Annotated in this window: 54 protein-coding genes and 3 tRNA genes (2 of these 57 only partly in view); 26 read left to right on the top strand and 31 right to left on the bottom strand. The window is 71.4% G+C overall.

The genetic code is table 11. The annotated features are described in order from the left end of the window. Positions 1–825, bottom strand: partial view of an acyl-CoA dehydrogenase family protein gene (locus FB453_RS32005; protein ID WP_112586166.1) — the 5' portion only. Its footprint begins 390 nt before the window's first position; the window shows 825 of its 1215 coding nt (coding positions 1–825); the start codon lies at positions 823–825; its stop codon lies off the left edge, out of view. Position 826: 1 nt separating this feature from the next. Beyond that, entirely contained in the window at positions 827–1279 is a 453-nt protein-coding gene (locus FB453_RS32000; protein WP_030332160.1) for an SCP2 sterol-binding domain-containing protein, read from the bottom strand. A gap of 67 nt (positions 1280–1346) precedes the next feature. Here FB453_RS32000 and FB453_RS31995 point away from each other — a divergent pair, with 67 nt between their 5' ends. Continuing rightward, entirely contained in the window at positions 1347–1985 is a 639-nt protein-coding gene (locus FB453_RS31995; RefSeq protein ID WP_112586169.1) for a TetR/AcrR family transcriptional regulator, read from the top strand. Here the strand turns inward: FB453_RS31995 and FB453_RS31990 are convergent. Further along, positions 1960–2625 carry a DedA family protein gene (locus FB453_RS31990; protein ID WP_486480559.1) on the bottom strand — a complete coding sequence of 222 codons (666 nt, stop codon included), beginning with the start codon at positions 2623–2625 and terminating at the stop codon, positions 1960–1962. The genes FB453_RS31995 and FB453_RS31990 overlap by 26 nt on opposite strands. Positions 2626–2795: 170 nt before the next feature. On the opposite strand from FB453_RS31990, the gene FB453_RS31985 reads away from it, so the two are divergent. Both FB453_RS31985 and FB453_RS31980 read left to right on the top strand, forming a co-directional pair. Further along, positions 2796–3947 carry a histidine kinase gene (locus FB453_RS31985; protein WP_145796241.1) on the top strand — a complete coding sequence of 384 codons (1152 nt, stop codon included), beginning with the start codon at positions 2796–2798 and terminating at the stop codon, positions 3945–3947. Beyond that, positions 3944–4585 (top strand): response regulator, encoded by a 642-nt coding sequence (locus FB453_RS31980; protein ID WP_112732983.1) that lies wholly within the window; start codon positions 3944–3946, stop codon positions 4583–4585. The genes FB453_RS31985 and FB453_RS31980 overlap by 4 nt, the downstream gene beginning before the upstream one ends. A gap of 6 nt (positions 4586–4591) precedes the next feature. Here FB453_RS31980 and FB453_RS31975 read toward each other — a convergent pair whose 3' ends face one another. The 7 genes from FB453_RS31975 to FB453_RS31945 form a co-directional block, all read right to left on the bottom strand. Beyond that, positions 4592–5227 (bottom strand): DedA family protein, encoded by a 636-nt coding sequence (locus FB453_RS31975; RefSeq protein ID WP_091396100.1) that lies wholly within the window; start codon positions 5225–5227, stop codon positions 4592–4594. 161 nt (positions 5228–5388) lie between these two features. Further along, positions 5389–6651, bottom strand: coding sequence for an adenylosuccinate synthetase (locus FB453_RS31970; protein ID WP_145796239.1), 1263 nt, complete (start codon positions 6649–6651; stop codon positions 5389–5391). After that, positions 6648–7607 carry a hypothetical protein gene (locus FB453_RS31965; protein WP_112605704.1) on the bottom strand — a complete coding sequence of 320 codons (960 nt, stop codon included), beginning with the start codon at positions 7605–7607 and terminating at the stop codon, positions 6648–6650. Before FB453_RS31965 ends, FB453_RS31970 begins: the two co-directional genes overlap by 4 nt. A 9-nt stretch (positions 7608–7616) precedes the next feature. Then, positions 7617–8585 carry a protein kinase family protein gene (locus FB453_RS31960; RefSeq protein ID WP_145796237.1) on the bottom strand — a complete coding sequence of 323 codons (969 nt, stop codon included), beginning with the start codon at positions 8583–8585 and terminating at the stop codon, positions 7617–7619. Further along, on the bottom strand, positions 8582–9334 hold the full coding sequence (locus tag FB453_RS31955) for an NUDIX hydrolase (RefSeq protein WP_112586180.1): 753 nt from the start codon (positions 9332–9334) through the stop codon (positions 8582–8584). The genes FB453_RS31960 and FB453_RS31955 overlap by 4 nt, the downstream gene beginning before the upstream one ends. 128 nt (positions 9335–9462) lie before the next feature. After that, complete coding sequence (locus FB453_RS31950) at positions 9463–10329, bottom strand: MaoC/PaaZ C-terminal domain-containing protein (RefSeq protein WP_145796236.1); 867 nt, start codon at positions 10327–10329, stop codon at positions 9463–9465. After that, on the bottom strand, positions 10329–11729 hold the full coding sequence (locus FB453_RS31945) for a 3-oxoacyl-ACP reductase (RefSeq protein WP_145796233.1): 1401 nt from the start codon (positions 11727–11729) through the stop codon (positions 10329–10331). Before FB453_RS31945 ends, FB453_RS31950 begins: the two co-directional genes overlap by 1 nt. Before the next feature lie 55 nt (positions 11730–11784). Here FB453_RS31945 and FB453_RS31940 point away from each other — a divergent pair, with 55 nt between their 5' ends. After that, positions 11785–13077, top strand: a complete 1293-nt coding sequence (locus FB453_RS31940) for an acetyl-CoA C-acetyltransferase (protein WP_145796231.1) — start codon at positions 11785–11787, stop codon at positions 13075–13077. Positions 13078–13145: 68 nt separating this feature from the next. Here FB453_RS31940 and FB453_RS31935 read toward each other — a convergent pair whose 3' ends face one another. After that, positions 13146–15473 carry a PKD domain-containing protein gene (locus FB453_RS31935; protein WP_145796230.1) on the bottom strand — a complete coding sequence of 776 codons (2328 nt, stop codon included), beginning with the start codon at positions 15471–15473 and terminating at the stop codon, positions 13146–13148. A gap of 349 nt (positions 15474–15822) precedes the next feature. Beyond that, positions 15823–18141 (bottom strand): PKD domain-containing protein, encoded by a 2319-nt coding sequence (locus tag FB453_RS31930; protein ID WP_145796228.1) that lies wholly within the window; start codon positions 18139–18141, stop codon positions 15823–15825. 175 nt (positions 18142–18316) lie between these two features. On the opposite strand from FB453_RS31930, the gene purB reads away from it, so the two are divergent. Then, positions 18317–19741 (top strand): adenylosuccinate lyase, encoded by a 1425-nt coding sequence (gene purB, locus FB453_RS31925; RefSeq protein ID WP_112586195.1) that lies wholly within the window; start codon positions 18317–18319, stop codon positions 19739–19741. 110 nt (positions 19742–19851) lie between these two features. Here purB and FB453_RS31920 read toward each other — a convergent pair whose 3' ends face one another. Further along, positions 19852–20415 (bottom strand): YbjQ family protein, encoded by a 564-nt coding sequence (locus tag FB453_RS31920; protein WP_145796226.1) that lies wholly within the window; start codon positions 20413–20415, stop codon positions 19852–19854. A 24-nt stretch (positions 20416–20439) separates the two neighbouring features. Next, on the bottom strand, positions 20440–21132 hold the full coding sequence (locus FB453_RS31915; RefSeq protein WP_145796223.1) for a trypsin-like serine protease: 693 nt from the start codon (positions 21130–21132) through the stop codon (positions 20440–20442). A gap of 358 nt (positions 21133–21490) precedes the next feature. On the opposite strand from FB453_RS31915, the gene purS reads away from it, so the two are divergent. The 4 genes from purS to FB453_RS31895 all read left to right on the top strand — a co-directional run bounded on the left by purS (position 21491) and on the right by FB453_RS31895 (position 25931). Continuing rightward, complete coding sequence (purS, locus tag FB453_RS31910; RefSeq protein WP_145796221.1) at positions 21491–21754, top strand: phosphoribosylformylglycinamidine synthase subunit PurS; 264 nt, start codon at positions 21491–21493, stop codon at positions 21752–21754. Continuing rightward, positions 21751–22434, top strand: a complete 684-nt coding sequence (purQ, locus tag FB453_RS31905) for a phosphoribosylformylglycinamidine synthase subunit PurQ (RefSeq protein ID WP_091396055.1) — start codon at positions 21751–21753, stop codon at positions 22432–22434. Before purS ends, purQ begins: the two co-directional genes overlap by 4 nt. A 67-nt stretch (positions 22435–22501) precedes the next feature. After that, complete coding sequence (gene purL / locus FB453_RS31900; protein WP_145796218.1) at positions 22502–25171, top strand: phosphoribosylformylglycinamidine synthase subunit PurL; 2670 nt, start codon at positions 22502–22504, stop codon at positions 25169–25171. Between the two features lie 4 nt (positions 25172–25175). Next, entirely contained in the window at positions 25176–25931 is a 756-nt protein-coding gene (locus tag FB453_RS31895; RefSeq protein WP_112586203.1) for a 2-phosphosulfolactate phosphatase, read from the top strand. A 169-nt stretch (positions 25932–26100) separates the two neighbouring features. Here FB453_RS31895 and FB453_RS31890 read toward each other — a convergent pair whose 3' ends face one another. Then, entirely contained in the window at positions 26101–28095 is a 1995-nt protein-coding gene (locus tag FB453_RS31890) for a hypothetical protein (protein ID WP_186718688.1), read from the bottom strand. Positions 28096–28256: 161 nt separating this feature from the next. Here FB453_RS31890 and FB453_RS31885 point away from each other — a divergent pair, with 161 nt between their 5' ends. The 5 genes from FB453_RS31885 (at position 28257) to amcA (ending at position 32959) form a co-directional block, all read left to right on the top strand. Beyond that, on the top strand, positions 28257–28610 hold the full coding sequence (locus FB453_RS31885; RefSeq protein WP_486480558.1) for a sterol carrier family protein: 354 nt from the start codon (positions 28257–28259) through the stop codon (positions 28608–28610). Between the two features lie 168 nt (positions 28611–28778). Next, the gene (purF, locus tag FB453_RS31880; protein WP_091396045.1) at positions 28779–30317 is read left to right on the top strand and encodes an amidophosphoribosyltransferase; all 1539 of its coding nucleotides are present in this window, start codon (positions 28779–28781) and stop codon (positions 30315–30317) included. A 57-nt stretch (positions 30318–30374) separates the two neighbouring features. After that, the gene (purM, locus tag FB453_RS31875) at positions 30375–31529 is read left to right on the top strand and encodes a phosphoribosylformylglycinamidine cyclo-ligase (RefSeq protein ID WP_091396042.1); all 1155 of its coding nucleotides are present in this window, start codon (positions 30375–30377) and stop codon (positions 31527–31529) included. Between the two features lie 130 nt (positions 31530–31659). Continuing rightward, positions 31660–32763, top strand: coding sequence for a cyclophane-forming radical SAM peptide maturase AmcB (gene amcB, locus FB453_RS31870; RefSeq protein ID WP_283016230.1), 1104 nt, complete (start codon positions 31660–31662; stop codon positions 32761–32763). Next, a complete protein-coding gene (gene amcA, locus FB453_RS31865; protein WP_145796216.1) occupies positions 32732–32959 on the top strand; it encodes a multiple cyclophane-containing RiPP AmcA in 228 nt (75 codons plus the stop codon). Before amcB ends, amcA begins: the two co-directional genes overlap by 32 nt. Positions 32960–33094: 135 nt before the next feature. Here amcA and FB453_RS31860 read toward each other — a convergent pair whose 3' ends face one another. Together FB453_RS31860 and FB453_RS31855 are read right to left on the bottom strand one after the other, a co-directional pair. Then, positions 33095–33310 carry a DUF3073 domain-containing protein gene (locus FB453_RS31860; protein WP_030332207.1) on the bottom strand — a complete coding sequence of 72 codons (216 nt, stop codon included), beginning with the start codon at positions 33308–33310 and terminating at the stop codon, positions 33095–33097. Positions 33311–33611: 301 nt separating this feature from the next. Next, positions 33612–34694 (bottom strand): Glu/Leu/Phe/Val family dehydrogenase, encoded by a 1083-nt coding sequence (locus FB453_RS31855; RefSeq protein ID WP_145796214.1) that lies wholly within the window; start codon positions 34692–34694, stop codon positions 33612–33614. Between the two features lie 193 nt (positions 34695–34887). Between FB453_RS31855 and FB453_RS31850 the strand changes: the two genes are divergently transcribed. Beyond that, positions 34888–35727 carry a DUF8083 family protein gene (locus FB453_RS31850; RefSeq protein WP_112586440.1) on the top strand — a complete coding sequence of 280 codons (840 nt, stop codon included), beginning with the start codon at positions 34888–34890 and terminating at the stop codon, positions 35725–35727. A 250-nt stretch (positions 35728–35977) separates the two neighbouring features. After that, positions 35978–36187, top strand: coding sequence for a BldC family transcriptional regulator (locus tag FB453_RS31845; RefSeq protein WP_007073996.1), 210 nt, complete (start codon positions 35978–35980; stop codon positions 36185–36187). A 70-nt stretch (positions 36188–36257) separates the two neighbouring features. Here FB453_RS31845 and FB453_RS31840 read toward each other — a convergent pair whose 3' ends face one another. Continuing rightward, complete coding sequence (locus FB453_RS31840) at positions 36258–36647, bottom strand: PPOX class F420-dependent oxidoreductase (protein WP_112586213.1); 390 nt, start codon at positions 36645–36647, stop codon at positions 36258–36260. Between the two features lie 54 nt (positions 36648–36701). On the opposite strand from FB453_RS31840, the gene FB453_RS31835 reads away from it, so the two are divergent. Next, on the top strand, positions 36702–37481 hold the full coding sequence (locus tag FB453_RS31835) for a class I SAM-dependent methyltransferase (protein WP_112586442.1): 780 nt from the start codon (positions 36702–36704) through the stop codon (positions 37479–37481). A gap of 52 nt (positions 37482–37533) precedes the next feature. Here FB453_RS31835 and FB453_RS31830 read toward each other — a convergent pair whose 3' ends face one another. Continuing rightward, positions 37534–37821 (bottom strand): hypothetical protein, encoded by a 288-nt coding sequence (locus tag FB453_RS31830; protein WP_145796212.1) that lies wholly within the window; start codon positions 37819–37821, stop codon positions 37534–37536. A 177-nt stretch (positions 37822–37998) separates the two neighbouring features. Between FB453_RS31830 and FB453_RS31825 the strand changes: the two genes are divergently transcribed. Beyond that, positions 37999–38856, top strand: coding sequence for a 3-hydroxyacyl-CoA dehydrogenase family protein (locus FB453_RS31825; RefSeq protein ID WP_145796210.1), 858 nt, complete (start codon positions 37999–38001; stop codon positions 38854–38856). Further along, on the top strand, positions 38853–39596 hold the full coding sequence (locus tag FB453_RS31820) for an enoyl-CoA hydratase/isomerase family protein (RefSeq protein WP_091396017.1): 744 nt from the start codon (positions 38853–38855) through the stop codon (positions 39594–39596). The genes FB453_RS31825 and FB453_RS31820 overlap by 4 nt, the downstream gene beginning before the upstream one ends. Before the next feature lie 67 nt (positions 39597–39663). Here FB453_RS31820 and FB453_RS31815 read toward each other — a convergent pair whose 3' ends face one another. Continuing rightward, entirely contained in the window at positions 39664–41010 is a 1347-nt protein-coding gene (locus FB453_RS31815) for an ABC transporter substrate-binding protein (protein WP_145796208.1), read from the bottom strand. Between the two features lie 156 nt (positions 41011–41166). Between FB453_RS31815 and FB453_RS31810 the strand changes: the two genes are divergently transcribed. Next, a complete protein-coding gene (locus tag FB453_RS31810; protein WP_091396011.1) occupies positions 41167–41556 on the top strand; it encodes a hypothetical protein in 390 nt (129 codons plus the stop codon). 57 nt (positions 41557–41613) lie between these two features. On the opposite strand, the gene FB453_RS31805 is transcribed toward FB453_RS31810, so the two are convergent. Beyond that, positions 41614–42054 (bottom strand): hypothetical protein, encoded by a 441-nt coding sequence (locus tag FB453_RS31805; RefSeq protein ID WP_112586221.1) that lies wholly within the window; start codon positions 42052–42054, stop codon positions 41614–41616. 129 nt (positions 42055–42183) lie between these two features. On the opposite strand from FB453_RS31805, the gene FB453_RS31800 reads away from it, so the two are divergent. Continuing rightward, positions 42184–42888 carry a DUF2786 domain-containing protein gene (locus FB453_RS31800; protein ID WP_091396006.1) on the top strand — a complete coding sequence of 235 codons (705 nt, stop codon included), beginning with the start codon at positions 42184–42186 and terminating at the stop codon, positions 42886–42888. Positions 42889–42923: 35 nt separating this feature from the next. Here FB453_RS31800 and FB453_RS31795 read toward each other — a convergent pair whose 3' ends face one another. After that, positions 42924–43451: an SRPBCC family protein gene (locus FB453_RS31795; RefSeq protein WP_145796206.1), complete on the bottom strand. Its 528-nt coding sequence runs from the start codon at positions 43449–43451 to the stop codon at positions 42924–42926. Positions 43452–43497: 46 nt separating this feature from the next. Between FB453_RS31795 and FB453_RS31790 the strand changes: the two genes are divergently transcribed. Continuing rightward, positions 43498–44772, top strand: a complete 1275-nt coding sequence (locus tag FB453_RS31790; RefSeq protein WP_145796205.1) for a hypothetical protein — start codon at positions 43498–43500, stop codon at positions 44770–44772. 477 nt (positions 44773–45249) lie between these two features. Here the strand turns inward: FB453_RS31790 and FB453_RS31785 are convergent. The 8 genes from FB453_RS31785 to FB453_RS31750 form a co-directional block, all read right to left on the bottom strand. Then, positions 45250–45323: transfer RNA gene (locus tag FB453_RS31785), tRNA-Phe, on the bottom strand. 99 nt (positions 45324–45422) lie between these two features. Next, positions 45423–45496: transfer RNA gene (locus FB453_RS31780), tRNA-Asp, on the bottom strand. Between the two features lie 57 nt (positions 45497–45553). Next, positions 45554–45626: transfer RNA gene (locus tag FB453_RS31775), tRNA-Glu, on the bottom strand. 154 nt (positions 45627–45780) lie between these two features. Next, positions 45781–46563, bottom strand: a complete 783-nt coding sequence (locus FB453_RS31770; protein WP_145796203.1) for a polysaccharide deacetylase family protein — start codon at positions 46561–46563, stop codon at positions 45781–45783. Between the two features lie 75 nt (positions 46564–46638). Continuing rightward, positions 46639–47589, bottom strand: a complete 951-nt coding sequence (locus FB453_RS31765; RefSeq protein ID WP_145796260.1) for a MerR family transcriptional regulator — start codon at positions 47587–47589, stop codon at positions 46639–46641. Further along, the gene (gene idi / locus FB453_RS31760) at positions 47579–48199 is read right to left on the bottom strand and encodes an isopentenyl-diphosphate Delta-isomerase (RefSeq protein ID WP_112698774.1); all 621 of its coding nucleotides are present in this window, start codon (positions 48197–48199) and stop codon (positions 47579–47581) included. The genes FB453_RS31765 and idi overlap by 11 nt, the downstream gene beginning before the upstream one ends. Next, positions 48196–49677, bottom strand: coding sequence for a phytoene desaturase family protein (gene crtI, locus FB453_RS31755; protein ID WP_091395988.1), 1482 nt, complete (start codon positions 49675–49677; stop codon positions 48196–48198). The genes idi and crtI overlap by 4 nt, the downstream gene beginning before the upstream one ends. 28 nt (positions 49678–49705) lie before the next feature. Further along, positions 49706–50848, bottom strand: a complete 1143-nt coding sequence (locus FB453_RS31750) for a polyprenyl synthetase family protein (RefSeq protein WP_112586231.1) — start codon at positions 50846–50848, stop codon at positions 49706–49708. Between the two features lie 65 nt (positions 50849–50913). On the opposite strand from FB453_RS31750, the gene FB453_RS31745 reads away from it, so the two are divergent. Then, positions 50914–51837, top strand: coding sequence for a phytoene/squalene synthase family protein (locus FB453_RS31745; RefSeq protein WP_145796201.1), 924 nt, complete (start codon positions 50914–50916; stop codon positions 51835–51837). Beyond that, the gene (locus tag FB453_RS31740; RefSeq protein WP_145796199.1) at positions 51834–53159 is read left to right on the top strand and encodes a cryptochrome/photolyase family protein; all 1326 of its coding nucleotides are present in this window, start codon (positions 51834–51836) and stop codon (positions 53157–53159) included. The genes FB453_RS31745 and FB453_RS31740 overlap by 4 nt, the downstream gene beginning before the upstream one ends. On the opposite strand, the gene FB453_RS31735 is transcribed toward FB453_RS31740, so the two are convergent. Further along, entirely contained in the window at positions 53160–54236 is a 1077-nt protein-coding gene (locus tag FB453_RS31735; protein WP_145796196.1) for a serine hydrolase domain-containing protein, read from the bottom strand. Positions 54237–54317: 81 nt separating this feature from the next. Between FB453_RS31735 and FB453_RS31730 the strand changes: the two genes are divergently transcribed. After that, on the top strand, positions 54318–55805 hold the full coding sequence (locus FB453_RS31730) for a dihydrolipoyl dehydrogenase family protein (protein WP_181541763.1): 1488 nt from the start codon (positions 54318–54320) through the stop codon (positions 55803–55805). A 230-nt stretch (positions 55806–56035) separates the two neighbouring features. Then, positions 56036–56478: the 5' end (the start) of a LacI family DNA-binding transcriptional regulator gene (locus FB453_RS31725; RefSeq protein WP_145796194.1), read on the top strand. Its footprint extends 562 nt past the window's final position; the window shows 443 of its 1005 coding nt (coding positions 1–443); it begins with the start codon at positions 56036–56038; its stop codon lies beyond the right edge, outside the window.

Genomic DNA, 56478 nt, shown 5'->3' with positions numbered 1-56478 from the left:
CCGGGCCACGCCGAGCGCCTGGGCGCCGACTGTGGGCCGGGACAGCTCGAAGGTGCGCATCGCGGCCTGTCCGGTGGCCCGCTGACCGGAGCGGGCCCGGTCCAGGCGTTCCAGCAGGGCGTCCCGTCCGCCGAGCAGGCAGCGGCCGGGTACGCGTACCCCGTCGAGGAAGACGTCGGCGGTGTGTGACGCGCGGAGGCCGAGTTTGCGCAGCTTGCGGGTGGCGGCCAGGCCGGGGGTGCCCGGTGGCACGACGAACGCCGCCTGACCCCGGGAGCCGAGCGCGGGGTCGACGGAGGCGGTGACCACGTGCACTCCGGCGATTCCGCCGTTTGTGGCGTACGCCTTCTGGCCGGTGAGCACCCACTCGTCGGTGGCCTCGTCGTAGACGGCCCGGGTGCGCATCGCGCCGACGTCGGAGCCGGCTTCCGGCTCGCTGGTGCAGAAGGCGGCGACGGCCGGCGAGTCGACGTCGCCGAAGCACTGTGGCACCCATTCGACCATCTGGTCGGGGGTGCCGGCGCCGTAGATGGCGGCGACGGCGAGCGAGGTGCCGAAGATGCTCAGGCCGATGCCGGCGTCACCCCAGAAGAGTTCCTCGCTGGCGATCGGCAGGGAGAGCCCGGTCGGATCGGCCCAGCAGGTGGCGAGGAACTCGAAGCCGTAGAGGCCGACCTTGGCGGCTTCCTGGATCACCGGCCACGGGGTGTCCTCGCGCTCGTCCCACTCGGCGGCGGCTGGGCGCACGACCTCGGCGGCGAAGCCGTGCACCCAGTCGCGTAGATCCCGCTGTTCCTCGTTCAGGTCGAGCGAGAACTCAGCCATGTCAGGCCTTGGGGATGTCGAACAGGTTGGCGATGTTGGCGGCGAGGCCGAGGTCGCCCTTAGCCTTCAGCTTGCCGGTCATGAACATCATCACCGGGTTGGCGCCACCGGAGACGATCTTCAGGAACTCGACCGGGCCCATGGTGAGGCTCAGCTTCGGGTCGTGCTGCGGGGTCTCGTTCACGACGCAGGTGCCGTCGGCGATGACCACCTCGTAGGTGTCGCTGCCGCCGTCGGGGCGACCGGTGATGATCCAGTGAATGACCGCGTTGGTGGAACCGGCCCGGTCCGCGCGGAACAGCGACGGCATCCGGCCGAACACCTCGCCCAGAACCTTGTCGCGCATGTCGCCGGACATCACCTGGGCGATCTTGTCGTCCGGGGTGGACTTGACCAGCTGGGCGAACTCCTTGGGGCCCACGTTGGCGAAGGTGGCCGGGTCGAAGTCAGTCATCAGGTGCGCCTTCCGGAAGATTGGCTACTCGCGCGTAACCCTACGCACGAGTAGGTATGCTCGCAAGGTGTCCAGCGTCCCCGCATTCAAGCGCCTGCCTCGCGCCGTCCGCGAGCAGCAGATGCTCGACGCGGCCGTCAAGGTCTTCTCCCGACGAGGCTTCCACGCCGCCAGCATGGACGAGATCGCCGAGGACGCCGGCATCTCCAAACCCATGGTGTACGCGTACCTCGGCACCAAGGAGGAGCTCTTCGTCGCCTGCCTGCACCGGGAGGGCACCCGGATGATGCAGGCCATCGCCGGGGCGGCGGCCCCCGACCTGCCGGCCGACGAGCGGCTCTGGCGCGGGCTGAGGGCGTTCTTCGGCTTCGTGGGCGCCCACCGGGACGGCTGGGCGGTGCTCTACCGACAGGCCCGGGGCGAGCAGCCGTTCGCCGGCGAGTTGGCCACCATGCGGGCCCGGCTGGTCGAGGTGGTGGCCGGCATGCTCGACCACGCGCTGCGCGCCGAGGGCCGCGAGATCGCCGCCATCGACCTGGAGGTCGTCGCGTACGCCCTGGTCGGCGCCACCGAGTCGTTGGCCGACTGGCTCGCGGACCACCCGGACGCCGACCCGGAGAAGACGGCCACCCGGATGATGAACGTGGCCTGGCTCGGTGCCGCCCAACTGCTGCACGGCGTCACCTGGCGTCCGCCGGCCGACTGACGGCCCCGGCGGGAAGCGCGTCGGTGCCCGGCTCACCGGCCCGCGCCGTACGGCGGCGGTTGCGGAGCCAGCGCACCATCTCGACGACCACCGTCACCGTCAGGGCGAGGCCCAGACCGAGCAGGAGACCACGCAGCGGGTCCTGCTCGAAGGCCAGCCCGCCGACGTAGCCGACCAGCGCCGAGTAGAGCCCCCACGAGCCGGCGGCCAGCGCGTCGAAGGCCAGGAACCGTCGCCGTGGATAGCGCACCGCCCCCATGGTGAGGGTGACAGCGGTCCGGCCGCCCGGAATGTAGCGGGCCACGGTGAGGATCAGACCGCCCCGGGTGGCGATCCCCCGACGGGCCCGGTCGATGGCGGCTCGGCGTCGACCGTCGGGCGGCAGCCGGTCGAGCAGCCGGGTGCCGCCGCCCCGCCCGATGGCGTACGAAACGTGGTCGCCGACCAGCGCCCCGGCGGCGGCCACCAGGATCACCGCCGGCAGGTACGGCGCTCCGGAGGCCGCGAACACCCCCGCGGTGATCACCGCCGTCTCGCTCGGCACCACCGGGAAGAAGCCGTCGAGCACCGCGATCGCGAAGATCGCCAGGTACACCCAGGGCGAGGACATCGTGTCGTGCAGCAGGTCGAGCAGATCCATGATCCCGATGCTGGTCGGGGCGGCGGCTCCCGACATCGCCCAGTGGTCAGGTGGGCGGCACTACTTAGGTAGCGGCCGGCCCGGACTGTGCATCGGGGTCATCCCCCACCTCACCCGGGTACGGCGCTGCGGGGCGACCTGATGCGTCGGCTGAGCCCTAGGCTCGCTGCGTGGCCTCCAGCGCCGTCGCCCTCCGGCGGGTCGTCCATCGGTACGCCCCGCCGCTGCTCGCCGTCCTGGTCGCCGCGGCCGTGTGGGCCAGCGCGACCGGTGACATCGGGGTCCGCTCGCCGCTGCCGAGCGTGGTCGTGCTGCTGATCGCACTGGGCTCGGCGTGGGCCGCCGCCACGGTCCGGACCCGCCGCTGGCCGTTGTTCCTGGCCGCGGCGGTCGGCTGGTTGGTGCTCGCTGCGGCGGCCGCCGGGGTGCTGGCCTCGTACCAGGCGGGTCTGCGGTTGCGCGGTCGCCAACTCGCCGGCTACCTCTCTGGGGCGGCCCTGGTGCTGACCGGTGGGGTGCTGGTCGGGCTGGCGGTGGGTGGCGTACGCCGGATCACCACCGCCAGCACCGGCAACGTGCTGCTGCTCGCCGCCTGTCTGGTGGGGCTTCCGTTGGTCTTCGGCCTCTGGGTGCGGGCCCGTCAGGACACGCTCGCCGCCCTGCGGGACCGGGCCGAGCGGCTGGAACGCGAGCAGGAGGCCCGCGCCGACCGGGTCCGCGCCGAGGAGCGGACCCGGATCGCCCGGGAGATGCACGACGTGGTGGCGCATCGGGTCTCGTTGATGGTGGTGCATGCCGGGGCGCTGGAGGTTACCGCCGTGGACCCGGCGACCGTCGAGGCCGCCGCGCTGATCCGGACGACCGGCCGGCAGGCGCTCACCGACCTGCGCGAGGTGCTGGGTGTGCTGCGCCAGGCCGGCCCGGCCCTGACGCCGGAGCGGGGGCTCGACACGTTGGACGAGTTGATCGGGGAGTCCCGTGCCGCCGGGCTGCGCGTGTCCCGACAGGACGAGGGTCTGCCGGCGGCCCTTCCGGCGACGCTGGGGCGTACCGCGTACCGGGTGGTCCGTGAGGCGTTGACCAACGTGCGCAAGCACGCGGCCGACGCCGAGACGACGGTCTGCCTGCGCTACCTGCCCGACGGGCTGGAGGTGCTGGTCCGCAACGGCCCGTCCGAGGGCGGGTCGACGCTGCCGGGTGCCGGGCAGGGGCTGCTCGGGCTGCGTGAGCGGGTGGAGCTGCTCGGCGGCCGGTTGGAGGCAGCTCCCGTGGACGGCGGCTTCCTGGTCCGGGCCCTGATCCCGCTGGCGGGTGCGGCGTGATCCGGGTGGTGGTGGTCGACGACGAGCAGCTGGTTCGGGCCGGGCTGCGGCTGATCCTTGAGGCGGCGGAGGACATCACTGTCGTCGGTGAGGCAGCGGACGGCGCCGGCGCGCTGGAGCAGGCCCAGCGGTTACGCCCCGACGTGGTGCTGCTCGACGTGCGGATGCCGGGCGTCGACGGGCTGACCGTAGCGCCCGACGTGGTCGCCGTCGGCCCAAAGGTGATCATGTTGACGACCTTCGACCTCGACGAGTACGTGCACCGCGCGCTGCGGGCCGGCGCGGTCGGCTTCCTGCTCAAGGACACCCCGCCCCGCGAGTTGGCCGCCGCCGTTCGTACGGTGGCCGCCGGTAACGCCATGCTCGCCCCGACGGTGACCCGGCGCCTGATCAGCTCGTTCGCCGAGCGTGGTCCGGCCCGCCGGGACGCGGCCCGTGAGCGGCTCGCACCGCTGACCGAGCGGGAGTTGGCGATCGTCCGGGAGGTGGCGCGCGGGCACGGCAACGCGGAGATCGCCCGGCGGATGACGATGAGCGAGGCCACCGTCAAGGCACACGTCAGCCGGGCACTGGCGAAACTCCACGCGGGCAATCGGGTGCAGCTGGCCATCCTGGTGTACGACGCCGACCTGCTGTGACGGGTGTCAGGTCGACCCGGCCCGATCGGTGGTGGCGGCGGCGCGGCGGCGCGCCCGGTGCCGCAGCCAACGGATGCCCTCGATGCCCAGCGTGACGATCACCGACAGGCCGATCCCGGCGAGGACGCCCTTGACGGGGTGCCGTTCGAAGGCCAGCCCACCGAAGTAGCCGAGCAGCCCGCAGTACAGGGCCCAGGTGACCGTCGCGATCGCGTCGTACAGCAGGAACGACCGGCGGGGATAACGTACCGCGCCCATGGTGAGGGTGACGGCGGTCCGCCCGCCCGGCAGATACCGGGAGGTGGTCAGGATCAGCCCGCCGCGCCGGTTCAGCGCGCGTCGGGCCCACTCCGAGCTGGCTCGTCGGCGGCTGCCATCGGGAAACCCGGCGAGGCGTCTCGCGCCGCCACCGCGCCCGATGGCGTACGAGACGTGGTCACCGGCGCAGGCGCCCAGCGCGGCGGCGACGATCACTGCCGCCAGCTTGGGATTTCCGCTTGTGGAGAGCACGGCGGCGGTGATGACGGCCGCCTCGCCGGGTACGGCCGGAAAGAACGCGTCGACCGCCGTGAGCCCGAAGATCAGCAGGTACACCCACGGTGAGGTGACCAGCTGTCGGAGCAGGTCGAGCGCGGAGTCCATGCCCCCCATGCTCGCCGGGTGCGACCCGCCCGGTGGCCGAAGCCGCTGGATAACCCCCACCTCGCCCCGCGCCGATCTTGCACTTTGTGCCCGAACCAAACTCTGCAAAAGCCGCAGAACAGCGACCGAAAGTGCAAGATCGACGGGTTGGGGCGGGGTGGTCAGGCCGTGCGGACCAGGGCCGGTGGGGCGAGCAGCGAGCCGTGTGGGGTCTTGTCGTCGGCGGTGGGGCCTTGCGAGGTGAGCACCACCGGGGTGTCCAGCTCCGCGCGTACCGCTGCCGGCCAGTCCTCCGGCGGTTCGTCGTACACCGGGCGGGAGCGCAGCAGGCGGGCGGTGAGCGCGGCCTGCCGGCCCAGGTCGCCGGGCTGGCCCGGGGTGAGCCGGTCGGTGGTGTCGTAGCGGCGGCAGATCCGCAGGTCGGGACCGGCCAGGTCGAGGTGGGTCAGGGCCAGGCCGTCGACGCCGCCGGCCGCCGCGAGGGCGTACCGGTGGGCGACCGCGTCGAAGTGGCCGAACCGGAACCGGCCCTGCCACGGGTTCGTGGCGTTGTGGGCGTCGGCGAACGGCAGGCTGGGGTCCTCGGTCACCAACGGGCCGTGCCCGTGCCGGGTGGTGACCACGCGGAGCACCCCGATCCGGGTCACGTCGCCGGGCCGGCCCGCTTCTGCGAGCAGGCTGTCGACGTTGGCGAACGTGGTGGTGCTCCAGGTGGTGTACGGGTGGAAGCCGTGCCACTCGTCGAGCAGCACCCCCTGCGCGCCCTCGAAGACGCAGGTCCCGGTGCGCAGCGCCCCGGCGAGCCAACTGCCGTCGACGATGGCGACCCGGTCGGCGAACCCGGTGTACGCGGGCAGGCAGTCCTCGATCGGTGGCACGTCCAGCGGGCCCAGCTCGGCGGTCAGCCGGTCCCGCACTGTGGTCAGCCGGCGGCGCAGCAGTGCTGGGTGGTGGCAGTCGGCGACCCGGGGCGCGTCGTCGGGGTGGGCGAGACCGTACGCGACGACCTCGCCCACCCCCAGCCCGCAGGAGCCGTGCCGGTCGGCTCCCCGGGCGATCTCGCGGGCCCGGTTGGCGGCCCGGTGGTACGGGGTGGCGAGCAGTGCGTCCCCGTCGACGGTCAGCCGGTCGAGCGCGTCGGGCACCCCGACCGTGGCGAGGTGGTCGGCCTCGGCGGCCAACGCCAGCGGGTCCACCACCACGTGCCGGGACAGGTGCGTACGCACATCGGGATGGAACATGCCGGCGCCGAACTGGGCGAACGTGTGGTGCCGCCCGTCGCGCAGCACGACGTTGTGTGCCGCCTGCGCGCCCCCGTTGAAGCGGACCACAGTGTGTACGGGACGGGTGGCGCAGAGCCAGTCCACCACCGTGCCCTTGCCGGCGTCGCCGTAGCCGAGGTCGACCACCGCCACGTGGTTCACAGCCGGGTCACCCCGCTGGCCGTGTCGGTGAACGCCGGCAGCGTCGACACCTCGGCGCGCCGGTCCCGGCCGAGGCGGGCCAGCGCCTTCGACACGGTGCCGGTGGCGCCGGAGCCGGCGCGGTCCAGGTCGCGCAGGCCCTCGTCCAGGTCGATGGCCTGTTCGCCGAGGCCGATGGTGAGCGCGATGGTCTCGCAGACCGCGTCGAGGTCGTCGAGCACTACGGCGTTCTGCCCGAACAGGTCCCGCCAGAAGTCGAGCACCTTGGCGTTGCCGGCGTAGTGGCTGCCGGCGGGGAGCAGGTAGTAGGTGTCCCAGCGGCGGGTCACCTCGTCGACGACCTGCCGCAGCGGCACGTCCTCGGAGAGGCCGTCCCCGATCAGGCTGGCCACCTCCCGGGCCTTCACCCGCTGGTACGCCAGCTCGTCGCCGATGATGAACAGGTAGCCGCGCCGGCCGCGCTTCTCCCAGTTGTCGGTGACTGTGTGCCGCGCCATGAAGTACATGGCCAGCTCGTACGACTCGCTCATCTGTCCGCCGCCACCGCCCTCCAGCACGATCCGGCCGAGGTCGTCGTCCATCCGGTTGTCCGACTCGAACTGGCCCACCTGCAACGGCACCCGGTCGCAGGTGGCGTCGCCGATGGCACCGAACATGATCTGCGGGTCGCTCGCGTAGCCCTGCCGTTGCAGCAGCCCGAGCAGTTGCGGCAGCTTGGTCTGCAGGACCCGCGGCACCGTGCGCATCGAGCCGGTCACGTCGAAGAGCACCGCGACGGGCGTCGACCGGGGGTGCTCGTCGGAGTCGCGGCTCTCGCGGGTCGCGTCCCTGGGGTCGAGCGCGGGGTGCACGGTGCGCGCCCCGCTGTCGCTGTAGGAGAAGGCGCTCCTGCCGGTGGACCGGCGGTAGCGGTCGGCGGCGTCGTACACGTCGGTGGACCAGATTCCACTGCCCATGACAGCTCCTTAGGGGGTGAGGGTGAAGGGTCGGAAGGTGCGTGGCCCGTAGAGCCGGTCCAGCACCTGGTCGAGTTCGCGCAGCAGGCGCCAGGCGTCGTCGGGGCGGGCGCCCAGGGATCGTTGCCGGCAGCCCTGCGCGAAGGTGTGCAGCTCGCGGGGTACGCGCGGCCCCATCAGCCAGCTCATGCAGTGGCTGGCCATCGCGATGTCGGTGCCCGGCCCCGAGGGCTGCTTCTTGAGGACTTCCTCCGGGTCCCAGCCGTGGCCGGGTACGACCGCCGGGATCGTGCTCCCGACGGCCGCGGAGAAGCACCAGTCGATCAGCACCACGCCGTGGGCGTTCGGCTCGATCAGCACGTGCCGGGGCAGGACCGCGCCGTGCACCACGCCCGCCCGGTGGGCCAGGCCGAGCACCACCAGCAGCCGCCGCCACATCCAGGCCACATCCCGGGCGTCCAGCCCGTCGGGGTACGCGCGCCGCGCCTCCTCAAGGTCGTGCAGGCCGGGTGCGGCGGCGAGGACGTTGATCCGCCGTTCCGCGCCGGTGGCGGCGTCCCGGTGCCGGAACTCGTCGACGAGCCGGGGCACGTACGGCAGGTAGCGCGGGTCGCCGCGCTCGGCGATGGTGCGCAGGGCCTGCGCCTCGCGGGCCATCAGGTCGTTGTCGGTGGGCCGTCGGGGGAGCTTGAGCAGCCGGTCGTCGCCGACGTCGTAGAGGTCGGCCAGGTCACCCGAGTGGGCCGGCGCGCCGAGCCGGTAGTCGCCGATGACGGTGGTCTGCCGTGCCTGCCACCGTGTGGTGACGTGGACGAACGCGTCGATGGCTTCGGCGCGTACCGCCGGGTCGGTCGGCAGGCGGTCGGGGTGCAGGGCCGCGACCAGCTCGCGGTAGCGGCGGGCGGGCTGGTCGGCGCCGAACAGGTCCGCGTCGGTGCGGGCGGCCGCGACCAGGCGAATGGCCTCCGCGGCCCTCACCGCGCCGTCTCCTCGCGGGCGGGGCGCAGCAGCGCCGGGTGCAGCAGGCGGGCGTCACCGGCCCGGTAGAGCCGGGCGCGCGGGCCGCCTCGGGCACCACCGCGCTCGGTGCTGGCGCCGGTGCTCTCCACGAAGCCCGGCACGGAGAGCACCTTGCGGTGGAAGTTGCCGGCGTGCAGCGGGTGCCCCCAGACCGTCTCGTAGACGGCGCGCAGCTCGCTGATCGTGAACTCGGCGGCGAGGAAGCGGGTGGCGAGCGGGGTGTACTCCAGCTTGGAGCGGGCCCGTTCCAATGCGTCGTCGATGATCCGGCCGTGGTCGAAGGCGAGCTGTCGGCTGGTCAACGCGGTCACCGGCAGCCAGACCGCCTCGTCGGCGTCGCTGCCGGCGGCCGGGTCCGGCAGGTCGGGGGCGAACGCGAGGTGGGCGATCGAGACGACCCGCATGCGCGGGTCACGGTCGGGAGCGCCGTAGCTGCCCAACTGCTCCAGGTGTACGCGGCGCAGCGCCTCGCCGCCGAGCCCGGTCTCCTCGGCCAGCTCCCGTCGGGCGCCAGCGGTCAGGTCCTCGTCGGGGCGGACGAAGCCCCCAGGCAGCGCCCAGTGCCCCGCGAAGGGTGCCTCGCCGCGCCGGATCAGCAGCAGGTGCAGTGCGCCGTCGCGGATGGTCAGCGCCACCACGTCGACGGTCACGGCGACCGACGGATAGGCCCGGGGGTCGTACGCGGCCAGGAACTCCTGCTCGTTCATCACGTCTCTCTCATCCTGAGAACATCTCCCTGTGAGAACAACCTAGCGCAGAAGTGCGCGCCTGCCAAGGGCAACTCAGCGCACGAACCTGCCTGGTGCGTTCAGCGCACGAGACCAGCGCGATGCGTTCAGCGCACGGAACCGGTCAGGTGGGGTCGGCCACGGGAGTCATGCAGGGCGAACCCGCCGTCTGGCAGGAGCGCGAAGCTCACGGTGCTCGGCAGCGGCACGGGCAGCTTGAAGGCGACCTCGACGGTGTACGCGTCCGGCAGCCGGGCCTCCAGCGCGGCCAGGCAGCGCGCCTTGCTCCACATGCCGTGCGCGATCGGCCGGTGGAAGCCGAACAGCCGCGCCCCGAGTCGGGAGGTGTGGATCGGGTTGTGGTCGCCGGAGACCCGCGCGTACTCCGTACCGATGCGCGGCTCCACCCGCCAGCGGGCGGTGGCAGCCGGTGCCGCGGGACGTTCGCCGGGCTCGCGTCCGCCCGGCTTGCGCTCCCGACCGAGGTACGTCGAGACGCCGCGCCACACCTCCGTCCCGTCGACCGAGCCGACCAGCACCACGTCCACCTGCCGTCCCCGGTCGTGGGGACGCAGGTTCTCCGCGTACGTGGTGAAGTCGACTGTCTCGTCGGCGGTGATCGGGCGGTGCGCGGTGATCCGGTTGCCCACGTGCACCAGACCGATCAGCGGGAGGGGGAAGTCCGGCGCGGTCATCAGGCGCACTGCCAGCGGAAAGCCCATGACGTGTGGGAACGTCGCGGGCAGCCGGTCACTGAGCCGGAACCCGCAGACCCGGTCGTAGTCGGCCAACGTAGCCCGGTCGACGCTCACCCCGGCCACTGCCAACTCGACCGCCGGCAGGTCGGGCCCGCGCCGCCCACCGCCGAGGCCCGGTAGCGCACCGAGCAACGCCCGTCGGTGCAGCGCCCCGACCGCCGGCATCCGGGGCAACTCGACCCGGCTGCGGCTGCCCGACTCCGGCCCCGCGCCCATCACGCCCCCAGCAGGCTCTGGCCGCAGACCCGGACCACGTTTCCGCTGACCGCGCCGCTGGCCGGCCAGGCCAGCCAGCCGATCGTCTCGGCCACGTCCACCGGCAACCCGCCCTGGGCCAGGCTGTTCATCCGCCGGCCCGCCTCGCGAACCACCAGCGGGATGCGCGCGGTCAGTCGGGTCTCGATGAAGCCGGGGGCCACCGCGTTGACGCTGATCCCGCGCTCCCGCAGGGCCGGCGCGAGTGAGTCGACCAGCCCGATCACGCCGGCCTTGCTGGTGGCGTAGTTGGTCTGCCCCCGGTTGCCGGCGATCCCGGCGATCGACGAGACCGAGATGATCCGCCCGCCGGCCGGAATCAGCTCCCGCTGCAGCAGCACGTCGTTGATCCGCTCCTGGCTGGAGAGGTTGACGTCGATCACCTGGTCCCACCGGTCGGCGTCCATCCGGCCGAGCGTCTTGTCCCGGGTGATGCCGGCGTTGTGCACCACCACGTCGACCCGGCCGTGCCGGCTGGCCAGGTGCTCGGCGAGTCGGGTCGGCGCGTCCGGCGCGGTCAGGTCGAGTTGGACGGCGGTGCCGCCGATGTCGTTCGCCACCGCGGCGAGCGCATCACCGGCGGCCGGGATGTCCAGGGCCACCACCTTCGCGCCGTCGCGGGCGAGCACCTTCGCCAGCGCCGCACCGATGCCCCGTGCGGCGCCGGTGACCAGCACGACCTGCCCGTCCAGTGGGCGGTCCCAGTCGGCCGGGACGCTCGCCGCACCGCCGCCGACCCGGATGACCTGCCCCGACACGTACGCGGACCGGCCGGACAGCAGGAACCGGAGTGTCGATTCGAGGCTCGTGCGGGTGCCGGCGTCGCTGGCGTCGCGGGTCACGTAGACGAGTTGCGCCGTGGTGCCCCGGCCGAACTCCTTGCCGATGCTGCGGACCAGCCCTTCGAGGGCCCGCTGGGCGGTCGCCTCGCGGGGTGTCGGGCACTCCTGCGGCGGGGTGCCCAGCACGAACACCCGGCCGCTGGGCAGCACCGCCCGGGCCTGCGGGTGGAAGAAGTCATAGAGCTGGCGCAGCTCGGTCGAGTCGGTGATCCCGGTGGCGTCGAAGAGCAGTGCCCCGTACCGCTGCGGGGTGTCGCCGTGCGAACGGGCCGTCGGCGCATCCTGCGCCCATTCGGCGGTGGCGGCCGGGTCGGCCAGCTCGACCCCGGCGGCGGTCAGGATCTTGGCAACCGGCTCGGCGAGCCGGCCGCCGGTGGCCGCGCCGAGCAGGGCCGGGCCGGCCAGCAGCGGGTCGCCGGGATGGTGCCGGCGCAGTCGGGGCGGGTCGGGCAGCCCGAGGCGCTTGACCAGCGCGCGGCCGGCGGCCGATTGGACGAAGCTCGCGTACCTGTCGGTCATGGGCGTAGCCTACTGGCGAGTAGGGTTCGAGCAACACATGTCGAGGAGGCGGATCGTGCAGAGCATCCGGCGGGTCGCGGTCATCGGGGGCAACCGCATCCCCTTCGCCCGCTCCAATTCCCGCTACGCGGACGCGTCGAACGCGGACCTGCTCGGCGCGGCGCTCGACGGCCTGATCGCCCGCTACGGGCTGGCCGGGCAGCGCATCGGCGAGGTGGTCACCGGGGCGGTGCTCAAACACTCCCGCGACTTCAACCTCACCCGTGAGGTGGTCCTCGGCTCCCGACTCGACCCACACACCCCGGCGTACGACATCCAGCAGGCCTGCGGCACCGGCCTGGAGGCGACCATCCTGGTCGCCAACAAGATCGCCCTCGGGCAGCTCGACGTGGGCATCGCCGGCGGTGTCGACACCACCTCCGACGCCCCGCTCGCCGTCAACGAGGAAATGCGCCGCACGCTGCTCAAGCTCAACTCGGCCCGCACGCTGGGCGAACGGCTCAAGATCGCGGCGAAGCTGCGCCCACTTCAGCCGTTCAAGCCGGAGATCCCGCGCAACGCAGAACCGCGTACCGGCCTGTCCATGGGCGACCACGCCGCCCGCACCGCAGTGCGCTGGCAGATCGACCGGCGCGCCCAGGACGAGCTCGCGTTGCGCTCACACCAGCGCCTCGCCGCCGCGTACGACAGGGGTTTCTTCGACGACCTGATGACGCCGTACCTGGGGCTCACCCGAGATGCGAACCTGCGCCCGGACAGCAGCCTGGAGAAGCTCGCCTCGCTGAAGCCGGTCTTCGGCACCCGTGGCCCGGACGCCGAGCACGCCACCATGACGGCCGGCAACTCGTCGCCGCTCACCGACGGCGCGTCAACTGTGCTGCTGGCCAGTGAGGAGTGGGCGGCGGCGCACCACCTCCCCGTGCTGGCCTGGTTCAGCTGGTCGGAGACGGCGGCGGTGGACTTCGTGCACGGCGACGAGGGGTTGCTGATGGCACCCGCGTACGCGGTGCCCCGGATGCTGGCCCGTGCCGGGCTGACGTTGCAGGACTTCGACTACTACGAAATTCACGAGGCGTTCGCGTCGCAGGTGCTGGCCACCCTCGCCGCCTGGGAGTCGCCGGAGTTCGCCAAGGACCGGCTAGGCCTGGACGCCCCGCTGGGCGCGATCGACACCGACCGGCTCAACGTCAACGGTTCGTCGCTGGCCGCCGGGCACCCGTTCGCCGCCACCGGCGGCCGGATCGTGGCGACCCTGGCCAAGCTGCTGGCCGAGCGGGGCAGCGGGCGTGGGCTGATCTCCATCTGCGCCGCCGGTGGGCAGGGCGTGACCGCCATCCTGGAGCGCTGAGCGGAGCGTGCAAGGCGACGCCCGCCGGACCCGAAGGTCCTGGCGGGCGTCGACAGTGCGGTAGGGGCTCAGCCGAGGGTGAACCTCTCCCAGGAGCTGATGACCGGGCCGCTGGCGATCAGTGGCTTGCTGCCCGCGCCGTCCGCGCTCACGTACTTGTTGTTGACGGCGGCCTTGAAGCTGACAGTGCCGTCGCTGCTGCGGACCATTGTGAACCGCTCCCAGGTGCTGGCTGTCGCCGCGCCCGCGATCAGCGGCTTGGCGCCAGCGCCGTCGGCGGACACGTAACGGTTGTTGACACGGGCGAGGAGGCCGACCTGCCCGTTGCCGAGATCCACCACGTCGAACCGCTCCCAGGTGCTGGCGGTCGGCGCGCTCGCGATCAGCGGCTTGGCGCCAGCGCCGTCGGCGCTGACGAAGCGACCGTTGACCTGCGCCTTCAGGGACCGGTTCGCGTCCGGTACGACGACCTGGAGGAACTTCTCCCAGGTGCCGATGGTGGACTGGCTGGCGCTCATCGGAACGGCGCTGTTGACGTCGGCGGTCACGTATTTACTGGTGATGGGGGCCTGGAGGCTGATGGTGCCGTCGCCGTTGCGCACCAGCTTGAACATCTCGCGTACGTCCACGACGACGCTGTCCGCGGTCAACGTGGCGAGGTCGAACTGGGAGATGGCGACGTAGCGCCCGGCCGCCCGAGAGAAGAGGGCGACCTTGCCGTTGCCGGCGTCCGCCAGGTCGAACTGCGCGATGGTGCTCGGTTCGGCCTGGTTCGGTCGAAGCCCGTAGCTTTTCTCGTAACTCACGTAGCGGCGGTTTGACAGGGCCCGCAGACCCACGGTCCCGGTCGGCCGGAGCATGCTGATCTGCCTGCTGTAAGTCCCCGACCGACCGTCGGTGCCAGTGACCGTGACGCCGATCTGGTAGCCGCCCGGGTTCGCGTAGGTGTGCGAGGCGATCGGGCTCGTCTGGGTGACGGTGCTGCCGTCGCCGAATGTGAACCGGTAGGACTCGATCGGGTTGAGGCCGGGGAGGGAGGCGGACGCGTCCACAGTCACCGAGCGCGCCTGGATGTTCATGGCGACGTCGAACCGCACCTCCGGGCTGCGGACGGCTTCGGTGGTGCCACGGTCGGCGTACGTGACCGGGCCGGCGCCGGTGTTCGGCACGCCCGGATCGTCGATGCGCGGCGCGCCGCCGCGGGCGAGGGTCGGGTAACCGGGGGCGGCCGAGTTCGCCGAGTCGATGTTGTCCCGGGCCTGCCCCGTCTCGCGGTCGTGGGCGGCCTGGCCGGAGGCGGCCCGGAACGCGGCCAGCGACATCCGGGTGTTCCAGGCGTAGATCTCCGGTGAGTCGTTGTTGTAGTGGTGCGCGTTGTTGTAGTCGACCACCGTCTTTCCGACGGCACCGCCGTAGACGCCGATCTCGACCCCGTCCAGCGCCTTGTTGTCGCAGTAAGCCAGATCGAAGTAACCGTTCAGAGCGAGCACGTTGTTCTGTACGGAGACGCCGGACGAGGCTCCGTCGACGCGGATGCCGTCCTGGCAGCGGTTATTGATGGTGTTGTTGGCGATGGCCGTGCCGGTGGCCCCGTTGTTGTGCACGCCGTGGCCGGCGCCCCCGGAAATCACGTTGTTGGCCACCACGGTGCCGGCCGCGGTGGGCCCGAGCGCGATCGCCGCGTTGGTGAAGCCGGCGATGCTGCCACCGATGTACGAGTTGCGCGGCCCGTCGATCCGGACGCCGATCGTGTTGTCGGAGAGGATGTAGTTGGCATAGCCCTGCACGCTCGTGCCCTGGATGGCCACGTCACTGCTGGCGGCGTCCATGGTGATGCCGGCGCTGGCGGTCAACCCACTGACGGTGATCTTCGACAGGCTCGAGCTGGTCACGCCGGCGAACCGGATCACCGGTGACGTCGCGGGCAGGTTCAGGCCGTAGGTGCCGCCCCGGATGGTGAGGCCCGAGGAGTTGCGCGCGTCCAGGGCCGGCACGTCGCCCGACCCGACGACGCGGAGGTTCTGGAGCACCACGTCGTGCTGGCCGTCGATCACGAAGCCCGCCGTCGCGCCGATCAGGGTCGCCGCGGAACTGGAGGTGGTGAGGAAGGTTACCGGCTGCTCAGGCGTGCCGGACGTGCCGATCGTGACGCGCTCCGGGTAGTTGCCGCCGCCGATGTCGACGGTCTGCCCGCCGGTGACGATCGCCGCTGCGGCTCCGATGGTGCAGAACGGCTGCTCCAAGGTGCCCGGGTACTGGTCGGAGCAGTTGGCCGGGGGATTCTGCCGGACGTAGAGCGTCGTCGGAGCGGCCGCCTGGGCGGGCAGCGCGGTGCCCACCAGGGTGCCACTGGTCAGTACTGCGGTCGCGAGACCGGCGAAGAAGGATTTGCGCATGCTGGCCTCGGAAAGGAGGAGGATCCGGCGACGCCGGAGGTCAGATAAGGCGATTCTGCATGATCGACAAGTGAGGTGCTGACCTGGGTGACAAAACGGCCACCCGTCTCGTGACCGTCCTGGTTCCGGCGAATCGAAGCGGCCGGCAGGTAGACGTTCACGTCCTGTTCAACGGCCGGCTGACCGCATGGTGGAGAGCTGGGGTTCCACCGATGCTGCCCTGGACGCCACCGGACGGCGGGGTCTCGGATACGAACGGCGGGATCCGCCGGACCCGGCCCGGTTCGCGCTGAACGACGACGCCCGCCGGACCCTGAGGTTCCGGCGGGCGTCGTTCGGTCGGTCCGGCTCAGCCGAGGGTGAACTTCTCCCAGGTGCTGATGGCCGGGCCGTTGGCGATCAGTGGCTTGCTGCCCGCGCCGTCGGCGCTGACGTACTTGTTGTTGATGCCGGCCTTGAAGCTGACAGTGCCGTCGCTGTTGCGGACCATTGTGAACCGTTCCCAGGTGCTGACGGCCGGGCCGTTCGCGATCAGCGGCTTGGCGCCTGCGCCGTCGGCGGACACGAAACGGCTGTTGGCGCGGGCGAAGAGGGCGATCTGACCGCTACCGAGGTCGGCGAAGTCGAACCGCTCCCAGCTACCGGCGGTCGCCGCGCTTGCGATCAGCGGCTTCACACCGGCACCGTCGGCCATCACGAAACGGCCGTTCACGCTGGCCTTCAGTGACCTGTTCGCGTCGGCGACTGGAACCTGGGCGAACTTCTCCGAGACGCCGATGGTGGACCGACTGGCGCTCATCGAGACGGTGCCGCTGGCGTCGGCGGTGACGTACAGGTTGTTGCTCGCCTTGAGGCTGACGGTGCCCTCACTGTTGCGGACGACTGTGAACTTCTCGGTGGTGCCAACCACCTGGCCCGCGGCGTTCAGGGACTCGTTGGCCGACTGCGTGACGTAGCGGCCGTTGGCCCGCGCGACGAGGGCCACCTGGCCGTTGCCGGCGTCCGCCAGGTCGTACTGCGCGGCGGCGGTCAACCCGACCTGGTTCGGCAGGAGAACCGACGCGGATGTACCTACGTAGCGACGGTTGGACAACGCGAGCAGGCCCACGGAAGCGGTCCGCCGCAGCACGGTGACCTGCTCGGTGCTGCTGCCGACCAGGCCGTCGGTACCCCGGGGGCTGACGGTGACGTCATAGGTGCCCGGTGTGGCGTATTTGTGCGTGGCGATCGGACCGGACTGGCTGGTGGAGGAGGTGCCGTCGCCCCAACGGAACTCGTAACTATCGATCGGGACGAAGCCCGGCGTGGAGGCGGAGGCGTCCACCCTGACAGTGCTCGTGGCGAGGTCCACCGTGGCGTCGAAGGACGACACCGGGGGTTTGATGGACTCAGCAGTGCCACGGTCGGCGTACGCGATCGGGCCCGCGCCGGTGTTCGCCACGGCCGGATCGTCCCGGCGTGGCTTTCCGCTGATGTCAAGGTCCTGGTAGCCGGGTGCCGTCGAGTTCGCCGAGTCGACGTTGTCCCGGACATCCGACGTGTACCGGTCGTGTGCGGCCTGCCCGGAGACGGTGCGGAACTGGGCGAGACCCATCCTGGTTCCGTTCCAGGAGTAGCCGGTCGCGGACGTGGACTGATGCCAGGTGTTGTTGTAATCGATCACCGTGCCGCTCAGCGCCGCGCCGTAGACCCCGATCTCGGCACCCGCGGGAGCCTGCGGATCGCAGTAGCCCTGGTTGAAGGCGCCGTTGTTGCGGAGCACATTGTTCTGTACCGAGACCTGGGACGACGCCCCGTCGACCCGGACGCCGCCCAGGCAACGGTCCTGGATGTCGTTGTTGGCGATGCCCGTGCCCACGGCTCCGCGGTTGTGGATGCCGTATCCGATCCCGCTCCTGATCCGGTTGTTGGCGATCACCGTCGCGGAGGCGGCCGGGCCCACCGAGATGGCAGCTCCGGAGAAGCCGGCAACATCGCCGCCGACGATCGTGTTGTGCGGCCCGTCGATTCGAATGCCCACGCCGTCATCGGCGGCAATGTGTTTCGGGTCGGTCGCCACCAGCGTGTCGTCGACGATCACCTCGCTGGTGGAGGCATCCATGGTCAAGCCGCCGGCGAGCGCTGTCCCGGTGGCGATGATCTCTTCCAGCATCGCCATCTTCACATTGGCGAGTCGGATGGCGGGCGCGGTCGCGACGTTCGCCATCGTGAATTCGCCGCCCGAGATCAAGATGTTCGAGGCGTTACGCAGATCGATGGCGGGTACATCGGCAGACCCCCTGACATTGAATTCCTGAACGTATATGTCGTGCTGGCCGTCGACGACCAGGCCCGCGTTCGGACCGACAAGCGTCACCCGTGTGCGAGGGGTATTGGCGATGAAGGAGATCGGCAATTCCGGTGTGCCGGAGCTGGTGAGGGTGACGCGCTCGGCGTAGGTGCCGCCGTCGACACGAACCGTCCCGCCGGCGGTCACCACGGCGGTTGCTGCACCGATCGTGCAGAACGGCGTGCTTTCGGAGCCTGGCCCCTGGTCGGAGCAGTTCGCGTCGGCCTGCTTGACGTACAGGACCTCAGGTTCGGCTGCCTGGGCGGGTGCGCCGGTGGTCAGCAGGGTGCTGCCGGTCACCGCGATCGCGGTGAGGCCGGCGAGGGATCTTCTGCGCATGCATGCCCTCTGTCGTGAAGGGTGGATTCGGCTTCGCCGGGAATCAGACGGAGACCATGATCCGATACCGGCTGGTAGCACACCGCCCCGGGCGACAAAACGGCCAACCGGCCCCACCGGCACCCGCCCTGGCCTGCTGGCCGGACGGGCCGCCGGGTAGGAGAGAATGAGGCACGTGACGACGATCCCCAACGTGCTGGCCAACCGGTACGCCTCGCCTGAACTGGTCGCCCTCTGGTCCCCGGAGGAGAAGGTCCGGATGGAGCGGCGGCTCTGGCTCGCCGTTCTCCGCGCTCAGCGCGACCTGGGCGTGCCGGTGCCGGACGGCGTGGTCGAGGCGTACGAGCGGGTGCTCGACCAGGTCGACCTCGCCTCGATCGCCGAGCGGGAGCGGGTCACCCGGCACGACGTGAAGGCCCGGATCGAGGAGTTCAGCGCGCTCGCCGGGCACGAGCACGTGCACAAGGGGATGACCTCCCGGGACCTCACCGAGAACGTCGAGCAGCTCCAGGTGCGCGCCTCACTGGAGCTGATCCGTGACCGGGTGGTGGCAACCCTCGCCCGGTTGGCCTGGCTGGCCCACGAGCACTCCGAGCTGGTCATGACCGGCCGTTCGCACAACGTGGCGGCGCAGGCCACCACGCTGGGCAAGCGCTTCGCGTCGGCGGCCGAGGAGTTGCTGATCGCGTACGAGCGGCTGGAGGAGCTGATCGCCCGCTACCCGCTGCGGGGGATCAAGGGACCGGTCGGCACGGCCGCCGACCAGCTCGACCTCTTCGACGGCGACGCCGACAAGGTGGCCGAGCTGGAACGACGGGTGGCCGAGCACCTGGGCTTCTCCCGGGTGCTGGACAGCGTCGGGCAGGTCTACCCGCGCTCGCTCGACTTCGACGTGCTGGCCGCGCTGGCCCAGACGGCCGCCGCGCCGTCGTCGCTGGCCACCACGATCCGGTTGATGGTCGGTCAGGAGCTGGCGACCGAGGGCTTCAAACCGGGTCAGGTCGGTTCCAGCGCGATGCCACACAAGATGAACACCCGTTCCTCCGAGCGCGTGAACGGCTTCGCCGTGATCATCAGGGGTTACCTGTCGATGGTCGGCGAGCTGGCCGGTGACCAGTGGAACGAGGGGGACGTGTCCTGCTCGGTGGTCCGCCGGGTGGCACTGCCGGACGCGTTCTTCGCCGCCGACGGGCTGTTCCAGACGTTCCTCACCGTGCTCGACGAGTTCGGCGCGTACCCGGCGGTGATCAACCGGGAGCTGGAGCGCTTCCTGCCGTTCTTGGCCACCACGAAGATCCTGGTCGCGGCGGTCCGGCGCGGCGTCGGCCGGGAGGTCGCCCACGAGGTGATCAAGGAGCACGCGGTGGCTGTGGCCCTGGCGATGCGCGAGAAGGGCTCACCGGAGAACGACCTCTTCGACCGCCTGGCGGCGGACGGTCGGCTCGGCCTGTCCCGCGCCGACATCGACACCCTGGTCGCCGACCGCAACGCCTTCGTAGGTGCCGCCCAAGCCCAGGTGGCAGCGGTGACAAGCCGCATCACCACTGTGGTGACCGCCCACCCAAACGCGGCAACCTACAGCCCACCCCCCATCCTCTAACCCCACCCTTACCCGGCGTTGCTGCGTTGATCATGAAGTTATTGCTGCGACACGCCGGTGCGCAGGGCAATAACTTCATGATCAACGGGCTGGGCCGGTGAGGTTGGGCGTTACTCGCCGGTTGGGGTTTCGGCGGCGGTTCTCAGGTTGGGGGCACTGGCGGGTTCGGCGATGCCGCCGAGCGACTCGGCGAAGCCTGCGGGTTCCGCGGTTCCCGCTGCGACAGCCGGCTGGTCGGCCGGCATGACCTCGGGCATCTTGGGTACGGCGACCACGGCCGTCCCGTACGCGCAGATCTCCATCCACATCTCGCCACAGTCCCGGCTGTCGAATCGCATGCCGATCACCGCGTTCGCGCCGAGCCGCAGGGCCTCCTCGCCGAGGCGGGCCACCGAGTCGGTGCGCCACCGGGTCAGGTTGTCCGGGGCCATCGGGTCGTAAGCGCCACCGCGCAGGTTCTTCACACCCTCGCGGTACGGGTTGCGCGTCCTGGCCATCGATGACACCACCTCACCGAGAATCTGGCGGATCTCGTAGCCGGGCAGTTGCTCTGTCGTCACGACCAGCACGGTTCCGATGCTGTCAGGAGTGGCGCGACCCGATCGTGTGCATTGTTCACCTGATCGGATGCTGCAAAACGACGCGGCGCGGACGGCCGGCACGTGGCCGACCATCCGCGCCGAGCGGGGCGCTAACCGTCAGACACCGGCCACCGAGGTGATCCAGGCCCGGTTGTACGCAACGCTGCCGTAGTTCTGGATGCTCGACCCGTCGGCGGTGGAGGCGACGCCGACCTGCTGACCGTTGTAGAACTGCGGGCCGCCGGAGTCACCGCGCCAGGCGTTGCCGTTGATCCGGGTGCTGCGGATCGCCTGGCCGCCGTACGCGTCGGTGGCGCTGTTGCTGGTCACCCGGACGGTGGCGGTCTTCAGCTGGGTGGACGCCGAGCAGCCGCTGTAGCAGGTCATGCCCCAGCCGTAGATCGAGTTCGTCGAGTTGATCGGCGGGTTGCTGCTGGCCAGGCTCACCGCGGAGGTGCTGACCGTGCTGGAGAGCCGCATGAGCGCGAGGTCGTTGCGGGTGTAGGTGGCGCTGACCGTGCGGGTGACCCCGCCGGAGGTGCGGTTCACGCTGCCGACGCGCACCGACATGGTGCCGCTGATGCAGTGCCGGGCGGTGAGCACCCACTGCGCGGCGATGACGCTGCCGGAGCAGGTGAACGAGCCGTTGCTGAGCACCGCGGCGGCCCAGGGCGCGGACGAGACGGTGCCGCCGCCGATGATGGGTTGTGGGCCGGCGGGGGCAACGGGGGCGGCGGACGCGGCGGACGTGACGCCGAGGGCGCCGACCAGCGCGGTGCTGAGTACGGCGAGCAGGGGGCGGATGCGCATCGGGTGGACTCCTTGGACGGGGCGGGCCCGGGGTCGCCGGGTGCGGATGATGCCGGGCGGCGGGGGTTCCCGGAGCCGGCGAAATCGACTTGCGTCGATGTAGAGTAGGCTGCGACGCGATCGTTATCAAGGAGCTGATCGAGGTTGTTCAATGTAACGATTCGGCCACCCGCTGCGCCGTATATGTCCTGCTAGGGCCACCTGTCGTGCGTGACAGGTCCGACTGAGCGTCAGTAATGTCGATCACTGCCTGAACTGCACCCGGCCGGTGCGTCCGCGGCGATATCTGCCAGGTACGCTGGCTGCGCTCGCCCATTGTGGGTCGGCACCCAACTGCGTACACAGTCAGGAGTGCCCAGTGCCTCGCGTCGTCGTCGACGTCATGCTCAAGCCCGAGATCCTTGATCCGCAGGGCCAGGCCGTCGCAAACGCGCTGCCCCGGCTCGGCGTCGGTGACGTCGCCTCGGTTCGGATCGGCAGGCGGATCGAGATCGAGTTCACCGGTGAACCGGACCTGAACCGCGCTCGGGAGATTGCCGACAAACTGCTCGCCAACCCGGTCATCGAGGACTTCACCGTCCGCCTGGTCGAGGCCGACGAGACTGCGGACGCCCGCTCGTGACCGCCCGGGTCGGTGTGGTCACCTTCCCCGGCTCGCTCGACGACGGGGACGCGGCCCGGGCCGTCCGGATCGCCGGCGCTGAGCCGGTCCGGCTCTGGCACGGCGACCCGGAGCTGCACGGTGTCGACGCGGTCGTCCTGCCTGGCGGTTTCTCCTACGGTGACTACCTGCGGTGCGGCGCCATCGCCCGGTTCGCCCCGGTGATGGAGACGATCGTGGACGCCGCCCGGGGTGGTCTGCCGGTGCTCGGCATCTGCAACGGCTTCCAGATCCTCTGCGAGGCGCACCTGCTGCCCGGCGCGCTCACCCGCAACCAGCACCTGCACTTCCGCAACCGGGACCAGGTCCTGCGCATCGAGTCGGCCGGGACGGCGTGGACCAACGCGTTCCAGCCCGGCCAGGAGGTGCTCATCCCGGTCAAGAACGGCGAGGGCTGCTACGTCGCGGACACCGCGACGCTGGACCAGCTCGAAGCCGAAGGTCGGGTGGTCGCCCGCTACGTCGGCGGCAACCCCAACGGGTCCCAGCGCGACATCGCCGCGATCACCAACGCCGCCGGCAACGTGGTCGGCATCATGCCGCACCCCGAGCACGCGGTGGAGGCGCTCACCGGCCCTTCGCTGGACGGCCTCGGCTTCTTCACGTCGGTCCTCAAGCACCTGGTGGGGGCGCCGGCATGACCGGCGGCACGATCATCGGTCAGCTCAACCGCCGGCCTGGCGGGCACGAGCGCAGCGAGGAGAGGTCATGACCACCCATCCGGACCCGGTACGGGACACACCGGAGGCGTACTCCGCCCCGGCGCAGCCGGGCGAGCCGAGCGCGGCGCAGCCGGTCGCACCGGCGACCGCTCCCGCCCAGCCGGCCGCCGCCGTCTGGACCGAGGGCGTGGACACCGTGCCGCGCGCCGGTGGCACCCCGGGCGAGCTTCAGCCGTACACCGAGCTTGGTCTGCGCGACGACGAGTACGACCGGATCCGGCAGATCCTCGGCCGCCGGCCCACGCAGTCCGAGTTGGCGATGTATTCGATCATGTGGAGCGAGCACTGCTCCTACAAGTCGAGCAAGGTGCACCTGCGCCAGTTCGGTGAGAAGGCCCCGCACAGCGACCGGATGCTCGCCGGCATCGGTGAGAACGCCGGTGTCGTGCAGATCTCCGACGAGCTGGCGGTGACCTTCAAGGTCGAGTCGCACAACCACCCGAGCTTCGTCGAGCCGTACCAGGGCGCGGCGACCGGCGTCGGCGGCATCGTCCGGGACATCCTCGCCATGGGTGCCCGCCCGGTCGCGGTGATGGACCCGCTGCGCTTCGGTGCCGCGGACCACCCGGACACCGCCCGGGTGCTCACCGGTGTGGTCGCCGGCGTCGGCGGCTACGGCAACTGCCTGGGCCTGCCCAACATCGGTGGTGAGCTGGTCTTCGACCCCTCCTACCAGGGCAACCCGCTGCTCAACGCGCTCTGCCTGGGCGTGCTGCCGGTCAGCCGGCTGCAGAACAAGGCCGCCGCCGGCCCGGGCAACGTTGTCGTGCTGATGGGCGCCAAGACCGGCCGCGACGGCATCGGCGGCGTCTCGGTGCTGGCCAGCGCCACCTTCGACGAGGGCAGCGAAGCGCGTCGCCCCGCCGTGCAGGTCGGTGACCCGTTCACCGAGAAGCTGCTGATCGAGGCGTGCCTCGAGCTGTACGACGGCCAACTGGTCGTCGGCATCCAGGACCTCGGCGGCGCCGGTCTGACCTGCGCGCTCACCGAGACCGCCGCCGCTGCCGGCACCGGCATGCGGGTCTGGCTGGAGCGGGTGCCGCTGCGCGAGCCCTCGATGGACCCGCACGAGATCCTGGCCAGCGAGTCGCAGGAGCGGATGCTGCTGGTCGTCGAGCCGGACAAGCTCGACGCGGTGCTCAAGACCTGCGAGAAGTGGGGCGTCCTCGCCACCGCGATCGGTGAGGTCACCGCACCGGAGCCGGACGGCAGCCCCGGTCGCCTGCTGATCACCTGGCAGGACCACCTCGTTGTCGACGTGCCGCCGGGTTCGCTCGTCGACGACGGCCCGGTCTACGCCCGGCCGATGCGCGAGCCGGCCGACCTGATCCTGCTCCAGGCCGACCGGGCCGAGACGCTGCCCCGCCCGGCCGACCCGGAGGCGCTGCGGGAGACCGTGCTGCGCATGATCGCGTCGCCGAACCTGGCCGACAAGTCCTGGGTCACCGAGCAGTACGACCGCTACGTGCTGGGCAACACCGTGCTCGCCCAGCCGGAGGACGGCGGCGTGATCCGGATCGACGAGCGGACCGGTCTCGGTGTGGCGCTGTCGGTGGACGGCAACGGCCGGTACGCCAGGCTCGACCCGTACAACGGCACCAAGCTGGCCCTGGCCGAGGCGTACCGGAACGTGGCGGTGACCGGGGCCAAGCCGATCGCCGTCACCGACTGCCTCAACTTCGGCTCCCCGGAGGACCCGGGCGTCATGTGGCAGTTCGCCGAGGCCGTCCGCGGCCTGGCGGACGGCTGCCTGGAGCTGGGCATCCCGGTGACCGGCGGCAACGTCAGCTTCTACAACCAGACCGGTGCCGCGGCCATCCACCCGACCCCGGTGGTCGGTGTGCTGGGCGTGCTGGACAACGTCGCCGACCGGGTGCCGATGGGCTTCGTGCCGCGCGCCGGTGGCGACCACGACCAGCTCTACCTGCTCGGCGAGACGAACGTGGAGCTCTCCGGCTCGGAGTGGGCCTGGGTGACGCACGAGCACCTCGGCGGTATTCCGCCGCAGGTCGACCTTCTCCGCGAGAAGGCGCTGGCCGAGCTGCTGGCCGAGGCGGCCCGGGTCGGTCACCTGGCCTCCGCGCACGACCTCTCCGACGGTGGTCTCGCCCAGAGCCTTGTCGAGTCCTGCCTGCGGCGTGGCGTCGGTGCGCGGATCGCGGTGCCGGAGCAGTTCGCCGAGGGCTCGATGCCGTTCGTCTACCTGTTCAGCGAGTCCGCAACGCGGGCGCTGGTCTCGGTGCCGCGCGGCCACGACAAGGCGTTCGCGGCGCTCTGCGCTGAGCGGGGCGTGCCGTTCGAGCTGATCGGCGTCACCGACCCGTCCGGTGGGGCGCTCGAGGTGCACGGCCAGTTCCGGATCGGCCTGGACGAGCTGCGCACCGCGCACACCGAGACGTTGCCGCGCCTCTTCGGGGGCTCGGCGGCAGTCGAGGTGCCCGCGCCGGCTGCCGGTGTGGCGGGTGCGGTCGAGGCCGTTCCGCTGCCGGTCGCGCAGGCTGAGCCGGTCGACGCGGCGGCGGTGGTCTCCGAGCCGATCGCTTCCTCGGGTCCTTCCCCGGAGACCGGCGCGGTCGAGCCGATCGGGTCGGAGCAGCCCGGCGGGGCGTCCGAGTCTGACTCCGGTGTCACCGAGCCGTCGCCCGACGAGCGCTGAGGCCTTGACGGCCGCCGTCTACGGCCAACCCGGATCGGGTGCCCGGTTCGACTGGGGGCTGACCGGGGCGGCCGAACTCGGCCGGGTCTGCGCGGCGCTGGTGGTGGTGGACGTCCTCTCGTTCACCACCGCCGTGGAGGTGGCGGTCGCCCGGGGCATGCGGGTGCACCCGTTCCCCTGGGGTGAGCAGGCCGCCGAGTACGCCGTACGGGTCGGTGCGACCGCTGCTGTCGGGCGGCGGCAGACGACAGCGGAACACCCGTGGTCGCTCTCGCCCGCCGCGCTGAGCAGCGCACCTGTGGTGGCGGACCTCGTGCTGCCCTCCCCGAACGGCTCCGCCATCAGCGCCGCCGCCAGCGCCACCGGCCTGCCGGTGGTCGCGGCGTGCCTGCGCAACGCGCGCGCCGTCGGGCATTGGCTGCGCCGCCAGGGGTACGGCACGCTGGACGCCCCGATCGGCGTGATCGCCTCGGGGGAGCGGTGGCCGGACGGGTCGCTGCGACCGTCGGTGGAGGACCAACTTGGCGCCGCCTCGGTGCTGGACGCCCTCTCCGGCGTGCCGGGTGGGCTCTCGGTGGAGGCGGCCATGGCGCTCGCCGCGCTGGCGAGCACCCCGGATCTGCCCGCCGCGGTGCGCGGCAGCGTCTCCGGACGGGAGCTGACCGAAAGCGGCTTCGCCGCGGACGTGGACGTCGCCGTCCGGATCGGCGTGTCGGACGTCGTGCCGGTGCTCCACCAGGGCGTCTTCTCCGCAGCCTGACCGGGCCCCCATCCCGCGATCTTGCACTTTCTGTCCCGACGTAGGGGGCATTCCGCCCGTAAAGACGACCGAAACTGCAAGATCGGCGCGGGTCGGGTTGGTCTTGTGACAGCGAAACGGCCACCCGGAGATCCGGGTGGCCGTTTCCATGGCGCTGTGGTGGGTGGGGTCAGTCGTCCAGCCAGTCGAGGCGGCGACCGCCCCGCTCGGTCGGCGGCGGTGGCGGCGGGGTGTCCGGTCGATTCCGCCCGGCGGGCTGCTGGCCGTAGCCACCCTGGTCGTAGCCCCGGTCGTCGTAGCCGCCGCGCTGCTGCGGAGGCTCCTGGCCGTAGTTGCCGGCCTGGTCGTACCCGCTGGAGGGCTGGCCGTAGCCGCCCTGGTCGTAGCCCCGGTCGTCGTAGCCGCCGCGCTGCTGCTGCGGAGGCTCCTGGCCGTAGTTACCGCCCTGGTCGTACCCGCCGGCCGGTTGACCGTAGCCGCCCTGGTCGTATCCGCCAGCCTCCGGAGCGCCGTATCCCGCGGTCGGCTCGGCGGCGCGACCGCCGTACGGGGCGGCATCGGGCTGGCCGTACCCCTGCTCCTGCTCCGGCTGGTAGACGCCGGTGGCGTAGGGGTCGGCCGGGGCCGGGTACTGGGTGCTGTCGCCGGTGTACCGGCCGGTCGGCTCGTCGAACCGCTCGCCGTACGCCGGTCCGCCAGCGGGGGCCGCCGGATACGCGGCGGTGCCACCCGGGGCGTCGTAGTCGCGACTGCCGTAGCCGCCGCCGGAGGCCGGTGCGTTGCCGTAGCCGCCACCCGAGGCCGGAGCGTTGCCGTAGCCGCCACTGGGCGCGGCACCGTAACCGTCACCGGCCGCACCGGCGCCGTACCCGCCCTCCGGGCCGGCCGGAGGGCCGTAGCCGCCGGCACCGTACCCAGCGGACGCTGGCTCCTCGCCGTAGCCGGCGCCGCCCCAGCCCTGCTGGCCCGCGCCGCCGTACGCCTGGGCAGGCGCGCCGTACGGGTCCGGCGGAACGTCGTCGACCACCGGGCGATGCATCATCGTCGGCGCCTCGCTCAGCGCCGCGCCGCCGACCATGGTCGGGTCCGCGCCGGGACGACCGCCGACCACCCGGGTCTGGTCGTCGGGGCCGCGGAACCCGCCCCGCGAGGGCGGCACCACACCGCCGCCGCCGGCGGCCGCCGGAGCGTCGTCGTCGTCGCCGTTCTCCTTGCGCTTCATCCAGAGCAGCACGATCGTGCCGACACCGGCGGCGACCAGGAGACCACCGAGCAAAATGATCATGTACGAGCCGAGGCCGCCGCTGTCCTCGTTGTTCGCGGCGTTCGCCGGAGCACCCTGGCTGGCCTCCTCGGTGGGCTCCTCCTCGGTGCCCTCCTCGGTCGCCTCATCGGTGGGAGTGGCCTCGGGGGTGGCGGACGGGGTGGCGCTCGGCGTCGTCTCGGCCTTGATCGCGAGACTGAGCCGCTGACCGGTGATCGCCTGCCCGGCGTTGGCGTTCAAGGACTTGAACGCTTTGATGTTGTCGAACGACGCGCCCAGGTCGATCCGTCCGGGCGCGATCGGGTTCTGGGTCGTACCGGTGAACCGGAAGTCGCCGCTGCCATTGCTGGTGGCGTCGTAACGGTGACCGGCGGTGTCCTGAAGAACCACGAACGCGTTCGACACGGCCTTGCCGTCGGCCTGCGAGACCACCTTGCCCGAGACCGACCGCACGGTCTGGTTCTGCGGCGGCGGCGGAGCGGCCTTGCCCTTCACGGTCAGCGAGACGGTGGCGGTGTCCGGCCCGGACTCGGCCTCGACGGCCACCGTGACGCTCGCGGTCGCGTCGCCGGCGTTGTCGTTGGCCGCGATCCTGACCAGCACCGACCCTGTCGGGTTGCCCAGGCCGCCGCCGGAGAGTTTGACATCGCCGCAACCACTGGCGCAGCTGACGCCGGACGGCAGGCCGGCGAGGCTGACCTTTGCTGACTCGTCGTCATTACCCCCGGTGACGCGCACGGTGATTGTGGCGTCGCTGCCGGCGTTTACTGTGATCGAGCCGGGGGAAACGCTGACATCTGCGGCCATGGCTGGTGTGGCGGGGACGGCGAGCAGAGCGCCGGCAACCAGCGCTACGACCACACCGGCCCGCTGCTTCCAGGCACGTCGGTGTGTTGACACGTCCACCGCCTTCCGGGCTGACTTCCCTCTGACCGGCGGGGCGCCGGGCCGGGGATCATCACGGTACGAATACGCCGTCGGCAACTATGCCTTGTCCGACTGCATGAGCGCGACCCAGGGCCAGCGTCGCATGTTTGGCCTGGGGGTCGTATCGTCCCGTCGTGTCCTCTCCGCACAGTAAGTCCGCTGCCGTTACGGCCGCGTTGTCGGCGCTCGACGAGGGGCGTACACCCGAACGGCCGGTGTTCCGAGAGGCGGTCCGGTCGTTGTTGGCCGTCCTCGCGGAGCGCGCCCCCGGCCGATCGGTGGAGGTGCGCGTCCCACCATACGGGGCGATCCAGTGCGTACCGGGGCCTCGACACACCAGGGGAAATCCACCAAACGTGGTCGAGATGGCCCCGAACACCTGGTTGGAGCTGGCAACCGGCAGGGTTGCCTGGGCGCAGGCGGTCACCGACGGTCGCGTCCAGATGAGTGGCAACCGCGCGGACCTCTCGGCGTATCTGCCCCTCTAGTCGTCCCGATGTCCCACTCGCTGTAACGCTGAGCAGGGGAATCGTGACTTTCTGTATTGACGTCGATTCGCGTACACTGTCAGGCGATGACAGTGGTCCCGGCAGAGGAGAGTGGATCCGCCCGTGATCCCCGCCCGGCCGGTCCAGACCAGCATGAGGGAGCGGTAGGTGCCCCGAGGCGACGGCCGGCTGAGCCACGACCTTGACCCCCAACGACCTGGCCCCCAGGATGCCTGCGGCGTCTTCGGCGTCTGGGCCCCCGGCGAAGAGGTTGCCAATCTGACCTACTTCGGCCTCTACGCCCTGCAGCACCGTGGCCAGGAGGCGGCGGGCATCGCGGTGAGCGATGGCTCCGGCGTGGTGGTCTACAAGGACCTTGGCCTGGTGGCGCAGGTCTTCGACGAGCCCACCCTGGCCAGCCTGCGCGGTCACCTGGCGATCGGGCACGCCCGATACTCCACCACCGGCGCGTCCAACTGGGAGAATGCCCAGCCGACGATCCGGTCGACCACCTCCGGCACGACCATCGCGCTGGCCCACAACGGCAACCTGGTCAACACTGCCGAGCTGGAGAAGGAGGTCGCCGAGCGCGGCCTCATCGCGGACGGTTCGACAAACGACACGTCCCTGGTGACGATGCTGCTCGCCAGCCGACCGGATCTGTCGGTCGAGGCGGCCGCGCTGGAGGTGCTGCCGCAGCTGCGCGGCGCGTTCAGCTTCGTCTTCATGGACGAGTCGACCCTCTACGCGGCTCGCGATCCGCACGGCGTCCGCCCGCTGGTGCTCGGCCGCCTGGAGCGCGGCTGGGTCGTGGCCAGCGAGACGGCCGCCCTGGACATCGTCGGCGCCAGCGTGGTGCGCGAGGTCGAGCCGGGCGAGCTGATCGCGATCGACGAGAACGGGCTGCGCTCCACCCGGTTCGCCGCGCCGGAGCCGAAGGGCTGCCTCTTCGAGTACGTCTACATCGCGCGGCCGGATGCCACGATCGCCGGGCGCAACGTCCACTCGGCGCGGGTGCAGATCGGCCGGCAGTTGGCCAAGGAGCACCCGGTCGAAGCCGACCTGGTGATTCCGGTGCCCGAGTCGGGCACTCCAGCCGCCATCGGGTACGCGGAGGCGTCCGGCATCACGTACGGCGCCGGCCTGATGAAGAACCCGTACGTGGGTCGCACCTTCATCCAGCCGTCGCAGACCCTGCGTCAGCTCGGCATCCGGCTCAAGCTCAACCCGCTGCGGGAGAACGTCCGCGGCAAGCGGTTGGTGGTAGTGGACGACTCGATCGTGCGCGGCAACACCCAGCGCGCCATCGTGCGGATGCTGCGTGAGGCAGGGGCGCTGGAGGTGCACGTCCGGATCTCCTCCCCGCCGGTCAGCTGGCCGTGCTTCTACGGCATCGACTTCGCCACCCGGGCGGAGCTGCTGGCCAACGGGTTGGACAACGACGGCATCCGGCGCTCCATCGGCGCCGACACGCTGGGCTTCGTTTCCCTTCCCGGCCTGATCGCCGCGACCGAGCAGCCGAAGACCAGGTTGTGTCGGGCGTGTTTCGATGGGGAGTACCCGATCGAGTTGCCAGCCGGCAACCTGATCGGCAAGCACGTGCTCGAAGGGGTGGGTCGACGCGTCGCCAACTCGGCGCCGGAGGCCCCGCACACCAACGGCTCGTCCGTCGCCACTCCGGGTGGCGTTACCGCAAACCGCCCGTAGCACCAACCGGCGCGGCCCGGCTACCGCCGGCGGCACCGAGAACCAAAGGGGAGAACCGTGACGCACGTGTCCGAGCGCAGCGGCGCAGGAAGCAGCCCGACCGGCGCCGGCGGCGACCGCCAGCCGTGGACGGGCGGTGCTGGCCGCCAGGCGCGCAAACGCTCGGTCTCGTACGCCGACGCCGGTGTCTCCATCGACGCGGGCGACCGCGCGGTGGAGCTGCTCAAGTCGAAGGTGCGGCAGACCCGCCGTCCCGAGGTGCTCGGTGACCTCGGTGGCTTCGCCGGCCTGTTCCGGCTGGACACGAAGAAGTACAAGAGCCCGATCCTGGCGTCCTCCACCGACGGGGTTGGCACCAAGCTGGTGATCGCCCAGCAGATGGACATTCACGACACGGTCGGCATCGACCTGGTCGCCATGGTCGTCGACGACCTGGTGGCCTGCGGCGCCGAGCCGCTGTTCCTGCTCGACTACATCGCCACCGGCGAGGTCGTGCCGGACAAGGTCGCCGAGATCGGCGCGGGCATCGCCGACGGCTGCCGTTACGCCGGCTGCGCGCTGCTGGGCGGGGAGACCGCCGAGCACCCCGGCGTGCTGCGTCCGGACGAGTACGACATCTCCGCGACCGGCGTGGGCGTGGTCGAGGAAGCCGACATCCTGAGCCCCGACCGGGTCGAGGTGGGCGACGTGGTGATCGCCATGCGCTCCTCCGGCCTGCACTCCAACGGATACTCGCTGGTCCGGCACGTGCTGCTGGGCGCGGCCCGGATGCGTCTGGACATCGTGATCGACGACTTCGGTCGGCAGCGGACCCTCGGCGAGGAGCTGCTCACGCCGACCAAGATCTACGCCAAGGACTGCCTCAAGCTGATCGCCGAGGCCGAGGTGCGGGCGCTGTCCCACATCACCGGTGGCGGCATTCCCGGCAACCTGGTCCGGGTGCTGCCCGAGCACGTCGACGCGGTGGTCAACCGGTCCACCTGGAAGCCGCAGCCGATCTTCGACCTGATCCAGACGAAGGGTCGGATCGACGACCACGACATGGAGTCGACCTTCAACATGGGCGTCGGCATGTTCGCGATCGTCTCGGCCGAGGACGCCGACCGGGCGCTGGCCACCCTGACCGGCCGTGGCGTCGAGGCGTGGCAGGCCGGCGAGATCATCGAAGGCACCGGCAACGTGCAGATGGTCGGTCAGCACACCCGAGGATGATCACTTTCCGGTGATCGTACGGGCACCTGATCAGGGCTTCACCCGAGTGGCCAATGCCGCCTAGCCTGAAGGGCACCCTCAGGCTAGGCGGAGGAGGGCGATGGCTGCTCGGGGACAGTCGTTCAGCGGGATGCGCGGTCTGGCCGCCGTCCCGTCGTACGTCGTGATGCAGCCCACCACCCTCTGCAACCTCGACTGCGCGTACTGCTATCTGCCGTTTCGCGCCACCGACCGGCGGATGCCGGTGGCGGTGGCCGAGGCGGTCGCGGCCGCGGTCAATCCCTGGGCGGCGAACGGTCGGTTCTCGGTGGTGTGGCACGGCGGCGAGCCCCTGGCCGCCGGTCGAGAGCACCTGGCCGATCTGATCGCCCCGTTCGGGCCAGAGGTCGAGCACCATGTGCAGACCAACGCCACCCTCATCGACGACGACTGGTGCGATTTCTTCGCCCGGCACGAGATGCGGGTGAGCGTGAGCGTCGACGGGCCCCGGGCGCGCAACGGCGACCGGGTCAACCGGGGCGGTCAGCCGGCGTACGACCGGATCCTGCACGGGATCTCGGTGCTGCGCCGGCGCGGTCTGCCCTTCTCCGCGCTGGCCGTGGTGTCCCGGCCCGAGCCGGGGCTCGCCACCGAGCTGTACGACTACTTCCTCGAGCTGGGCTGCGACGTGCTGGGCATCAACATCGAGGAGACCGAGGGCGTCAACACCCGCGACAACCGCCACGACCCGGCGGCGGTGTCCGCGTTCTGGGCGGAGTTGGTCGGGGCGTGGCGCCGGGAGCCCCGGATCCACCTCCGCGAGATCGAGTGGTCGTTGCGCTACGCCGCCGCGGTGCTCGACAACTCGGCGGACGCGGTGCTGCCCCGCCACCTGGACCCGATCCCGACCATCGGTCACGACGGCTCGGTGATCGTGCTCTCCCCGGAGTTGGCCGGCTTCACTGACCCCCGCTACGGCGACTTCAGCAGCGGCAACGTGCTGACGACCCCGTTGGCGCAGATCCTCGGCAACGCGGCGACGACGCCGTGGGTGAAGGAGTTCCTGGCCGGGGTGGAGGCGTGTCGAGCGTCCTGCCCGTACTTCGGCTTCTGCGGTGGTGGCCATGCCGCCAACCGTTACTTCGAACTGGGGCGTTTTGACGGTACGGAGACCGAGCACTGCCGCAACAGCAAGATCCGCCTATTGGAGGGAGTGTTGGAGCATGCCCGAGACCACCAGTCACCGGCGGCCTGAGCGCGAAGCGGACGGCGGAGTCACCGAACGGGTGCGGGACGCGGCTCCCGCGCTCGTCGCACTGCTCCAGGAGGCCGAGGACGCACGGCGGCTGCGTTCGGAGGTGTCGGGCGGAGAGGGCTCCAGCGCGGTCTGCGCCTGGAACCACTTCGAGAACATCCCGACGTTCTACAACTGGAACAATCGCCCGCGCTGAGGAAGCCGTTGTCAGGGGCCTGTCGAGCGGCCGGAGTGATCCGGTCGGGCCAGGCCCCTGATCGTCGGCGACTGCACCTGCACGGGACGTGCGTGAGCACGCGGGGGTTACCGCGTGCTCAGCTGCGTCGAGAGGTCAGCGGGTCGGACGGACCCAGGGATCCGGATCGTCGTCCGCGTGATCCTCATCATCGTCGTCGACGAACTCTTTAGAGTCGTCGTCGAAGTGGTGCTCAGACTTACCAGCACCCGCCAGTTCGCGCTGCAAAGCGGTGAGGTCGGTGTTCGGGGAGTGGTACTTCAACTCCCGCGCCACCTTAGTCTGCTTGGCCTTAGCACGGCCGCGCCCCATGGCTCGACCCCCTCGCACAGAATGCGGGGCAGCCCGAAGGCGGGCCCCGATGACGTCAGGCATCTCTCGTGGCTCTTACGGTACATGGGGATGCCATCGTTCGGCACCTCGGGTTACCGTCAGCCGGCTCTGCGCGTCGCGTCGATCCGGCCGTCACCCAGTGTACCGGGTAAGGAGCGGAACGGTTAGCACCCGTGACACCGGACAAACCGCATCAAATTTGACCCCGGCTCAGCTTACCCAGCGACGCCCGGCACGGGGGCCCGGAGGCGGATCTCGTTGATCCGCCCCCGGGGAACGCTCAGCGCAGGTGGATCGCGCGCAGCCGGCCGACGTCCGCCATCCGCCGCTCCGCCAGCCGGTCGGCGGCCACCGCCGGCGGCACACCCTCCGCGTCAGCCAGGTGCAGGATCTCGCGGGTGGTGTCGTAGATCCGGGTCGCCCGCAGCTTCGCCCGGTCGAAGTTGAAGCCCTCGATCTCGTCGGCCACCTGGATCACGCCGCCCGCGTTGACCACGTAGTCCGGCGTGTAAAGGATGCCCCGGTCGGCCAGCAGCTTCTCGATGCCCGGGTGGGCGAGCTGGTTGTTCGCCGCCCCGGTGACCACCTTGGCGCGCAACGCCGGCACGGTGTCGTCGTTCAGGGCGCCGCCCAGCGCGCACGGCGCGTACACGTCGATGTCCGCGGCGACCAGCGCGCTGGCGTCATCGACGAGGGTGACCTCCGGGTGGTTGCTGCGCACCCACGCCAGCGCCTTCGGGTTGACGTCGGTGGCGACGACCTCGGCGCCATCCTCCAGCAGGTGCCCGGTGAGGTACTTGCCGACCTTGCCCAGCCCTGCCACGCCAACCCGCCGGCCCCGCAGGCTCGGGGTGCCCCAGACGTGCTCGGCCGCGGCCCGCATCCCCTGGAAGACACCCCAGGCGGTGAGGATCGACGAGTCGCCGGCGCCGCCGTGCTCCACGCTGCGCCCGGTCACGTAGCGGGTCTCCCGGGCCACGACGTCCATGTCCGCGACGTACGTGCCGACGTCACAGGCGGTGTAGTAGCGGCCGCCCAGCGACTCCACGAAGCGGCCGTACGCGCGCAGCAGCGCCTCGCTCTTGATCTGCTCCGGGTCGCCCCAGATGACGGCCTTGCCGCCGCCCAGGTCCAGCCCGGCGAGCGCGTTCTTGTACGCCATTCCGCGGGACAGGTCCAGCACGTCGGCGAGGGCGTCGTCCTCGCTCGCGTACGGGTAGAAGCGGGTGCCGCCGAGCGCCGGGCCCAGCGCGGTGGAGTAGATCCCGATGATCGCCTTCAGGCCGCTCTGCTTGTCCTGGCAGAACACGACCTGTTCGTGACCGGTCGATACCGGGTCGTCGGTGCTCGCGAATACGCCCATGGTTGGCTCCTACTGTGGTGTGCGTCCTTGTGGGACGCGGACCTGGTGGACCCCGGCGGGGATGCTGCCGGTGTGATCGAGCCTAGTATCGGCCGCCGGGCGGGCGCTCGACGCGCCGCCGCCGTCCCACGGTGCGGCGCGCGTGCTCCGGCCGCTGACCGCGTACGGGCGTGGTTCGTGGGAGGATCGCGCGGTGCCGTCGCTCTTCGCTTCTTACCTGCGCGTGTACGAACCGCTGGCCGCCTTCGATCGAGACCGGCAGAGCTACTGGCGCCGCTACGTCTCGGAGGGGCGCGCGATCGCCCCTGTCGAGGGGCCCGGCCGGCAGCGGACGGCGGTGATCGAGGCGCTGGGTGCTGGCTGGACCCGGCTGCCGGACCTGCCGGAGGAGGCGTACGTCCTGGAGACGGACGACGGCCTGCTGGTCTGCCCCTGGAACCTGCGCATCCGGGTCGCTGAGGCGGCGCTCAGCGCCCGGGACGGGGTGCCCTCGGTGCTCGCCGACGCCTTCGTGCCGCCGGTGCTCGCCGGGCAGGCCAGGGCGGTGGTGGACGACTGGCGCAGTGGCGCCCGGGTGCTGGAGCACGGGGTGCCCCGGGTGCACGAGCAGATCGCCACCTGGGGCGTACCCCTGCGGTGGTTCGTGCTCTTCGAGCCGGCGGAGCGGGACCTGGTCACCCAGCCGGGACGGCGGGCGTTGCGCTACCGCACCGAAATCTCCAAGGCGCGACGCCGCTCGTCGCGGGCGCTGTCGGTGCTGCGCAAGTCGGTGGGCGAGGCGCCGATCACCGAGGCGGTGGAGGAGGCGGCCCGCTGGCTGGAGGAGTTCCATCCGCGGTCAGTGGTCGAGCTGGACTACGGCGGTCTGGTCGACCTGCTCTCCGACGAGACGCTCGCCGCGGACGACTCGCCCGAGCTGGTCGCCGGCGGCCTCGCGGGGCTGTCGCGCGGCGAGGCCGAGGAGGCGTCGGCCGCGTACGACAAGTTGGTGGCGCGATGGCGCGCGGTGCAGCTGCTGGAGCGGTGCAACTAGGGCATATCACCCTAGGAGCGCTCCCAAGGTGAGTTGTGCTCGTAGTTGACGCATCACGAACCGTGATCATGAGTCCGAATAAGGTAGTTTCTGCCGTGTAAAAGTCGTAAAAATCGGGCATGGTTCATCCGTCCGTCTAGGGACCTTCATCCGTTCGGCCCATGTCGGACATCGGGGACTAGCCGGACCATGGGAGACGCGTCGGCCGGCGGGACCCCGGCCGATGTCTATACATGTGGAGGAGTGACCGATGGCATCGCGAACGCACGAACCAGAGCCGCTACTCACGCCGGCCGAGGTGGCGTCGATGTTCCGGGTCGACCCGAAAACGGTGACCCGGTGGGCCAAGGCTGGCAAGCTCAGTGCCATCCGCACCCTGGGTGGCCACCGTCGGTACCGTGAGTCGGAGGTCAGGGCGCTGCTGCAGGGCCAGATCCCGCAGCAGCGGCAGGGCGACTGAGCCGGCAACAGTTCTTCGAAAGGGGCGGTGGATCTCGATCCGCCGCCCCTTCCGTATGCCCGGCCGCGGCTCAGCGCCGTGGCTCGGCCAACGTCACCCGGATGCCGACCGTGCCGCCCTCACCGCGACGCAACCGGCTGCCCAGCAGGCTGAGTCGGCCGATCAGACGGTATTTGTGCTTGAGCAGGTCGCGGACCCGACCGGTGTCACCACTCCCGTAGATCGTCGCGTGAGCCGACACCTCCGCCCCGTGGGGCCGACCCCGCACATCGCACGGTGCCACGGTCACCTCGCCGTTGCGGCGGATCCGCTTCACCTTGCCCGAATCGGCCCGGGTCCAGACCGCCAACGCCTCCCCGTCGCGTACCGCCCAGACCGGGGTCGGCACCGCCCGACCGTCCTTGCGGAAGGTCGTGAGCAGGATGTATTTCTCGGCCGACAGCCGGTCCAGCATGGTCACGCCGCCAGGATACGGCCGGCGCGGGCCACTGAGTGGCCGGATAGCGTGAACGTCGTGACGGTTGAGCCTCTAATCGGTGACGTGATCGGCGAACTGCTGCGAGACACGCTCGCCGTGGCCACCGGGGTAGGCCCCCGGCCCCTGGTCGGTGGTCGACTGCCGCGACCGGTCATCGAGATCATCGAACGCGACGACGGTCTGATCAACGGCGCCCCGTCCGCGCACTACCTGGACGGGCCGGCGGAGTGGCAGCCGTACGACCACCGCGCGGTGGACCGGGCGCACGGCGAGACGCTGGACATCGGCACCGGAGCCGGCCGGATCGCGCTGCTGCTCCAGGAGCGCGGCGTACCGGTCACCGGGCTGGACACCTCCGCGGGCGCGCTGGAGGTGAGCCGGCGTCGCGGTGTCCGGCGGCTGGTGCACGGCACCGTCGACACGCACGTCGCCGACGGGTCGAGGTACGACACGTTCCTGCTGCTCGGCAACAACCTCGGGCTGTTCGAGGGGCGGGAACGTGCTCCCGAGTTCCTGGCCGCGCTCGCCGCGCTGGCCCGACCTGGGGCGCAGATCATCGCGCAGGGCACCGACCCGTACGGCACCCGCGACCCGCTGCACACCGGCTACCACGAGCGCAACCGTCGGCGCGGCCGGCTCGGTGGCCAGCTACGGCTGAGGCTGCGCTACCGCGAGTTGAGCACCGAGTGGTTCGACTACCTGGTCTGCTCGGCGGACGAGTTCGCCAGCCTGGTGCACGGCACCGGTTGGCGGCTCACCGATGTGGACGACCGCGACGCCCCCTACTACCTGGCCACCCTGCGCCTCGTCGACTGAGCAGAACGGCCCCCGCTCTCCGCCCGGCGGAGAGCGGGGGCCGTCGTACGTCTCAGACCTGGACGGTCGGGGGGAGCTGCTCGGGCGGCAGGCCGCCGTCGCCGTCGACCACCTCGTCCGGTTGGCCGTCCTCGTCGATGTCGACCATGGTGATGTCCACCTTGCCGTCACCGTCGGTGTCGAACTGGAACAGGTCCGCCTTGCCGTCGCCGTCGGTGTCCACCACCCACACGTCGGTCTTGCCGTCGTTGTTGGTGTCGGCGCGCAGCAGTTCGACCCGCTCGTCGCCTCGGGTCTCCACGATGTCCCCGTCGGTGACGCTCTCCGGTGCCTGGCTCATGTCGATGCGGTCCTTCCCTTGGTTGACGGGCCGTCATTACCCGATCCGGCGCTCCCCCAAGCATGGGCCGGGCCGTCGCGCTGTCTACTGTCGCACCATGAGCGAGCGGAGCGGGCGGGACACCCGGGCCGGCGTAGCGGGGACCCCGCGCGTCGGCGGGCGGGACAGGGAGGCGTGATGAGCGATCGTTTCGTGGTCGTCGGTGCCGGCACGATGGGGCTTGGCATCGCGTACGTGGCGGCCGGCGCCGGGCACGCCGTCGAGTTGGTAGAGGTGGACCCCGAGCGGGGTGCGGCCGCGCTGAACCGGCTCGCCGAGCTGTGGGAGCGGGCGGTGCAGCGCGGGAAGCTGAGCGCCGACGAGGCCGCCACGAACCGGCAGCGGGTGAGGCTGCGCCCGACCCTCGCCGCTGTCGCTCCCGCGCCCCAGGTGATCGTGGAGGCGGTGCCGGAGCGCCTCGAGGAGAAGCGTGCGGTGCTCCGGGACGCCGCCGCGCTGCGCCCGGCGCTGCTGGGCAGCAACACCTCCAGCATCGCCATCGGGGCGCTGGCCGCCGAACTGGACGCGCCCGAGCGCTTCCTCGGCCTGCACTTCTTCAACCCGGTGTGGGCGATGGCGCTGCTGGAGATCGTGGTCGGCCCGGCCACCGCCGAGGAGACCACCGCCGCGGCCGTCGCGCTCGCCGGCCGGCTCGGCAAGGACCCCGTCGTCGTACGCGACATGCCCGGCTTCGCCACCTCCCGGCTCGGGGTCACCCTCGGGCTGGAGGCGATCCGGATGGTCGCCGACGAGGTGGCCAGCCCGGCGGACATCGACAAGGCCATGGTGCTCGGCTACCGGCACCCGATCGGGCCGTTGGAGCTCACCGACCTGGTCGGCCTCGACGTGCGGCTGGACATCGCCCGCACCCTCCAGGCCGCGTACGGGGACCGCTTCGCGCCGCCGCCGCTGCTGGTGGAGATGGTGGCCTCGGGGCGGCTGGGTAAGAAGTCCGGTCAGGGCTTCTACCGCTGGGAAGACGGTGTCAAGCAGTGAGCGGGCTGCGGATCGAGGAGCGGCCGGACCGGCTGGTGGTCACCCTGGACCGGCCGGAGAAGCGCAACGCCATCGACGCCGACCTGATCGCCGAGCTGCACCAGGTCTGCGCCGAGTTGGAGGCGCGCCCGCGCCTGCTGCTGCTCACCGGTGGGGCGGCGGGCATCTTCGCCGGTGGTGCCGACATCGGCCAGCTCCGCGAACGGGGTCGCACTGACGCCCTCGCCGCGATCAACTCGGCGGCGTTCGCCCGCATCCGGGCGCTGCCGATGCCGACCGTAGCGGCCGTCGACGGTCCGGCGTTGGGCGGTGGCGCGGAGCTGGCGTACGCGTGCGACCTTCGGGTGTGCACTGCGCGGGCGGTCTTCGGGCAACCGGAGGTGCGGTTGGGCATCCTGGCTGGCGCCGGCGCGACCCACCGTCTGCCCGCGTTGATCGGCGAGGGCCGGGCCAAGGAGCTGCTCTTCACCGGCCGGCGGGTGGACGCCGCGGAGGCACTGCGGATCGGCCTGGTGAACCGGGTGGTGGACGAGCCCGGCGAGCTGCTGACGGTGGCGCACGCGTTGCTGGACGAGATCGCCCTGGGCTCACCGTTGGCGGTGCGACTGACCAAGCTGGCGGTGGACGCGCCGGCCGCCGCGCACCCGCATCTCGACCTGGTCAGCCAGGCGGTGCTCTTCGAGGACGACGAGAAGCACCGCCGGATGACCGAGTTCCTGGAGCGTCGCCGGCCGCGCTGATCCGGCGTACCAGAAACGGCCGCACCGGCGGGAAGCCGGTGCGGCCGTCGTGGGTTTCGGGTACCGCCTACTGCCGGATCTGCACCCCGGCGTCGGCCAGGCCACGGATCACCTGGGCGGACTCACCGAAACCGATGATCAGTACGGCGTCCGCGCCGAATTCCTTGATCTCCTTCGCGCCGCCGCTGAAGTCGACCGGAGCGGCCTTCGCGTCGGCCGGCGGCTCGTACGTCAACAGCTTGAGCCGGTCGTTGGCGATACCGGCCTTCTCCAGCTCGTCGCGGACGGTGCCCTGCAGGCCCTCACCGTAGGAGTCCTTGCGGGCGACGATGACGATCTTCTGCGACCCGTCGCGGAGGATCACGTCGGCCAGCGCCCGGCCTTGGAGGCTGTCCGGCGGGGCGGTACGGAAGTAGAGGCCCTGGTCGTCGACGTCGGTCAGGCTGCTGTCGGTGTTGGACGGGGAGAAGAGGATCTTCCCGGCCTGCACCACGTCCGGCAGCACCGCCCGGGAGATGCCCGAACCGCCGGCACCGATGATCACGCTGACGCCATCCGCCACGTGCTTGGCAACCGTCGCCTTGGCCACCGCCGGGCTGGTGCCGTCGTCGCCGTCGAGCCACGTCACCGGCTTGCCCAGTGCGCCGCCAGCGGCGTTGATCTCCTTGATCGCCAGCGCGGCGCCGGCGGCCATCGGCGGGTAGGCGATCGAGAGGTCACCGGTCTTCGGCAGCAGGCCGCCCAGGATCAGCGGCTCCTGGTCGGCGGAGGCGCCACCCGGGCGCTGCTTCTTCGGCTTCGGCGGCGTCTTGGTGCTCGCCGCCGACTCGATGCCCGCGCCGACGAACTCGGTCTTGCCGTCGTTGATCTGCTGCCCGTCGAAGGTCAGCGTGGCGTAGCTCGCGGTGGCCGGCTCACCCTTGTCGGTGAAGCCCGCCCGGGTCAGCGACACGCCGCGGTACTCGATGTCCTGCCCGTTGCGGGCCAACGCGAGACAACTGGCCGGGTCCTCGCAGCGCTGCCCGTCGTTGGTCACGGCGACGATCTGCTTGGTGATGGCGGCCGGGTCGGTGCTCCCGGCCAACTGGGCGGCGAGCACGGCGATCACCACCGCGTCGTACGTCTCGGCCGAGTACACGTAGTCCGTCAGCGCCGGATTGACGGCCCGTAACCGGCCCTTGAAGTCGTCTGGGAGCGGTACGAGGGGCGTGGTGCCCTTCATCCCGTCCACGAGACTCGCCCGTTCCTTCAACTCGGCAGGATAGGAGTTGAGCATGTTGCCGTCCGTGCCGTAGAGGCGCACCTGTTGGGCGCTGGCCTCTTCGGGCTTGTCTTCCCCGCAAGCGCTTGTGGCGAGCAGGATCGTCGCGCAGGCAGCCAATGTGGCTACCCGCGAGCGGCGTGATACGAACATGGTCGTCCTTCCTCCGGCGAAGGTCCGCTGCGCACATTAGCGTGCCGAGGCCGGCGGCGGGACCGTGGAGGTGGCGTAATGCGCAGGTAGCTCGCGTTGAACACGGACAGTGACGGTTGCGGGAGGCGCTTGACCACCCGTCCTACTGTGCGCTGCGTGACCGACCTACCACAGCAGACGTTCGATGACGCGGCCGCCGTGCTCCGTTCGGCGCTGACCGGCGATGGAGACGCGGTGGTGGGAGCGTTCGACGCGGTCGTCGACCGGGCCGGCCTGGACGGCGCGTACGGCGTCGCATGGTGCCTGGCCGCGACCATGCTCGGTGACGCGCCGGCGGCCAGCGGGGCGGCGCTCGACTTTCCGGGAATCGATCAGGCCGGGTACGACACCCGCTGGGTGGCCCGCTTCGTCAGTGCGTACGCGAATCGGGACGAGCCGACCGGGGAGGCGCTGTTCGGCGCGGCGGCCGCCGACGGGCTGCTCCCCGACTGCCTGCTCACACTCGCCGGCTCGACGATCGCCACCCTGCGCAGCCGCGCCGGGTGACGCGCAGCCGGGTCGCGGCGTCCGTCGGGGGGCGGACGCCGCGACCGTGCGGGCCGGTCAGAACGCGTGGTACGCGATCAGCGGTTCGTACTCGTACCGCAGGTTCTCGAAGCGGACCCGGAAGTTGACGCCGTCCCGGACGTTGGTCGCCACCGTGATCCAGCCCGAGTTGGCCGGCAGGTAGGTCCAGTAGTTGCAGGCGCTCGTCTTGTCGACGAAGATCACGCACGCCTCGGTGGCGTACACGCTCGCGTTACGCACGTTGATGTCGCGACAGCGCGTCGTGGTGCGGTACTGGCCAGCCGAGCCGCCGTAGCGGCCGGTCTCGAAGTACGACCGGACCGCCCCGCCGTAACAGGTGGCGAGCGGAGCGAACGCGTTCGGCCCGGAGCTGACCGGCGTGGTCGGTGTTGTCGGCTCGGCCTGCGCGGGCGTGCCGACGGAGAGCAGTGCGACGGCCGTGGCGACGGCGAGCAGACGAGCGGTCGGGGATGGCATCCGTTCGTTCCTCCAAACAGTTGGCTGACCGTCCGTATCGGACTGATCATCTGACCGTGACGATGATACGTATCGATTGATTGCGGCGCGGCCCCGATGATGTCCGGCCCGTGTGGTAGCTCTGTAGGCATGTCCGAGGCCATGCTCAGCAAGGTGCGCAAGCTGCTGGCCCAGGCCGAGGACCCGGCCTGCACACCGGCCGAGTCGGCCGCGTTCACCGCCAAGGCGACCGAGCTGATCGCCCGCTACGGCGTCGACCGGGCGCTGCTCGCCGCCCGGGACCCGACCACCGACCCGGTCGGCGATCGAGTGCTGGACGTCGTCGCCCCGTACGCCCGGGACAAGGTCGGCCTGCTCGCCGCGGTGGCGGAGCCGCTGCGCTGCCGCTGCGTACGCCGTCGGCAGGGCAACGGCTTCGCCCTGCACCTCTTCGGCTTCGCCAGCGATCTGGAACGGGTGGACCTGCTCTTCACCTCACTGCTCGTGCAGGCGGCGCACGGCCTGGCCGCCACCGAGGTGCCCGCGGACGACCACCCCGCCGCCTTCCGCCGCTCCTGGCTGGCGGGCTTCGCGGAGGTGGTCGGAGGTCGACTCTGGGCGGCGGAGTCGGCGGCGGCCAGCGAGTCGGGCACACCGTCGATGGCACTGGTGCTGGCCGACCGGTCCGACCGGGTGCAGCGCCGGCTCACCGAGGAGTACCCACGGCTGCGTACCGCACCGCCACGTCGGTTGGGCGGCACCGGCTTCGGTTCAGGGGCGGAGGCCGGTCAACGCGCGAACCTTGGTGGTCGGGACCTCGGCGGTGCCGCTGCCGGTCGGCGGCTCGGCCGGTGACCCGGTGGGTCGTCGGTCGGTGACCCGGTGGTTCGTCAGGCCGTCGCGCTGGGGCGGTGGCGCGACACCGTGGCGACGTAGCGGGTGAGCAGTTCGTGCCAGCCGGCCGTGAGCGCCTTGCGGTAACCCTCGGCAGCCTCGCCGTGCCGGTCGAAGTGCCGGTGCTCCAACTCGACCCGAGTGTGTTCCGGCCCTTCGGTATGGAACAGCACCTCGACCTCGCTCGCGCGGGCCGGGTCCGGCACCGGCGCCCGATCGGGGCCGATCTGCCAGACGAAGACCAGTCGGCGAGGCGGATCCCAGGTGAGCACCCGGCCCCAGTCGGCGCGGAAACCGTACGGGCCGATCTCGTAGAGCATGCCGCCGGCCCGAGGCTCCATGCCCAGCTCGGCCAGCGCGTCCGGGCCGGACCAGGTGTATTCGGTGACCCACCAGTCGGTCAGCTCGTCGGTGAAGACCGCGAACGCGTGCTCGGGGGAGCCCGGGACGAGAAGGCTGCACCGGAGAGAGAACTGGCCGACGTCCTGCCGGATGTCGGCCGGATCAGTCAATTCCTGTCCCATAGGCCCGGACCATACCGGCTGATGCCTCGGTGTGCAGCTTCACGCGATGCCCGGTTCCAGACAGAGGGTCGTCGAGTCGTCACGGACGGGATGGCCCGCCGGAAAGCGGGTAACCGCGCGCGACGGCCCGGACGACCGGGCTGGTGTGCAGGTGGGGCGGGAGAACATGAGCGACAGCGGGCAGCAGCGGGAGCCGGACCGGAACGTCGACAGCGAGGACCCGGACGTCCTGCTCGACATTCCGAAGATCTCCGTCGACTCCATCCGACTGGCGGTCGACGGTCTGGAGGCCGACCTGTCGCTGCGGGCCCGGGTGGCCAACCTCCTCCAGGTCGACGCCGGCGTACGCGTGCACCTCAACGGCGGCGAGTTGAACATCGACGGGGTGAACGCCGAGGCGCAGCTGCGGGTGCGGTTGGAGCAGCTGACCAGAATCCTGGGCCGCGCGCTCGACACGCTCGACCACAACCCACACATCATCGAGGCGCTCGCGCGCACGGCCGGCACCGCCATCGAAGACGTGAACCGCAGCAACCAGCAGTTGGCCGCGGGCGCAGCGGAGATCAAGGCGTCGAGTCGACGCTCGGACGACGTACGCGACGAGCCGGGCCAGCAGGTCGGCGCGGCCAGCCCGGTGGCCGACCGCGACCGACTGGGTTCCGACCGGCCGGGTCCGGGTCGGCCATCGGGTTCTGGCCGGCCGGGCCCTGATCAGCTCGGCCCCGGTCGTCTGGGTTCTGATCGACCGGGTGCGGGTCGGCCGGAGACGGGTGGGTCCGGGGCGGGGCCGGGCGGCTCGGGACCGGGTGCCGGCGGCCCAGGGCCGCGAGCCGGCGGCCCAGGGCCGGCCGACCAGACGCATGCGCAGGGCCAACAGCCGGAGGGCCAGCATCCTCAGGGACGGCAGCCAAATGGACGGCAGCCGGGGGGCCGTGAGCCGGAGGGCGGCGCGCCAGGTGGCAACCTTCCGGAAGGCATGCGGTCCGAGGGGTCGCGTCACGCCGGTGGAGAGCGGCCCGAAGGCGCGGGTGACGGGAAGCGCCCGGCAGGTGCGGGCCGGGACCAGCAGCGCCCCGAGGGATCGGCGGGGCCGGCGGCCGGGGAGACCGGCAACAAGCCCGGCCAGTCGGCTGCGTCCGGTCCGAGTCCATCCGGGGATGGCGGTGGTGGTCTGCCGGGCGCTGCGCAGGCCGCGGCGCAGAGCGCAGCCCAGTTCGCCGAGCAGGCGGGGGAGACGCTGCGAGAGGCCGGACGCAGCGTGTGGGAGGCGATCCAGGGCAGCGTGGCCCAGCATCGCCCGCAGGGTCGCCGGGACCACTGACGCCGTCGCCGCGACCACTGACGCCGCGCGGTGGTCACGTTCGGCGCACGGTCGTGCGGTAACGTCCGCTGTCCGGTCGTGCGGTGAAATCCGCCGCGAGGTGCGTCAGGTCCGGTGCACGGTGCCGTCCGTCGTGCGTGACGTCCGCCGCGCTGCTCCGATGCGAAGGCGACCCCGGGCATGATCGACTCGGTTTCCTTGAAGTCGCGGTATCGCGCCTGCTGGGACACCGCGACTTCAAGAAAGTCGTGTTGATCACGCAGGCTGGCCGGGGCTGGCCGCGCAGGCTGGCCGGGGTTGGTCACGCGGGCTGGCCGGGCCTGGTCATCCAGGCCGACGGGAGGTGTCGGCGACAGACCAGGAGTAGCCCACGCGGAGAGTGGTGGGTGCGGCCGTCATTGAAAGCGACCCGCAAAAGCAAGATCCCCACCTGCGTTTCCGCTGGCGGGGACCTCTGTAGCCCGGCGAAAGGCTATGTGGCCAGGGGCGGGGTCGAACCGCCGACCTTCCGATTTTCAGTCGGACGCTCGTACCAACTGAGCTACCTGGCCGTGTCGCTCGGCTCATGTTACCCGGCAACCGGACGAACCGGCGGCAAGGCGACCTGCTCCGATACGCAGAACGCCGCGCGGGGCGCGGCGTCAGCGCTGCGGTCCTGACGGGACTTGAACCCGCGACCTCCGCCTTGACAGGGCGGCGAGCACTCCAACTGCTCCACAGGACCTAGCTTGTGTTGCTCCGGCTTTCGCCGGTCGTGCCTTGCTCCGGCTTTCGCCGGTCGTGCCCCCAACGGGATTCGAACCCGTGCTACCGCCTTGAAAGGGCGGCGTCCTGGGCCGCTAGACGATGAGGGCGGCCCCGCCATCATTGCACATTCGCAACTTCAAGCGGACTTGCTCCCATCCGGCCCCGCCGGAGGCTTGGAAAGCATACGTGATGCTCCGTCGGTCGACAAAATCGGTGTCGGCAAGGGCTTGGGACGGTCTATAACCGCAGGTCAGAGCGGTTCTAGTGGAGTCGGGTGATGCCGAAGCGCTTCTTCAGGTCGGCGATCAACTTCGGGCACGCGGCGAGTGTCGCGGCCCGATTACCGCCCCCGTCGTGCAGAAGAACGATCCCACCGGGCCGGGTGGCGGCGTGGACCCGCTTGCCGATCGTGGCCGCTGTCGGCTTGTCCCAGTCCTGCGGGTCGACGGACCAGTGCAGCGGACGCATGCCGAGGTCCTTGGCCACCCCGAGCACCTCCGACGTCCACCGGCCGCCCGGCTGCCGGTAGAACGACACCTTCGCCCCGGGAGCGGCCTTCTGGATGGCCTTGTTGGTGCGGTCCAGGTCGGCCCGGATCTCGGCGACAGGTCGACGGGCAAGGTCGAGGTCGTGACGCCAGCTGTGGTTACAGAGCTGGTGTCCCTCCCGGACGATCCGCCGGACCAATTCCGGGTGACGCTGCACCTCGCGACCGACGACGCAGAAGGTCGCCGTCACCTTGGCGGCCTTCAGTTGGTCGAGCACCTTGGGTGTCCAGGCCGGGCTGGGCCCGTCGTCGAACGTCAGGGCCACCGGGCGTACGCCGGTGTTGCGTCCCAGACCGGAGGGGAGCTTGGCCGGCAGCGGCCGCAGTGGCGGCTTGGCCGACTTGGTGACGCTGGGGTGGGGTGTCGGGGTGGGCGGCGTGGTCGATTCCACCGGCCGTGGAGCGCCGGCGGGTGCGATGGTGCGCTCCGGCTGCGCACAGCCGGAAAGGACCAGCGCCATGGCGAGGACGGACGCCAGGATGGCGCGGGCTTGCATCTGCTCGCTCCCGGAGGGTCGGGGTAGGCGGACCCGCCCGACGGTAGTTCACGCCGCGATCCGGCGACAGTGCGATCAATCACGCCTCGACTGGTCCAGGGAGTCGCGGACGGCGGCGGAGAGCGAGACCGCCTCGGCCAGGTCGACCGGCCGCACCACCCCGGCGGGCAGCGTGTCGGCTCGCCAGCCGGGGCCGGCGGCCAGCACCAGCAATGGGCGTCGGGGCGCGGCGAGCAGCGCGCTGAGTTGGGTCGGGTCGGCGGTGGCCCGGGTGTGCGACCAGAGCACCACGGCGGCCGGTCCGGTCCGGTTGACCGCCTCGACGAGAGCGGCCACCGGCACCCTGGCGCCGAGCATCCGGTAGCTGACACCGGCCTCCGCGAGAGCTGCCGCCAACGCCTCCAGCGGCAGGGTGTGCTGTTCCTCGTCGGCGCAGGAGAGCAGGATCCGGGCCGGCCCGGTGGGAACGTTGGCCCGGCTGGCCGCCGCGAGCGCCTCCGAGACGCAGCGGGACATCAGGTGTTCCACCTCGATCAGGCCGGCGGTGGCGGCGTGCCGTTCGCCGATGCCGGCCAGCACCGGGCGCAGCAGGCCCTCCCAGGTGGCGACGACCCCGCTGGCGGCCAGGGCGTGCGCGATCGTCTCGCTGATCGCCGCAGCGTCCAGTCGCATGGCGGCCCGGGCCAAGCCACGGGCCGCCGGGCCGGCACGACCGACCGGGATGGAGCCGCCGCCGTCACGGCCGGTCGGGTGGATCCGGGCGGGGGCGAGGGTGCCGCTGCCGTTGGGCATCGGCTCCGGTGCCTGGCGGGCCCAGCGGGCCGCCTCGGCGGGGCTCACCCCCTCGGCGGTGAGCCGTCGCATGATCTCGAGACGGGCCAGATCGCTGGCTGTGTACCGTCGGTGGTGACCGGGGATGTGTTCGCTGGGCCCGAGCCCGTAGCGCTGGTGCCAGGTGCGGAGGGTCGTCACCGCGACCCCCAACCGACGTGCGACAGCGCCCGCGCTCAGCGCCTCATCGACCACCCGACCGCTCCGCCGTGTCATCCGCCGGCGATCCGGGCGGCGTCATGGCCGGGCCGGTTGCGCCCGACCGGGACTCCGCGGGGCGTAGCAGCCGGTTCACCACCCCGCCCAGCCAGGGCGCGTACGACCGGGGGTCGAGCTTCAACTCGGTCTCCAGCGCGGCGGGGTCGGCCCATCGCAGCTCGGCGACCTCGTCCGGATCGGGCAGTAGCGGAGCGCCGGGCAGGAACTCGCCTCGCAGTACGTGGTCGTACTCGAACTCGACCCGACCGGTCGCCGGGTCCTCTGCGTAGTAGACGTAGATGCCGACCTCGGTCAGCTCGACCGGGCCCGCGCCCAACTCCTCGCTCAGCCGTCGGTTGGCCGCCTCAGCGAGCGACTCGCCGGGCTGGGGGTGGCCGCAGCAGGAGTTGGCCCAGCGCAGAGGGAACCGGGTCTTGACGCCGGCTCGGCGCTGGAGCAGCACCTGGCCGTCCGGGTCCACCAGCAACACCGAGAAGGCCCGGTGCAGCTGCCCGGGTGGTTGGTGCGCGGCGGCGACGGTCGTCTCGCCGTGGGCCGTGCCGGTCTCGTCGACGAGCTCGACGAGGTGCTTCTCACGACTGCTCATCGGCCTTCCCCGGTGATCCGGCCGGCGGCGAGCTTGCCGGAGATGAGCACCATCGGTACGCCGACGCCGGGTTGGGTCCCGGAGCCGACGAAGACCACGTTCGGCAGGTCGCGGTGCAGGTTGGACGGGCGGAACGGCCCGGTCTGGAAGAGGGTGTGCGCGGCGGCGAACGGGGTGCCGGCGGCCATCCCCTGCTCCTCCCACTCGGCGGGGGTGATCGCCCGGAGCACCTCGACCCCGGCGCCGAAGCCGACGTAGCCGCGCTCCTCCAGGGTGCCGATCAGCTGGTCGGTGTAGCGCTGGGTCAGGTCGCCGCGCCACTCGAACGGCGCCCGGTGCAGGTTGGGCACCGGGGCGAGCACGTAGTAGGTGTGTCGGTCCGGCGGGGCCACCGCCGGGTCGGTCCGACTCGGGTTGGTCACCAGCAGCGACGGATCGGTCATCAGCTCACCCCGTCGGATGACCTCATCGAAGGTGCCCTTCCACGCGCGTCCGAAATGGATGTTGTGATGGGCGATCTTCGCATAGGCCTGTCGGGAGCCGACGTGCAGAACGACGCAGGACGGTGAGTAGGTGAGCCGACGCTGCGGCGCGGCGGGGAGCAGGTCCCGGTAGGCGACCGGCAGGTCGGGGTTGAGCACCACCACGTCCGCCGGCACCAGGTCGCCGTCGGCGGTGAGTACGCCGGTGGCGCGGCCGTTCACGGTCTCCACCCGGGTCACAGTGGTGTCGTACCGGATCTGCACGCCGTGCTTCTCGGCCGCGCCGGCCATCGCCCTGGAGACCGCGTGGATGCCGCCGCGTGGGAAGTAGACCCCGGCCACCGAGTCGAGGTACGCGATGACCGCGTAGATGGCCAGCGCGTCGTGCGGCGCGAGGCCGGCGTACATCGCCTGAAAGGAGAAGATCCGCTGGGTACGCGGGTCCCGGAAGAACTGGTTGATCTTCGTCTGGAGGCGCCGGAAGGCCCCGCCGCTGAGCAGCTTGAGCAGGTTGCCGGTGATCAGGTCGGTCGGCGCGTCCAGGTTGCGCTCGATGAAGTCGGTGCGTTCCAACCGCCACAGCTCTCGCGCGTACTCGACGAACCGCAGGTAGCCGTCGGCCTCCCGGGGCCCGCAGACCCGGGAGATCTCGGCCGCCATCCGGGTGGTGTCGGTGAGCACGTCGAGGGTCGAGCCGTCCGGGTAGTACGCCCGGTAGGCGGGGTCGAGCGGGGTCAGGTCCAGCCAGTCGTGCAGCTCCTCGCCGACCGCGCCGAGCGCCTCGGCGATCAGGTCGGGCATGGTGAGCACTGTCGGGCCGGTGTCGAACTCGTAGCCGTCCACGCCGAGGCGCCCGGCCCGCCCGCCGGGCACCGGCTCTCGCTCCAGCACTGTCACCTGCCGCCCGCTGCCGGCCAGGTGCAGCGCGCAGGCGAGCCCGCCCAGCCCGGCCCCGACGACCACCACCCGGTCCGTCCGTCCTGTCACCGTCCGCACGTGACCACCTCCTTGCTCAAGTCGCTCATCAGGCCCGCCGGTTGGCAGCGGCGGTGGCCAGACCGGTCAACGCGGTCCGCGCCGTCTGGTCCACGGGTGCGGCGTCGAGCGCGGCCAGCGCGTCGCTGACCCGCTCGGCGATCATCTGCTCCACCCGGGTCACCGCGCCGGTCTCGGCGACCAGCCCGGCGAGCGTGTCGACCGATCCGTCGGCGGCCCGCTCCAACGCCGTGAGCTGGGCCGGCGTGGCCAGCTCACGGGCCAGCATGAGCAGCGTGGTCGGCTTGCCGGTGCGGAGGTCGTCCCCGGCCGGCTTGCCGGTGGCCGCCGGGTCGCCATAGACGCCGAGCAGGTCGTCGCGGAGCTGGAACGCTTCGCCGACGGCCAGGCCATAGCGGGTGTACGCGGAGACCAGCGGATCGTCGGCGGGCACCCCGGCCAGGCAGGCGCCGAAGAGCAGCGGTCGCTGGACGGTGTAGCTGGCGGTCTTGTAGCGGGCCACCCGTAGTGCCCGGTCGACCGACCAGCTCGCCGGGTCGTTCTCGCCGAGCACGTCCAGATACTGCCCGGCGACCGTCTCGACCCGCATCTGGTCGTAGCAGCGGCGCACCTCGAAGAGGCGCGTCGACGGCACCGAGGCGTGGGCCAGCAGCTGGTCGGCCCAGACCATGCAGAGGTCGCCGATGAGCACGGCGACGGCCTCACCGAACCGGCCGGGATCACCTCGGTGGCCGGCGGCGACGTGCTGTTCGGCGAGCGCGACGTGCGCGGTGGGCCGGCCGCGGCGGGTGGTGGACGCGTCCATCACGTCGTCGTGCACCAGCGCGAAGGTGTGCAGCAGCTCCAGCGCGGCCAGCGCGGGCAGCACGGGTGGCAGCGCCGCGGTGCCTCCGACGGCCCCGCGCCACCCCCAGTAGGCGAACGTGGACCGGATCCGCTTGCCGCCGGTCAGGACGGCTTCCCGTGCGGTGGCGGCGAAGCTGCCCATCGACGTATCGATGTCGTTGAGGGTGTCGACCTCGGCGGTGAGGAAGGTGTCCAGGGTCTCGTCGACCGCCGTGACCAGATCGTGGGTATAAGCGGCCAGAACGGCGCGGACCGGATCGTCCCCGTCCCCCGGCCCTGTCGGCGCCACGCGGGTCACGTTGCCCGCAACTGCGTCGTTGGCCATGCGGCTGAGCGTACCCTAGGCTACGGGTTGCGTCGATTGGTGCGTCGATAAATGGAGGAGGGCCGGTGGAAACTGATCTCACCGCTGCCTATGACCGGTGCCGTGAGCTGCACAAACGCCACGGCCGCACCTACTATCTCGCCACCCGTCTGCTCCCCGCTTGGAAACGACGACATGTGCACGCCCTCTACGGGTTCACGCGGTACGCGGACGAGATCGTCGATAGCACCGAGGACCTGCCGCCGGCCGAGCGGGCCGCTCTGCTGGACCGCTGGGCCAGCCAGTTCGTGGCCGGTCTGCACGGCGCGCCGGTCGACGACCCGCTGTTGCCGGCCGTGCTGCACACCATCGCCGTCTTCGGTCTCGACCGGGACGACTTTGCGTCGTTTCTGAAGAGCATGGCGATGGACCTGACCGTCACCGCGTACCCGACCTACGACCACCTGCTCGACTACATGGAGGGCTCGGCGGCGGTCATCGGCACCATGATGCTGCCCATTCTGGGCAGCTCGGACCCGGTGGCGGCCCGGGAGCCGGCCCGGCAACTCGGCTTCGCCTTCCAGCTCACGAATTTCATCCGGGACGTCGCCGAGGACCTCGACCGGGGCCGCACCTACCTGCCGGACGAGGACATGGCGAAGTTCGGGGTCACCCGCGAGGAGTTGGCCGAGGCCCGCGCCCGGGGCCGCGTCACCCCCCGGATCCGCGAGCTGATCGAGTACGAGGTGACCCGCGCCCAGGCCCACTACGCCGCGGCCGCACCGGGCATCACCATGCTGGCGCCCGCCTCGCAGGCCTGCATGCGCACCGCGTACGTGCTCTACGGCGGCATCCTCGACGAGGTGGCCGCGCAGGACTACGACGTCTTCGTCCGGCGGGCCCTGGTGCCGCAGCGGAGACGGATGGCGGTGGCCGCGCGGGCCCTGCTCAGCTCGACCGGTACGCCGGTCGTCATCCCCGGGCCGACGATCCAGCCGGAGAGCCGGTGACAGCGAGCACGGCGATCGTGCTCCTCACCCGCGACCTGCGGGTGCACGACCACCCGGCGCTGGCCACCACCTGTGCGGCCTTCGACCAGGTGGTGCCGCTGTACGTGCTCGACCCGGCGCTGGCCGACCTCTCCGCCAACCGCACCCGCTTCCTGCACCAGGCCCTCGCCGACCTGCGCGACCAACTCCGTGAGCGTGGTGGCGACCTGGTGGTCCGGCACGGCGACCCGGTGGCCGAGACGATCCGGTTGGCCGGCGAGGTCGGGGCCACCGCCGTCGCGCTCTCGGCGGACGTCAGCCACTACGCCGTCCGCCGGGAGCGGCGACTACGCGCCGAGTGCGAGCGGCACCGGCTGCACCTGCGACTGTTTCCCGGGCTGACAGTGGTCGAGCCGGGCGCGTTGCGGCCCGGTGGCGGCGGTGACCACTACCGGGTGTTCAGCCCGTACCACCGGGCCTGGGCGGCCAACCGGTGGCGCGAGGAGCTGGCCGCGCCGCGTCGGATCGTGCTGCCCGATCGGGTACGCGTGGGTCGGTTGCCGACGCTGCCAGCCGGCGACTCGCCCGACGCGGCCAGTGGTGGCGAGCGGATCGCCCGGCAGCGGCTCACCGACTGGCTGCCCGACCTGCCCCGGTACGGCGACCAGCACGACGACATGGCCGGCGACGACACGTCCCGGCTCAGCCCGTACCTGCGCTTCGGCTGCGTGTCGCCGCTGGCGGTGGCAAACCGCGCCGGCGACCGGTCCGGCCCGTTCGTCAGGCAGCTCTGCTGGCGGGACTTCTACTACCAGGTCACCGCCGCCTTCCCCGAGATCTCGACAGCGGCGTACCGGCGGGGTGCCGCCGAGCAGTGGCGCTACGACGACGACGCGTTGGCGGCCTGGACGGAGGGACGCACCGGGATGCCGATCGTCGACGCCGGGATGCGGCAGCTGCTGGCGCAGGGGTGGATGCACAACCGGGCCCGGCTGATCACCGCCGGCTACCTGACCAAGCACCTCGGGCAGGACTGGCGGTCCGGGGTGGCGGTGTTCTTCCGCTGGCTGCTCGACGGGGACGTGGCGAACAACTCCGGCAACTGGCAGTGGGTCGCCGGCACCGGCAACGACACGAAGCCCTACCGGGAGTTCAACCCGGTCCGGCAGGCCGAACGGTACGACCCGGACGGCGACTACGTGTGCCGGTGGGTGCCGGAGTTGGCGACAGTGCAGGGCAGGGCCGTCCACCAACCGTGGCGGCTGCCGGAGGCCCTGCGCCAGACGCTCGACTACCCACCGCCCCTCTCGGTACCGGGCACCGACCCCGTCTGGCTGCGCTGATCAGAGCACCGAGTGCAACGCCTCGACCAGCTCGTCCACCCGGTCGTGCTCGGCGAGGTGCGCCGTGGCGTACGCCAAGGTGTAGCCCCGCTCGGGGTCGGCCCACGCGCTGCTGCCGCCGATGCCACCCATGCCCCAACTGCCGTCCGGCTCCCACTGCATGCCCAGGGTCCAGTGGGCGTCGCGGTCCAGCACCAGGTCGGGCCCGTCGTACTGGACCCGGGTCGCCTCCGCCACCAGCTCCGGGCTGAACAGCCGAACCCCGTCCAGGACACCACCGGCAAGCAGGCCGGCGTAGAGCCGGGCCAGGCTGGACGCGGTGGCGTGCAGGTTGACCGCAGGCACCTCCGCGCCCCGCCACAGCGGGCTGTTCAGCACGGCCAGGTCCAGCCCACCGGTCGGGTTGCCCATCGCCCGCGCCCGCATCGAGCCGGGCTCACCGAGCGCCCGGGCCGGCCATCCCGGGTCGCCGTACCGAAGGTCCGCGCAGCGCAACTGGTCCGCCTCGGTCAACCCGAAGCCGAGGTCGAGTTGCCACCGGTCGGCGATCTCCTCGGCCAGGAAACGGCCCACCGACCGTCCGTCGACGCGGCGGACCACCTCGCCCACCAGATGCCCGTACGTCCAGGCGTGTTCCCCGGCGACAGTGCCCGGCGACCACTCGGGGTCGGCGGCGGCCAGGTCGCCGGTGAGCAGCGTCCAGTCGGCGACCGCGGCGGCCGGTCGGGGCACCGGGAAGGCCGGCAGCCCGGCGGTGTGCGACAGCACCTGACGCACTGTGGCGGGTGTGCGGAATTCCGGCCAGTACCGGTCCATCGGCGCGTCGAGATCGACAGTTCCCCGGTCGACGAGCAGCAACAGGCAGAGCGCGGCCACCGGCTTGCCGACCGAGTAGACGTTCACCAGCGTGTCCGGCAGCCACGGCTCGCCGCCCGGCCCGTGGCCGCTGCGGCAGCCGCCGGTGAGGTCCACGACCGGCTGCCCGTCGTACCAGATGGTCAGGGCTGCGCCGGTTTCCCGGCCGGAGGCGAGCAGGTCGTGGAAGCAGTCCCGGACCGGAGCGAAGCGTGCGTGCATCGGGCCACGGTAAGCCGTCCGGGGCGGTGAGCGTGCCGACTTTTCCGCTGACCCCGGTGGTTGGGGTGGTGTCGCTGGGGGATGCTGTTCGGTGTGGCGGAGCCGGAGCTGGTGGATGTGGTCGTGGTCGGGCTCGGGGTTGGCGGCGAGGAGGTGGCTGAGCGACTTGCCGAGGCCGGCCTGAACGTCGTCGGCGTCGAACGGGATCTCGTCGGCGGGGAGTGCCCGTACTGGGGCTGCATCCCGAGCAAGATGATGATCAGAGCCGCCAACGCTCTCGCCGAGGCTCGCCGGGTCGACGGGCTCGCCGGGACGGCGCAGGTCCAACCGGACTGGGCGCCGGTGGCGAAGCGGATCCGCGAGGAAGCCACCGACACCTGGGACGACACGGTCGCGGCGGAGCGGTTCGTCGGCAAGGGTGGCCGACTCGTGCGGGGCAGCGGCCGGCTCGACGGTCCGCGCCGGGTTCGCGTCGGAGACCAGGTGTTCGAGGCCCGACACGGGGTGGTGCTGGGCACCGGTACCCGTCCGTCGGTGCCGCCGATCGACGGCCTGGCCGACACGCCGTACTGGACCAACCACCAGGCGATCGAGGTCGAGGAGCTGCCGGAGTCGCTGCTCGTGCTGGGTGGCGGAGCGATCGGCCTGGAGTTGGCGCAGGTCTTCGCCCGCTTCGGGGTCCGGGTCACAGTGGTCGAGGCGCTCGACCGGGTGCTGGCCATCGAGGAACCCGAGGCGTCCGAGGTCGCCGCGGCGGCGCTGCGCGCCGACGGCGTGGAGATCCACACCGGGGTACGCGCCGAACGCGTCGAGCACGACGGGACCAGGTTCACACTGCGCGGTGGCGGCGGCGCCGAGTTCACCGCCGACCGGCTGCTGGTGGTGACCGGGCGCAAGGCTCACCTCGCCGAGCTGGGCCTGGACACGATCGGCCTGGACGCCAGCCAGCGTTACCTCCCGGTCGACGACCGTCTGCACGTCACCGACCACGTCTGGGCGGTCGGCGACATCACCGGCGAGGGCGCCTTCACGCACATCGCCATGTACCAGGCGGGGATCGTGATCGCCGACATCCTGGCCCGCGCCCGGCAGGCGAAGGCGGGGGCGGACGCCAGCGGCACGTCCAGCGTGGTCGGCGGAGCGATGGGCGCGTCCAGCTCGCTGGCCGCCAGCGGATCGAGCGGATCGGCCGGCACCGTCCCGCGAGCCGACTACCGCGCGCTGCCCCGGGTGACCTTCACCGATCCCGAGATCGGCGCGGTCGGGCTCACCGAGCAGCAGGCCCGCGAACGCGGCATCAACGTGCAGGTGGGTTTCACCAAACTCGCCAGCTCGACCCGCGGCTGGATCCACCGGGTCGGCGACGACGGTTTCATCAAGCTCGTGGCGGACGCCGACCAGGGCGTGCTGATCGGCGCGACCTCGGCCGGCCCGGCCGGCGGCGAGGTGCTGTCCGCGCTGGTGGTGGCGGTGCACGCGGCGGTGCCGCTGAGTCAGCTCCGGCACATGATCTACGCGTACCCGACCTTCCACCGGGCCATCGAAACCGCCCTACGCGACCTGTCCTGACCCAGCCCTCGTCGACGCCCCCGCACACCGCGCCTCGCGGTGTCCCCCGCGCGCGGTGTCCCCCGCGCGCGGTGGCCGGGCATGATCCACTCGCGTTTCAGGAAGTCGCGGTATCCGGGGCACCGGGACAGCGCGATATCAATGAAACCGAGTCGATCAGGCAGCCCGCCAGCAAGCGGCAGGCATTTTGCTGTTCATTTCTTTCACGCAGATGACGTACGATTGCGACCGTGACCAAGCGGTTGACGGAAGTTGCCAAGAAGGCGGGCGTCAGCGAGGCCACCGTCAGCCGGGTGCTCAACGGCCGCGACGGGGTCTCCGAGGCGACCCGCACCGCCGTGCTGACGGCGCTGGACGTGCTCGGTTACGAGCGGCCGACCAAGCTGCGCGGCGAACGCGCCCGGTTGGTCGGGCTGGTGCTGCCCGAGTTGCAGAACCCGATCTTCCCTGCGCTGGCCGAGGTCGTCACCGGCAGTCTCGCCCAGCGCGGCTACACCCCGGCGCTCTGTGCCCGGACCATCGGCGGGGTCTCCGAAATGGACTATGTGGAGATGCTCCTCGACCACCAGGTCTCCGGGGTGATCTTCGCCGGTGGCTCGTACGCGCTCGCCGACGCCCGACACGACCACTACCGTCGGCTGACCGATCGGGGTCTTCCGGTCGTTCTGGTCAA

Source organism: Micromonospora sp. CNZ322 (genome assembly GCF_007827755.1).
The sequence above is the reverse complement of the archived record's forward strand: the minus strand, read 5'-3'. Positions and strand labels throughout refer to the sequence as shown.

Bases quoted from the DNA above. Each gene is read 5' to 3' on its own strand.
- FB453_RS31965 (WP_112605704.1), bottom strand. From the start codon at position 7,607: ATGGGCAGTGGAATCTGGTCCACCGACGTGTACGACGCCGCCGACCGC.
- FB453_RS31805 (WP_112586221.1), bottom strand. From the start codon at position 42,054: ATGCCATCCCCGACCGCTCGTCTGCTCGCCGTCGCCACGGCCGTCGCA.
- FB453_RS31795 (WP_145796206.1), bottom strand. From the start codon at position 43,451: ATGGGACAGGAATTGACTGATCCGGCCGACATCCGGCAGGACGTCGGC.
- FB453_RS31990 (WP_486480559.1), bottom strand. From the start codon at position 2,625: ATGGATCTGCTCGACCTGCTGCACGACACGATGTCCTCGCCCTGGGTG.
- FB453_RS31845 (WP_007073996.1), top strand. From the start codon at position 35,978: ATGGCATCGCGAACGCACGAACCAGAGCCGCTACTCACGCCGGCCGAG.
- FB453_RS31730 (WP_181541763.1), top strand. From the start codon at position 54,318: ATGCTGTTCGGTGTGGCGGAGCCGGAGCTGGTGGATGTGGTCGTGGTC.
- FB453_RS31800 (WP_091396006.1), top strand. From the start codon at position 42,184: ATGTCCGAGGCCATGCTCAGCAAGGTGCGCAAGCTGCTGGCCCAGGCC.
- FB453_RS31955 (WP_112586180.1), bottom strand. From the start codon at position 9,334: ATGAACGAGCAGGAGTTCCTGGCCGCGTACGACCCCCGGGCCTATCCG.
- purL (WP_145796218.1), top strand. From the start codon at position 22,502: ATGACCACCCATCCGGACCCGGTACGGGACACACCGGAGGCGTACTCC.
- FB453_RS31825 (WP_145796210.1), top strand. From the start codon at position 37,999: ATGAGCGATCGTTTCGTGGTCGTCGGTGCCGGCACGATGGGGCTTGGC.
- FB453_RS31790 (WP_145796205.1), top strand. From the start codon at position 43,498: ATGCCCGGTTCCAGACAGAGGGTCGTCGAGTCGTCACGGACGGGATGG.
- FB453_RS31750 (WP_112586231.1), bottom strand. From the start codon at position 50,848: ATGGCCAACGACGCAGTTGCGGGCAACGTGACCCGCGTGGCGCCGACA.
- FB453_RS31915 (WP_145796223.1), bottom strand. From the start codon at position 21,132: ATGCGCATCCGCCCCCTGCTCGCCGTACTCAGCACCGCGCTGGTCGGC.
- amcA (WP_145796216.1), top strand. From the start codon at position 32,732: ATGCCCGAGACCACCAGTCACCGGCGGCCTGAGCGCGAAGCGGACGGC.
- idi (WP_112698774.1), bottom strand. From the start codon at position 48,199: ATGAGCAGTCGTGAGAAGCACCTCGTCGAGCTCGTCGACGAGACCGGC.
- FB453_RS31815 (WP_145796208.1), bottom strand. From the start codon at position 41,010: ATGTTCGTATCACGCCGCTCGCGGGTAGCCACATTGGCTGCCTGCGCG.
- FB453_RS32000 (WP_030332160.1), bottom strand. From the start codon at position 1,279: ATGACTGACTTCGACCCGGCCACCTTCGCCAACGTGGGCCCCAAGGAG.
- amcB (WP_283016230.1), top strand. From the start codon at position 31,660: ATGCGCGGTCTGGCCGCCGTCCCGTCGTACGTCGTGATGCAGCCCACC.
- FB453_RS31975 (WP_091396100.1), bottom strand. From the start codon at position 5,227: ATGGACTCCGCGCTCGACCTGCTCCGACAGCTGGTCACCTCACCGTGG.
- FB453_RS31950 (WP_145796236.1), bottom strand. From the start codon at position 10,329: ATGGGCGCGGGGCCGGAGTCGGGCAGCCGCAGCCGGGTCGAGTTGCCC.
- FB453_RS31735 (WP_145796196.1), bottom strand. From the start codon at position 54,236: ATGCACGCACGCTTCGCTCCGGTCCGGGACTGCTTCCACGACCTGCTC.
- FB453_RS31930 (WP_145796228.1), bottom strand. From the start codon at position 18,141: ATGCGCAGAAGATCCCTCGCCGGCCTCACCGCGATCGCGGTGACCGGC.
- FB453_RS31770 (WP_145796203.1), bottom strand. From the start codon at position 46,563: ATGCAAGCCCGCGCCATCCTGGCGTCCGTCCTCGCCATGGCGCTGGTC.
- FB453_RS31855 (WP_145796214.1), bottom strand. From the start codon at position 34,694: ATGGGCGTATTCGCGAGCACCGACGACCCGGTATCGACCGGTCACGAA.
- FB453_RS31920 (WP_145796226.1), bottom strand. From the start codon at position 20,415: ATGGTCGGCCACGTGCCGGCCGTCCGCGCCGCGTCGTTTTGCAGCATC.
- FB453_RS31945 (WP_145796233.1), bottom strand. From the start codon at position 11,729: ATGACCGACAGGTACGCGAGCTTCGTCCAATCGGCCGCCGGCCGCGCG.
- FB453_RS31830 (WP_145796212.1), bottom strand. From the start codon at position 37,821: ATGAGCCAGGCACCGGAGAGCGTCACCGACGGGGACATCGTGGAGACC.
- FB453_RS31860 (WP_030332207.1), bottom strand. From the start codon at position 33,310: ATGGGGCGCGGCCGTGCTAAGGCCAAGCAGACTAAGGTGGCGCGGGAG.
- FB453_RS31935 (WP_145796230.1), bottom strand. From the start codon at position 15,473: ATGCGCAAATCCTTCTTCGCCGGTCTCGCGACCGCAGTACTGACCAGT.